Source organism: Streptomyces sp. BK79 (assembly GCF_044142145.1).
Lineage (GTDB): Bacteria > Actinomycetota > Actinomycetes > Streptomycetales > Streptomycetaceae > Streptomyces.
Window position 1 is genome coordinate 57,672 of record NZ_JBHVOC010000016.1, and the last position, 53,363, is coordinate 111,034.

The following is a 53,363-nucleotide window of genomic DNA, read 5'->3' on the forward strand; positions in this document are numbered from 1 at the left end:
GACGGTCAGCGCCGACTTCAGCGGCACGGCCCGCAGGGCGGCGTAGAGCGCGCTGAGCCGTTCGGGGGCCACGGGGAGCCGTGGCGCGTGCGTGTCGTGGACCAGCCATTCCACCTCGACGCCGAGGCGCCTGGGCGGGCCGGTCTTGAAGCAGATGCCGTGGACCAGCGCCTCGACCTCGGCCTCGGTGAGCGTGGTGCGCGGCCGGGTGCAGCCGCTTACCGCATCGGACATGTCGGGATCCTCCTGAGATTCCATCCATGCCGCCGACCCCTGTCGCGGTGGGCCGGGTCGGCACACTCGTCCCACCCAAGACCCTCGGGCTGCTCCGCACAAGGGTGCATAGCGGGACGTATCGGCAACGCGGTTCCCGTGACCCGTCCGTTTCCGGGGGCTTTCCCCGTCGTTCCCGGGCCGGGAAACTCCGTTGCACCGCCCCACCAGCATCACCCAGGATCACTGCATGAGCACGACGAGGGAGGCCGCGCGGCGCGCGGTCATGGCGTCCACGGGGGTGTCGCCATGAGCGCGCGCCTGCGGGGCATCGCACAGCGCACCGAGCAGATCGTCGCGGCGGGGGTCTACCACGCCGCCGACGGGCGCGAGGTCCGGATCGGGCCCGCCGTCGAGGCGGCACGGGACGGTACGCGGATGTACGGCCCGGGGCCCGTCGACGTGCCCGCCCCCGCCCCGGTCCCGACGCTCTTCGAGGTCACCGGCGAGAGCAGCCTGGAGGCCGCCCACCGCGTCGGCGGCCGGGTCGCCGTGCTCAACTTCGCCTCCGCCCTCCCCCAGCTCTCAACTTCGTTCGAGCCGGGGGGACCCCCATCCCGGGCGGCGGCTACCTCAACGGCGCCCAGGCGCAGGAGGAGGCCCTGTGCCGGGCCTCGGCGCTGTACACCTGCCTGCTGCGGGCGCGCGAGTTCTACGACCACCACCGCGCCCACCGCGACCCGTTCTACACGGACCGCGTCATCCACTCGCCCGACGTGCCGGTCTTTCGCGACGACCGGGGCCGCCTGCTGGACGAGCCATACACGGCGGGCTTCCTCACCTCCGCCGCGCCGAACGCCGGCGCGGTCCTGCGTACGGCCCCGGAGCGCGCCGCCGAACTGCCCGCCGCCCTGGCCGTACGCGCCGAACGGGTGCTGGAGACGGCCGTGGCCCACGGCTACCGGCGGCTGGTGCTCGGCGCCTGGGGCTGCGGGGTGTTCCGCAACGACCCCGCCGAGGTCGCGGGCGCCTTCCGGTCGCTGCTCGGGCCCGGCGGACGGTTCGCGGCGGCGTTCGAGCGGGTGACGTTCGGCATCCTGGACCGCACGCCCGGCGGCACCGTCCGGGAGGCGTTCGGCCGGGCCTTCCCCGAGGCCGGTGCCCGTCCCGCTCAGCTCCAGCCGTAGCGCTCCCGCAGCCGCCGCCGTACGAGGTCGAACCGCATCCGGTCCAGGGCGCACGCCTCGCGGCGCATCCCGGCGTCGTGCAGGCGCAGCACCCGGTCCACGTCGACCCACGAGTCCCGCCCCGAGCGGTCCCACGGCCCGCTCCCGATGGGCACCCACTCCCGGTCGCCGTCGTGCCGCCTGCTGGACAGCTGCACGGCCAGCAGCGTGCCGGCCGCCTCCCGGGCGACGACGAGCACCGGCCGGTCCTTGCCCCGGCCGTCGTTCTCCTCGTAGGGCACCCAGGTCCAGACGATCTCGCCGGGGTCCGGGTCCCCGTCGTGCGCGGGGGAGTACTCGGTACGCACCGGGCCCACGTCCCGGGGGTCGGCCTCGGTGGTCGCGAAGGGGCCGTGGCGGCCGGGGACGGGGGCGGTGTCGTCGGTGAAGGCGCTCACGGCCGTACCGTACGGGACGCGCCGACCGGCCGCGGCAGGGGGCGGGCGGTGAGCGGCGAGCCGCCCGGCCCGGTCACCGAGTGGCAGGGCCCACCCCGAGCGGCCAGCATGCAGCCAGGACCACCGAACGACGCCCTTCCCCCGGCCCGGTGGCAGGCTGATCACCGGGCTCGCGACCGCGGGCCCGGCCACCGACCGTACGAGGAGAGAAGACCGACGTCATGACCGACCAGCTGACCGTGAGCGTCCTGGGCACCGGCATCATGGGTGCCGCGATGGCCCGCAACCTCGCCCGCGCCTCGCACACCGTCCGTGTCTGGAACCGCAGCCGGGACAAGGCCGAGCCGCTGGCCGCCGACGGCGCGCACGTCGCCGACACCCCCGAGGAGGCGGTGCGGGACGCCGACGTCGTCCTCACCATGCTGTACGACGGTCCGGCCGCCCTCGACGTCATGCGCAGGGCCGCCCCGGGTCTGCGTCCCGGCGCCGCGTGGGCGCAGTCGACCACCGCCGGCGTCGACGCGGTCGCCGACCTGGCCGCCTTCGCCCACGACCACGACCTCGTGTTCTTCGACGCCCCGGTCCTCGGTACCCGGCAGCCCGCCGAGGCCGGTCGGCTGCTGGTGCTGGCCGCCGGCCCGGCACGCGCCCGGCACGCGGTGACGCCCGTCTTCGACGCCGTCGGCTCCCGCACGGTGTGGACCGGTGAGGACGGCGCCGCGGGCAGCGCCACCCGGTTGAAGCTGGTGGCCAACAGCTGGGTCCTGGCCGCCACCAACGCGGCCGGCGAGGCCCTGGCGCTCGCCAAGGCGCTGGGCGTGGATCCCGACGGCTTCTTCGACGCCATCGCCGGCGGGCCGCTCGACATGGGGTACCTGCGCGCCAAGTCCGCCCTGATCCGCGACGGGGCCCTGACGCCGGCCCAGTTCGCGGTCGCCACCGCGGCGAAGGACGCCCGCCTCATCGTGGAGGCCGGCGAGGCGAACGGCGTCCGCCTGGACGTGGCCGCCGCCGGGGCGGAACGCCTGGCGCGCGCCGCTGCGCAGGGCCACGGCGAGGAGGACATGGCGGCGGCGTACTTCGCCAGTTTCGACGAGCACCCGGTAGAGAACCCGTCGGAGAACCGGCCGGAGAACCCGTCGGAGAACCGGCCGGAGAACCGGTCCGAATGAGCGCGTCCGGGGTACCGGGTACCGGTTGGGCGACACGGCCCGAAGAGCGACACGGCCCCCACCCCAGCCCCCACCACGACCGAAGGAGTCCACGATGTCCAAGCCGCCCCTGCCGTCCAAGGCCGTCGAGATGCTGCGCCGGGCCAACCCGTGCGTCATGGCCACCCTGCGCGCGGACGGCGCCCCCGTCTCCACCCCCACCTGGTACCTCTGGGAGGACGACGGCCGGGTCCTGGTCAACTTCGACGAGGGACGCGTACGGCTTGGACACGTGCGGCGCGACCCCCGTGTGACCCTCACGGTCCTCGCGGGCGACGACTGGTACACCCACGTGACCCTCATCGGCCGCGTCGCCGAGATCAGTGACGACGAGGACCGCACCGGCATCGACCGGCTCTCCACGCACTACACGGGCAACCCGTACCCCGACCGCGTCCGGGCCCGGGTCAACGCCTGGATCGAGGTGGAGCGCTGGCACGGCTGGGGCGCTATGAAGGACAGCGATCAGGCCTCCCCCTGAGCGGCCCGCGCGAGAGGGCCCGGCGGTCACCGCCGGGCCGGCGCGACGGCGTCGACGGTGCCGTGCGCGCACGGCAACGGCCCGGCGTGCCACGGGATTCGGCCGCGCATCGACACGTCCGCGCGCCTCGTCCAAGGCCGACGGCGCGGCATCGCGTGTCGGTCACCGTCTGGGTGAGGCATGGAGGCGGCGCGGCAGCAGCAGGGGCGTCGCCAGGAGGAGGACACCCGCGAGCGCGACCGCCGCCCGGGTTCCGGTCAGGCCCGCCAGGACGCCCCACAGGGCGATGAGGGCCGCGGTCGTCAGCTTCCCGCTGATCGTCCAGGCGGACAGGGTGCGCGCGACCCGGTCCGCCGGGGTCAGGTCCAGACGGCGCGTGGCGAACACCGTGTTGAACACGCCCATCGACGTGATCAGCCCGAACTCGACGGCCATCACGAGGACCAGCCCCCCGGCGCCCGGGCCGACGAAGACCAGCCCGACGGGCCAGCACACGCGCAGGAACCCGCTGGTGACCAGCACCCGGTGCGTCCCGTGGCGCGCCACGAGGGAGCGGGCCAGCCGGGAGCCGATCAGACCGCCGGCGCACGGCACCGCGAAGGCGAGACCGTACTGCCAGGGCGCGAAGCCCAGATCGCCCAGCATGAGGACGGCGAGCAGCGGCGCGGTCGCCATGATCAGGCCGTTGACCAGGACCGTGTTGAGGAACAGCGGGCGCAGGTCCGGCGAGGCGAGGACGTACCGCCAGCCGTCCAGCAGGTCACCGGCCCGCGGCCGTGGCGCGCCGGCGTGCGGCGGGCGCGCTTCGGTGCCGCCGATCGCGCGGATCCCCAGGGCCGACAGGAGATGGCTGACCGCGTCGACCGCGACCGTCACCACCGGCCCGAAGATCCCGATCGCCGCCCCGCCGACGGGGGGCCCGAGCATGGTCGCGGTCCAGGTCGTCGCCTCCAGGCGGCCGTTCGCGGTCAGCAGGTCCCCGGGCCGGACCAGCGCCTTGAGACAGGAGCCGGCGGCGGCCCGGAACATGATGTCGGCCGCCGCCACGACGACCGACACGACCACCAGCTGGGCGAAGCCGAGCCGCCCGAACGCGTACGCGACCGGAACGCTCGCCAGCGCCGCGCACCGGACCAGGTCCGTCCCGATCATGACCGGCCGCTTGCGCCGGAACTCCACCCACGGGCCCAGCGGCACCGCCACCAGCGCACCCACCGCGAGACCCGCCGCCGCGAGCGCCGCCACCCGCGCCGGACCGGCGTCCAGCACCACGACCGCGATCAACGGAAAGGCGTCGAACGCGAGCCGCGTGCCGAACGTGCTGACGGCGTACGCCGCCCACAGCCACCCGAACCGCCGCCCCAGCGACCTGCTGCCCGTCACGCCCGTCGTCACCACGCCGGACATCAAAGCGACAGCCGGCGCCGCCGATCAAACAACCGGTCGGCATGCGGCACAACCGGCCGTTGTACGGGGACGGACGCGGAGCCCCCGCCCGCGCCCGCCCGCCCGCCCCCGCGCCCGCCCGCGCCGGACCCGCCCCCGCTCCTATCGCGCGAGCAGGTCCCGCAACGCCCCGGCGACCTCGTCCGGCGCCTCCTCCGCCATGAAGTGGCCGCAGTCGACGGTGTCGTGCCGCAGGTCGGGGGCCCAGGCCCGCCACAGCGCCGCGGCGTCGTAGCCGAGGGCGGCGCCCCAGTCCTGCTGGAGGACGGTCACCGGCATCGTCAGCCGGTTGCCGGCGTCGCGGTCGGCCCGGTCGTGGACGACGTCGATGCCGGCCGAGGCCCGGTAGTCGGCCACGATGGACGGCACCGCCTCGCGGGACGCCTCGAGATAGGCGGCGCGGACATCGGCGGGCAACGCGTCCGGGTCCCTCGTCCAGACGTCGAGGAAGTGACCGAAGAACGCGTCCGGCGCGGCGCCGATCATCCGCTCCGGCAGCCCCGGCGGCTGCGCCATCAGGTACAGGTGGAAGGCCACGGCCGCCGAGGCGCCGTGCAGGACGTCCCACATGTCCAGGGTCGGCAGCACGTCCAGCGCGGCCAGGTGCGTCACCGCGTCCGGATGGTCGAGCCCGGCCCGCACCGCGACGAGCGCGCCCCGGTCGTGCCCGGCCAGCGCGAACCGCTCGTGCCCGAGCGCCCGGGCCAGGGCGACGACGTCGGCGGCCATGGTCCGCTTGGCGTAGGCCGTGCCGTCCGGGTCGGCCGGTTTGTCGCTGTCGCCGTAACCGCGCAGGTCGGGGCAGATGACGGTGTGGTCGGCCGCGAGGCCGGCGGCGACGTGCCGCCACATCAGGTGGGTCTGGGGGAAGCCGTGCAGCAGCACGACCGGGCTGCCGGAGCCGCCGACGGCCACGTGCAGGGCGACGCCGTCGGCGACCGTGACGCGGTCGTGGGTGAAGCCGGGGAAGGTCGGTGTCATGGCGGGGTCGTGCCTCTCTGTCGTACGTCGTACCGGTGACTGCTGAGAGCCTGCCGGGCGCGGATCAGCAACCGATCAGCACGCGTACCGTGGTGAGGGCACGAGCGGTGGCGGATCGGAGCGGACGGAACATGGAAGCGGTCACCTTCGGTGTGCTCGGACCGGTCACGGCCGAGCGCGCCGGCGACGCGCTCGCGCTGAAGGGCCCCCGGCACCGCGCCGTGCTGGCCCGGCTGGTCCTGGCCCGCCGTCGGGTCGTCCCGGTCGGCCGCCTGGTCGAGGAGCTGTGGGAGGAGCCGCCGCCGCGGGCCGTGGGGGCGGTGCGCACCTTCGTCGGGGACCTGCGCCGCGCCCTGGAGCCCGGCCGCCCGCCGCGCGCCCCGGCGACGCTGCTGGTCACCGAGGGACCCGGCTACGCCCTGCGCGCCGCGCCGGACGCCGTGGACGCGTGGCGCTTCGAGGCGGCCGTCACCGAGGCCGACCGGCTGCCGGCCGGCCGGGCCCCGGAGCGGCTCCGGGCGGCGCTGGGAGAGTGGCGGGGCCCCGCGTACGCCGAGTTCGGCGACGCCCGGTGGGCCCGCGCCGAGCGCTCCCGGCTCACGGAACTGCGGCTGCGTGCCGTCGAACGCCGGGCGGAACTGCTGGTCGAGCTGGGCCGGGCCGCCGAGGCGGTGCCCGACCTGGACGCCCACCTCACCGAGCACCCCTGGCGCGAGGAGGCCTGGCGCCTGCTCGCCCTGGCCCTGTACCGCACCGGACGCCAGGCGGACGCCCTCGCCGTGCTGCGCCGCGCCCGCGCCCTGCTCGCCGAACGGCTGGGCGTCGACCCGGGCCCCCGACTGCGCCGCCTGGAGGCCGGCATCCTCGCCCAGGACCCCGGCCTGGACCCGCCGGGCGAGCCGGCGGAGGCGGCGGCCCGCCTGTGGGCCCGCGCCACGGAGGCGTACGACCGCACGGTCGCCGCCGGCGCCCAGGCCCGCCTGGAGTCGACCGTCGGCCTGCTGCGCACCCTCGCGGTCACCGGCGGCGGCGGACTGGAGGCGGCCCGGGAGCACCGTACGACGGCGGTCGCGGCGGCCGAGGAGACGGGCGACGCGGAACTGACGGCCCGCGTGATCGGCGCCTACGACGTGCCCGCGAACTGGACCCGGAGCGACGACCCCGTCACCGCCCGGCGGATCGTCGCGGCGGCCGAACGCACCCTCGCCGCCCTGCCGGACGACACCACCGCCGACGCGGCCCGCTGCCGCCTGCTGGCCACCGTCGCCCTGGAGTCCCGGGGCGTCAGGTCCCCGCGCGGACCCCGGGCGGCGGCCGAGGCCGAGCGCATCGCCCGCCGGCTCGACGACCCCGCGCTGCTCGCCTTCGCCCTCAACGGCGTCTTCATGCAGTCCTGCACCACCGCCGGGCTGGCCTCGCGTCGCGACGCGATCGGCGCGGAACTCGTCGCGCTCGCCGCCCGGCACGGCCTGGTCAACCACGAGATCCTCGGCCACCTGATCCGGCTCCAGGCCCGCGCGGCGCCGGCCGACTTCACCGGCGCCGACGAGCACGCCGCAGCCGTGGACCGCCTGGCCGCACGGCACGAACGCCCGCTCGTGGCCGTCTTCACCGCCTGGTACCGGGCCTTGCGCGAGGCGGCCGGCAGCACGTACGACAGCGCCGAGCGCGCCTACCGGGCCGCCGCCGCGCGCCTGGCCGGTGCGGGCATGCCGGGCCTGGAACGCGGGCTGCCGCCCCTGGCCCTGCTCGGCCTGCGCCTGGCCCACGGACGTCCGGCGGACGTGGACCCGGACACGGACTGGGGGCCGTACCGGCCCTGGGCCGAACCGTTCGCCCTCCTTGCCGCCGGCCGGGACACCGAGGCCCGCACGGCGCTCGCGGCCCTGCCCGAACCACCGCCCGACCTCCTGTACGAGGCCCTGTGCTGCGCCGAGGCCGCCCTCGCCCTCGCCCTCGGCGACCGCACGGCGCTGGAGCGGACGTACGCACGGCTGCTGCCCGCGTCCGGTGAACTCGCGGGCGCGGGCAGCGGCCTGCTCACCTTCGGGCCCGTCGACGACTGGCTCGCCGCGATCCGCCGGACCCTCGGCTCCTGAAGGTCCGGCGAGGTGCCCCGGGACGGAACGCCGACCCGGGGTTGTCTGGGACCGTGCCGGGTACCCGCAGGGTCGTTCGGGGCTCCCGGCCCACTGCCCGGCGGTCCCGCACCGACCCCGGAACCGACGAGGGGGACGGAGGAAGCGACATGGCTCCCCTGGCACGGACACCGGCGGCGGGCACCGGGGAGGACCGCCGCGCCCCCGCCCGCACCGCCCGCCTGCGTAGCCGGATCCCGGAACCCGACGAGGAACCCGACCTGCTCGGCCAGTACCTGTCCCAGATCGGCGCGACCCCGCTGCTGACCGCCGAGGACGAGGTGCGCCTGGCCCGGCGCATCGAGGCCGGCGTCCTGGCCCTGGCGGAACTGGAGGCCGCCGACACCGGCGAGCCCGCACCGACGCCGGGGCGGCGCCGCGCGCTCGAGGAGGCCGTCCGCGACGGCCAGGCGGCCAAGGACCACATGGTGCGGGCCAACCTGCGGCTCGTGGTCTCGATGGCCAAACGGCACGCCCACCGCGGGCTGCCCCTGCTGGACGTCATCCAGGAGGGCAACCTCGGCCTGATCCGCGCCGTGGAGAAGTTCGACCACACCAAGGGCTTCAAGTTCTCGACGTACGCCACCTGGTGGATCCGGCAGGCCATCGAGCGGGGCCTGGCGACCCACGCGCGCACGGTACGGCTGCCCGTGCACGTCGTTGAGCAGCTGCACAAGCTCGCCAAGGTCGAGCGCGGGCTGCGCGGGAGCCTGGACCGCGAGCCGACCGCCGAGGAGGTGGCCGCCGAAAGCGGCATCGACGGGGACAAGGTCGTCTGGCTGCGCCGCGTCGGCCGGGACGCGGTCAGCCTGGACACCCCGGTGGACGAGACCGGCGAGACCGTCGTCGGCGACCTCATCCCCGACACCGAGGTGCTCCGGGCCCCCGAGGTCGCCGAGTTCCAGGCGCTCGCGGCGGAACTGCGGGAGGCCGTCGGCACGCTCGCGCCCCGCGAGGCGATGATCCTCAGCCTGCGCTACGGCCTGCACGACGGCCGCCCCCGCACCCTGCACGAGGTGGCCCAGCACGTCGGCCTGACCCGGGAACGGGTCCGCCAGCTGGAGAAGGCCTCCCTGGACCACCTCCGCGCCCCCGAGACCCGGGACCGCCTCCTGGACTGGGCGGGCTGACGGGCCGGGGCCCTACGTGCGCAGCCGTGCCCCCTGCCGCAGCAGCTCGTGCTGGACCATCCGGTAGGGCAGACCGCGCGGCCCGCCCCCGTGCCGGACGGTCAGCGCGGCGCACACCCCGGCCGCCTGGCCGGTCGCCATGGCGATGGGCATGACCCGGTACGACGAGTGCGCCACGTGCGTCCCCGAGATGCAGCGCCCCGCCACCAGCAGCCGCTCGGTGCCCCGCGGCACCAGGCAGCGCAGCGGGATGTCGTAGAAACTGCCCCGCGGCACCCGCTTCAGGGTGGTGCCGGAGCCGCGCGGGTTGTGGATGTCGACCGGGTAGGCGCCGTGCGCGACGACGTCCGGGAAGGTGCGGGCCGCCAGGATGTCGTGACCGGTCAGCTGGTAGTCGCCGAGGACGCGCCGGCTCTCCCGCACACCGATGTGCGTGCCGCTCTGCACGACGTACGACTCCTCGAAGCCGGGCACGCGGGTGCGCAGGAAGCGGTCGATCTGGGAGAGCTGGCGGCGGGCCGTGTACTCGGCGCGGGTCAGGTCCCACACGCTGGTGCCCAGCACCCGGTTGACGCGGGTGCTGTTGACGGCGACCTCGCGCGGGTGCGGGGTCGCGAAGAACAGGATGTCCTCGCGCGGCAGCCGCAGCTCGCCCGCCGCCCTGGCCTCCTCGATCAGGTCCCACAGGCCGTGCACGCCGCGCCACTGGTCCGGATGGGCCCGCACGTAGTCGGCGAAGTCCGGCCGGGCGAAGTCCGCGACGCGGAACATCAGCGTCATGGGCTGCACCAGCCCGTCCTCGGGCCGGCCCACCTCGTACGGCGCCCCGCAGGCGGTCGCCACGTCGCCGTCGCCCGTGCCGTCCACGACCACGCCGGCGTCGATCACCACCGGCCCCGACTTGGTCTCGAACACCACCCGCCAGCCCGAGCCGTCGTCCAGGGGCAGCGCGCCGGAGGCGAAGGAGTGGAACAGCATCCGCACGCCCGACTCGTCCATCATCTCCAGCAGCGCGAGTTTGAACAGCTCCGGGTCGAAGGGGACCGTGTACCCGGTTCTCGGGGAGGGCGGCAGGCAGCCGCCGCGCCCCATGAGCCGGTCGAGCAGCTGCCACAGCACGCCCGCGACCACCGGTTCGCCCTCGCCGTGGTCGGTGGGCAGCAGCCGTGAGGTGTCCCCGGACTCGGTGAACGCGGCCTGCTTGTGCTCGTTGTGGAACGACATCAGCGGCATCACCAGCGCCACGGTCGCGTTGCCGCCGAGGAACCCGTACCGCTCGACCAGGACGACGTCGGCCCCGGCGTCGGCCGCGCCGACCGCGGCGGCGAACCCGGCGGGGCCGCCGCCCACCACCAGGACGTCGCACCGGCCCCCGTGCCGGGCGGGCCGCGGGGGCAGGGTCACCGTGCGGGGCTCGCGGGGCTCTTCCAGGATCGGCATCGCTCTCCTCGGAGGTCTGGCTCTGCGCGGCGCTCAGGCGTGCAGCGGGCGCGGCTCGGCGGCGTACGGCTCGTCGCCCGCCGCGCGGACCCGCGGCCCCTCACCGGTCCGGCCCAGCTCGTCGAGGAGGCATCCGCAGCGCACGCAGGTCTCCCGGGCGGCGGCGGACAGTTCCCGCATCCGGGCCCGCAGGTCCTCCCGGCGCCGCGGGTACTCGTCCCACAGCCGGTCCACCTCCGCCAGCAGCAGCCCGGCCTGCTCGCGGGCCACGCCCACCAGGGCCGGGGCGCCCAGCCGGCGCGCGAAGTCGAAGACCTTGCCGGAGTAGGGCAGGGGCAGCACCGGTACGCCGGTCAGCGCCGCGAAGATCACGAAGTGCAGCCGCATGCCGACGGCGAGGTCCAGATGGCGCATGAAGCCGAGGACCTGCCCCGGGCTGTAGTCGCCGTGCAGGATGCGGCCCTGGTCCGGCGCGGTCATGTGGGACAGCACCGCGTGCGCGTGCCGTACGTCGTGCCGCTCCATCGGCAGGAACACCACGTGCGCGTCCAGCCGCCGCACCAGGAAGTCCGCGACGTCGGCGAGCAGCGCGTGGTAGTCGCCCTCGTCCAGCTTCTCGGCGGCCCGGCCCGGTTCCCGCACCGACATCCCCACCAGGCGGGCGCCGGAGGGAATGCCCTCGTCGCGCATCATGGCCTCGGTGAACGGTTCGGGGCCCAGCAGCAGGGCCGGGTCGGCGGTGACCGCGACCTCCCGTTCCAGCCCGACCTCCTCCAGCACCAGCCGGGACTCCTCGTCCCGCACCACGACGTCGTGCATCTCCGCCAGGACGGTGCGCACCGCTTCCCGGTCCTCGGCCTCCGTCAAGGGCCCCGCGCCCACGGCGTAGGCGAAGGTGGGCACGGAGCGGGTCTGCGCCGCGCGGACCACCCGCAGGTAGCGGCGCGCCTCGCCGTCGTAGAGGATGCCGCCGCCGCCCAGCACCAGGAGGTCGAGGCCGGGCAGCACGTCCAGCACGTGGTTGCGGCTGACCCCCTCCCAGGGCACCACCTCGTCGGCGTCGGGGTGGTGGGCGCGAGTGTGCTCCGCGTTCCGGCTCAGGACGACGAGGTGCGCGTCGGGCCGCTGGGCGCGCAGACAGCTCAGGACGCAGGTCAGGATCGCCTCGTCACCGATGTTGAAGCCGCCGTACGAACCGAGTACGCCGATGCGCGGGCCCGGCCGGGTGGGGGGCGGACACGAGGGGGCAGTGTTCATCCGGGAGCTCCCGTCGTCGGGGTCGGCCGGCCCGCCGGCCTCGGTGCGCGGACCGCGCACGCTGCCGGGTTGCCTGCGCCGCCCCTGGGAAACACCCTGTCCGAGAACCCCTCGCGCGTTTCCGTCCCCCTGCGCATCAGGAGCACCGGTGGAAGTTTCCCTCACGACCTGGCTGCTGACCGTCGCGGGCCTGTGCGTCCTCGTCGCCGCCGACTTCTTCATCGGCCGCAAGCCGCACGACGTCTCGATCAGGGAGGCCGGGATCTGGACGGCCGTCTGGGTGATCCTGGCCTGTCTGTTCGGCGTGGGGCTGCTGGTGGTCGCCGGCGGCGGGCCGGCGGGCGAGTTCTTCGCCGGTTACATCACCGAGAAGTCCCTCAGCGTGGACAACCTCTTCGTCTTCGTCCTGATCATGTCGAAGTTCGCGGTGCCCTCGCAGTACCAGCAGCGCGTGCTGATGGTCGGCGTCCTGGTGGCCCTGGTGCTACGCGCGGCCTTCATCGCGGCCGGCGCGGCGATCATCTCGGCCTTCTCCTGGGTCTTCTACATCTTCGGCGCCTTCCTCATCTACACCGCCTGGAAGCTCATCCAGGACGCCCGCAAGGGCGGGCATGACGAGGAGTACGAGGAGAACAAGCTGCTGAAGACGATCGAGCACCGCTTCGGCGTCGCCGACCGCTACCACGGCACCAAGCTGTGGATCGAGGAGAACGGCAAGCGGGTGATGACGCCGATGCTGGTCGTGATGCTCGCGATCGGCTCCACCGACGTGCTGTTCGCCCTGGACTCCATCCCCGCGATCTACGGTCTGACCCAGGACCCGTACATCGTGTTCACGGCCAACGCGTTCGCCCTGATGGGCCTGCGCCAGCTGTACTTCCTCATCGGCGGCCTGCTGAAGAGGCTGGTCCACCTCTCGTACGGCCTGTCGGTCATCCTGGGCTTCATCGGCGTGAAACTGATCCTGCACGCCCTGCACGAGTCCGGGGTCCACGTGCCCGAGATCGGCATCCCCTTCTCGCTGGGCTTCATCGTGCTGGTCCTCGCGGTCACCACGGTCACGAGCCTGGTGGCCGCGAGGAAGCAGGAGCAGGAGCAGGAACAGGAGGAGGAGCGGGAGCGGGAGGGGTGAGCGGGGGCTACTGGATGGTCCAGCCCACGCTGCCGACGCCCGAGCTGTAGATCGCGCAGACGCCCGAGGACTCGCCGTACTGCCCGGGCGCGAGCGTCACCCACTGTCCCGAGACGTCGGGCGCCCAGCCGCAGACCACCTCGGCGCGGAAGGTGACGGTCCGGTCGGTGTTGTTGCTGCATCCGGCGATGCCGTGGTCCGGATTGTTGTTGTGCACCCAGCCGTCGCAGTCCACGCCGGCCGCCGCCGCGGACGGGGCGGCCTGGGCGGCCTGCGCGGGGACGGCGAGGCCGGCGGTCGTGAGGGCCAGGGCAGAGACGGCGGCGGCCAGGCCCGCGGTGACGAGGCTCTTCGTGCGGCGCATGCGTACTCCCGTGAGGTCGCGCTTCTTCGTTGGCGTGACCAGTCAACGGGGTGACGGCGGCGGCGTGAACCTCGGAGGTCTCAGGGTCGCCCGACGGGCCCGCCGACGGCTACCTCGCCGCGTCGGGGCCGCCGCCCTGGCAGGCCGGCGTGGGCCTGCCGCGCGAGACGACGCGGGTGCCGTGCGCGTCGACGACGCGGGCCTGGAGCGAACCGCAGGCGCACCGGGTCCACAGGGTGCCGCCCGCCGCGGTGGGGTGTCCGGACAGCACCTGGAAGGGCTCGGCACCGTCGGGCCACCCGCAGTGCGGGCACACGAGACCGGTCGAGCTGGGCATGGCGACTCCTCGTACGTCGGACGTCACGTGGGACGGGTGGTGTCCGGCACGTGTAGCGAGCACCGCGGTACTTCCAGGGTGCGGTCCCGGATCCGTTCACGTCCAGGTTGACTTTACGGACTCCACCGTGAAGCGTGAACTTCATGATTGACCTGCGCAGGCTGCACGTCCTCAGGGCCGTCTCCCACTACGGCACGGTCACCGCGGCGGCCCGGGCCCTGCACTTCACCCCGTCCGCGGCCTCCCAGCAGATCCGGCAGCTCGCCCGCGACCTGGGCGTCGATCTGCTGGAGCCGCAGGGCAGGGGTGTCCGGCTCACCCCGGCCGCCGAGAGCCTGCTCGCGCACGCCGACGTCATCCAGGCCCGCTGGGACGAGGCCGAGCTGGATCTGCGGGCGGGGGAGGGCATGCCCGCGGGGCCGCTGCGGGTGGCGGGGCTCCCGGTGGCCGTGGCGGTGCTGCTGGCCCCGATGGCCGCGCGGCTGCGTGAGCGCCATCCGCGGCTGTCGGTCCGGATCCGGGAGGTCGAGGTGGTGGAGAGCTTCGACCTGCTCTTCGAGGGGGAGGCGGACCTCGCGGTGGTGGAGGCGACCCCGGCCAACCCGCCGGCCGCGGACACGCGTTTCGACCAGCGGCCGCTCCTGGACGACCCCTTCGACCTGGTCGTCCCCGAGGGCCACCCGCTGGCCGGACGGGACGGTGCCGACCTCGCCGAGGCCGCGCACGAGCCCTGGATCACCCCCATGGCGGACAGCCCCTGCCGCACGCACGTGATGTCGGCGTGCGGCGCCGCCGGGTTCACCCCCGACGTGGTCCATCTCGCGCGGGAGTGGAACGTCACCGCCCACCTGGTCGCCCACGGCCTCGGCGTCGCGCTGATACCGAGGCTGGCCCGGCTGACCCCCGACCTGCCGATCGTGCGGGTGCCCTGCGCCGGCCGGCCGCACCGCAGACTGCTGACGTGCACCCGCAGCGGCGGCCACCGGCGTCCGGCGGTCGCGGCGGCGCTGGAGGAACTGCACGGCCTGGCCGCCCGGGCGGTGGCCTGACACGCCCACGGGACCGGAGCCTTGTGCGGCTGCGGTCCCGTGGGGCGTGCGGTGCGGGGGTCAGGCGGCGACGGCCTCGTCGGCGTGACCGTGCAGCCGGGCGACGACCTCGGTCAGCTGGGCGGCGACCTCGGCGTCGTCGGCCGGGTGGGTCTCGGCGAAACGGGTCACGGAACCCGGGATGGACAGCTTGAGGTCCTCGATCACCTTGCCGCCGGCGATGCCCACGGCCTTGCGGGTGTCGTCCTGCGCCCACACGCCGCCGTACTGGCCGAACGCGGTGCCGACGACGGCGGCGGGCTTGCCGGCGAGGGCGCCCGCGCCGTACGGACGGGACAGCCAGTCGATGGCGTTCTTCAGGACGGCCGGGATGGTGCCGTTGTACTCGGGCGAGAAGTACAGGAAGGCGTCGGCGGCCCGGGCGGCCTCGCGCAGCTTCGCGGCGGCGGCCGGGACGCTGCCCTCGACGTCGACGTCCTCGTTGTAGAAGGGGATGTCGGCCAGCCCTTCGAAGATCTCCACCTCGGCGCCCTCCGGCGCGAACCTGGCGGCCGCCTCGGCGAGCTGACGGTTGTGCGAACCGGCGCGAAGGCTGCCGACGAGGGCAAGGATGCGGACAGACATGAGTACTCCCACTGACGGAGCAGACGCTGCGGGGGCAGACGCTGCTGAAACACTGCCGTAACGATCCGGACCGGGGTCCGTTTAATTTCTAACATCCTAAACGGACCGCGGTCCAGTTCTCTTCCCGATGCTTTACGCTGGCTTCATGTCCGCCGCCCTGCCGCCCTTCCCGAACCCCGAGGAGACCGCCGGCCCGCCCGAACTGCTGCAGCTCGGCACGGGGACCGAGGAGGACGAGCCCTGCCTGCGCGCCGACGCCGCCCGCAACCGGGCCCGGCTGCTGGAGGCCGCCGCACGGCTGGTCGCCGAGCACGGCGCGGCCGGCGTCACCATGGAGGCGGTGGCCGCGGCGGCCTCGGTGGGCAAGGGCACGGTCTTCCGCCGCTTCGGTGACCGCACCGGCCTGCTCATGGCCCTGCTCGACCACTCCGAGAAGAAGTTCCAGGCCGCCCTCCTCGGCGGCCCGCCGCCCCTGGGGCCCGGAGCGCCGCCCGTCGAGCGGCTGCGCGCCTTCGGCTGCGCGATGCTGCGCCGCTCCATCGACGAACTGGAACTGCAACTGGCCGCCGAACCCAGCGCGGAGCGCCGCTACACGTCCGCACCGCGCCGCTTCCTGCGGGGCCACGTCGCCCTGCTGCTGCGGCAGGCGGCCCCGGACGCGGACAGCGAACTGCTCTCGCACACCCTCATGGCCTACCTCGACGCCGCCCTGGTCCACCACCTCACCGAGCAGTGCGGGGTGCCGCCGGAGCGGCTGCGGGCGGGCTGGATGGACCTGGTCGCCCGGGTGACCCGCACCGAGACCCCGGCCGAGCCGGGGACCGCCGCGCCCTGACGCCGGTCCGCCCGGGCCGTCCGGCGCATCCGGTCCGGGCGGTCGTGTGGTCCGTACGGCCCTCGCCCCGCCCGCCGCCCCGGACCGGCCCTCTGCCAAGATGCCGTACGTCATGGTGCAGATACCGAAACCGCCCGCCCCCGAGTCCCTCGCACCGCGCTCCGTTCCCACGAGCGCCGATGTGGCCCGCCTGGCCGGCGTCTCGCGCGCGACCGTCTCCTACGTCCTCAACAACAGCGGCGCCGTCCGGATCAGCGAACCCACCCGCCGCCGCGTCCACGAGGCCGCCAGGGAGCTGGGATACGTCCCGCACGCCGCCGCCCGCTCCCTGCGCGCCGGGCACAGCCGCACGGTCCTGATGCCCGCGCCGTCCTTCCCCGCCGGCCCGCTCTACAGCGGCTTCCTCAGCGAACTGCAGTGGGCCCTGGGCCGCCTCGACTACACGGTCGTGCAGTACGGAAGCGTCGGCCTGCACGGCGACGACGCGGCCCGCGCCTGGGCCGAACTCCGTCCGGTCGCCGTCCTCGTACCCGGCCCCGGACCGGGTCCGGCGGGCGTCGAGGTCCTCAAGCGTGCGGGTGCCCGGGCGGTCCTCACCCTCGGCCCCGAGGCCGTCGAGGGGGCCCACGCCCTGATCATGGACCACGAGACCGTCGGCCACGCCGCGGCCCGCCACCTCCACGACCGCGGACGGCGCCGGATCGGCGTCGTCGTCCCGGCGGAGGACGGCCTGGAGATCTTCTCGGCACCGCGCCTCGACGGCGCCCGCCGCGCCGTGCGCGGCACCGACGCCACCGTCACCGCACTGCCCCTCGCCTACGAGGAGCGGGACGCCGCCCGGCTGGCCGCCCGCTGGCGCTCGCTCGGCCTCGACGCGGTCTTCGCGTACAACGACGAGTACGCGATGCTGCTGATGCGTGCCTTCCAGGACGAGGGCCTGGAGATCCCCGGCGACGCGGCCGTCATCGGCGCCGACGACCTGATGCTGGGCCGCCTGCTCAGGCCCCGCCTGAGCACGGTCCGCCTGGAACTGCCCTCCGGCCGCGACCTGGCCGCGCTCGTCGACCGCGCGGTCCAGGACCCCGGCGCCGCACCCGAGCGGCACGAGGTGCTGGGCACCGCGGTGGTGCACCGGGAGTCGAGCTGACCGGCCGGCCGCGCGCGCTGCCCACCGGCCGTCCCGACCGGCCTGACTACTGAGCGTCCTGCCCGGCCTGCCCGGACTGGCCCCCGGCCTGCGCCTGCTGCTCGGCGACCGCCTTGCGGACCTCGTCCATGTCCAGCTTCCGCGCCTGGCCGATGACGTCCGTCAGCGCATCCTCGGGCAGCGCGCCCGGCTGCGCGAACACCGCCACCTGGTCCCGCACGATCATCAGCGTCGGGATCGACTGGATGCCGAAGGCCTGCGCCAGCTCCGGCTGGGCCTCGGTGTCCACCTTGCCGAACACCAGGTCGGGGTTGGCCTCGGCCGCCTTCTCGTAGACCGGGGCGAACTGACGGCACGGACCGCACCAGGCCGCCCAGAAGTCGATCAGGACGAACTCGTTGTCCGTGACCGTCTGGTCGAAGTTCTCCTTGGTGAGTTCCACGGTGCTGGTCATGGCGTGATCCCTCTTCCTGGGTCCGGGGGCGTTGGCCGTCGGCACAACACCGCCGACCTGGTGGGTATTCCGCGCACGTACCCATGTGGCCACGCCGCACACCACCCACCAGACTGGCCCCATGACGCAATCGGATTCCATCGCTTACGACGTCGTCGTGATCGGCGCGGGCCCCGTCGGGGAGAACGTCGCCGACCGCACCCGCGCGGCCGGACTGTCCACCGCGATCGTGGAGAGCGAACTGGTCGGCGGCGAATGCTCCTACTGGGCCTGCATGCCCAGCAAGGCCCTGCTGCGCCCCGTCCTCGCCCGCGCGGACGCCCGCCGCCTGCCCGGACTCGACCGCTCGGCGCGCGAACCCCTCGACACCGCCGCGGTCCTCGCCCGCCGCGACGGGTTCACCTCCCACTGGAAGGACGACGGCCAGGTCCAGTGGCTGGAGGGCATCGGGGCCGATCTGTACCGCGGTCAGGGGCGGCTCGCCGGGCCGCGCACGGTGGAGGTGACCGCGCCCGACGGCACCCGCCGGACGCTGACCGCCCGGCACGCCGTCGCCGTCTGCACCGGCAGCGGCGCCGCGCTGCCCGGCCTGCCCGGCCTCGCCGAGGTGCGTCCCTGGACCAGCAGGGAGGCCACCAGCGCCGAGAGCGCCCCCGGCAGGCTCATCGTGGTCGGCGGCGGGGTCGTCGCCGTCGAGATGGCCACGGCCTGGCAGGCCCTCGGCTCCCGGGTGACGTTGCTGGTGCGCGGCACCGAGGGCCTGCTCGCCCGCATGGAGCCGTTCGCCGGCGAACTGGTCGCCGAGGCCCTCACCGAGGCCGGCGTCGACATCCGCACCGGGACCTCCGTCGAGTCCGTCACCCGCGAGGACGGCACCGTCGTCGCCGTCACCGACACCGGTGACCGCCTGGAGGCCGACGAGATCCTCTTCGCCACCGGCCGCTTCCCCCGCACCGGCGACCTCGGCCTGGAGACCGTCGGGCTGGAACCCGGCTCCTGGCTCACCGTCGACGACAGCCTCCGCGTGGAGGGCCACGACTGGCTCTACGCCGTCGGCGACGTCAACCACCGCGCGCTCCTCACCCACCAGGGCAAGTACCAGGCGCGCGTCGCGGGCGCGGCCATCGCCGCCCGCGCGTCCGGGGTGCCGATCCTGGAGTCCGACCCGTGGGGCGCGCACGCCGCGACCGCCGACCACGACGCCGTCCCCCAGGTGGTGTTCACCGACCCCGAGGCGGCGTCCGTCGGCCTCACCCTCGCCGAGGCCGAGCAGGCCGGGCACCGCGTCCGCGCCGTGGACGTCGACCTCGCGACGGTGGCCGGCGCGAGCCTGTACGGCGACGGATACAAGGGGCGCGCCCGCATGGTGGTCGACCTGGAGGACGAGATCGTCCGCGGCGTCACCTTCGTCGGCCCCGGCGTCGGCGAACTGATCCACTCCGCGACCGTCGCCGTCGCCGCCCAGGTCCCCGTCAGCCGCCTGTGGCACGCGGTCCCGTCCTACCCGACGATCAGCGAGGTCTGGCTGAGACTCCTGGAGGCCTACCGCGACAACTGACCCCAACCAGCAGCCACCCCACCCGCCCCAGCCGCAGGCCGCCGACTGCCCCCCCCGGTAGCTGCGGGCAGTCGTGCCGCTGGGGCGGCACGGGTGGGCGCAGCGGCACCCCGCGACGCCGGGCCGCGTCACCCACCCCCGCCCGCGCCAACGCCCCGCACCCCGCGACGCCGGGCCGCGTCACGCCCCCCGCCCGCGCCTCCGCCCCGCACCCCGCCACGCCGGGCCGCGTCACCCACCCCCACCCCCGCCCGCGCCAACGCCCCGCACCCCGCCAAGCTCAGCCCGCCGACCCCGGCAGCTCGAACCCCAGCTCCCCAGCCGCCCGCTCCGGCGTCACCTGCCCCCACCGCTCCGCCATCGCCCGACTCGACGCCAGCGACCGCGTCTGAGCCCGGTCCAGATACAGCACACCGTCGAGATGATCCGTCTCGTGCTGCACGATCCGCGCCGGCCACCCCGTGAACACCTCGTCCACCGCCCGCCCGTGCTCGTCCCGCGCCAGCAACCGCACCTCGGCGTGCCGCGCCACCACCGCCTGCCATCCCGGCACGCTCAGACACCCCTCGTAGAACGCGGCCCGCGCGCCCCCGACCGGCTCGTACGACGGATTGACCAGCACCCGGAACGGCTGGGGAACCCGCCCCCGCGCCACCCGCACCTCGTCCGGCACCGGCGCCGGGTCCTCGATCACCGCGATCCTGAGCCCCACCCCCACCTGCGGCGCGGCCAGGCCGACACCCGGCGCCGCACGCATGGTGAGGCGCAGCGCCTCGACGAACCGCGTCAGCAACGAGGGCTCCAACTGCCCCTCGAAGGGCTCGGCCACCCGACGCAGCACCGGATCACCGGCCTCGACGATCGGCAACGGCCCGTCCGCCGCGAGCAGTTCCTCGACCCGCTCGGCAAGCGGCTTGCGGTCACTCGGAGTTCCCATCCCGCCAGGATGACACGGCACGCAGCACCGCCCCCCACCAACGGTGTGACGCACGCCACGGCAGCGCCCCGGAACCCGGCGCGCACCCGCTGCGACCTCTGGGACCACCCCGTCCCCACGACGCCCCCGGGAGCACCCCCGATGACCACGACCTCCCCGACCCCGACGGAAGAGGCCCCAGAAGCGGCCACGCCGCCACCCCGGCCCGGCAGATGGTCCCCCCTGCGCCCGCTCGTCCTGCGCCTGCACTTCTACGCCGGTCTGTTCGTGGCCCCGTTCCTGCTGGTCGCGGCGGCCACCGGCTTCCTCTACGCCGCCTCGTTCCAGGCCGAGAAGCTGGTCTACGCCCACGAACTGACCGTCCCCGAGGTGGGCGAGAGCAAGCTGCCGGTCTCCGAGCAGGTCGCCGCCGCCCGCCGGGCCCACCCCGAGGGCACCGTCTCGGCCGTACGCCCCTCGCCCGAGGACGACGCCACCACGAGGGTGATGCTGTCCGGCGTCGAGGGCGTCGACGCGGACCACACGCTCGCGGTCTTCGTCGACCCCTACACCGCGCAGGTGCGCGGCGCCCTCGAACAGTACGGCTCGACCGGGGCCCTGCCCCTGCGCACCTGGATCGACGAGTTCCACCGGGACCTGCACCTGGGAGAACCGGGCCGTCTGTACAGCGAGTTCGCCGCCAGCTGGCTGTGGGTGATCGCGGGCGGCGGCCTGGTGCTGTGGTTCTCCCGCCGCCGGGCCCGGCGCAAGCTGCGCGGCACCGGCGGACGGCGCCGCACCCTGGGCCTGCACGGCACGGTCGGCGCCTGGGCCGCGGCCGGGTTCGTCTTCCTCTCGGCGACCGGCCTGACCTGGTCGACGTACGCAGGCGCCAACATCGAGGAACTGCGCGTCCAGCTCGGCCAGACCACCCCGTCCGTGACGGCGTCGGCCGGCGGCGGCGAGCACGGGGGCCACGGCGCCGCGTCGGGTGCGGGCGGGGACGCCGCGCACGGGGTCGGCCTGGACAGGATCCTCGCCGCCGCGCGCGCCGAGGGCCTGGGCGACCCCGTGGAGATCGTCCCGCCCGCCGACGCGTCGTCCGCCTACGTCGTCAAGCAGGTGCAGCGCAGCTGGCCCGAGAAGCAGGACGCGGCCGCCGTGGACCCGGCGACGGGCGAGGTCACCGACGTGCTCCGCTTCGACGACTACCCGGTGCTCGCCAAGCTCAGCCGCTGGGGCATCGACCTCCACACGGGCAGCCTGTTCGGCCTGCCCAACCAGATCGCCCTGATGCTGCTGGCCGCCTCCCTGATCCTGCTCATCGTCTGGGGCTACCGCATGTGGTGGCAGCGCGGCCGGGGTTCGGCCTTCGGGCGTCCGGTCCCGCGCGGCGCGTGGCAGCAGGTGCCGCCGCCGCTCCTCGTACCGCTGCTGGCGGCGGTCGCCGTGCTCGGCTACTTCGTGCCGCTGCTCGGCATACCGCTGGTCGCGTTCGTCGCGGTCGACGTCGTACTCGGCGAGATCGCCCACCGCCGGGGACGGCGGACGTACGGCGGGGGCGGCGCGACCGCGAAGCGTTGACGCGCGGAAGCGAGGCGGGCGGTGGGTACGCTGCCGTACCCACCGCCCGCGGTGACGCCGTCGCTCAGTTCCCGGCGAAGTCCCCCGCCAGCGCGGCGGCGATCCGCAACTGGGCGTCGGCCTCCTCCTGCCGTCCCTGCCGTTCGAGGGTGCGCCCCAGCATCAGCCGGGCGTAGTGCTCGACGGGGTCGCGCTCCACGACGACCCGCAGTTCGGCCTCCGCGCGCCGCAGCTGGGCCGAGTGGTAGTAGGCGCGGGCCAGCAGCAGCCGGGGGCCGGTCTGCTCGGGCACCTCCCCGACCAGCCCGCTCAGGACGCGCGCGGCGGCGGCGTAGTCCTTGGCGTCGAAGAACATCCGCGCGCGCTCCCAGCGCTCCGTCGGCGTTCCGTGGTCGTAGTACTTCGTGTCCACTCGTGACCTCCTTCGGCGTGTGCAACCACGCGGGATGGTTGAACATTCCACGACCTGGCGGGGGTGCCGCGCCGCTGTCCGTGAGGGTGACGGCCGGGGGAGGGTCTGACGGGCAGGGCCGTGCGGGGCTAGGTTGGGCGGCATGAGCAATCTTGATCGCGAGGCCGTTCCCAGCCTGTGCGGCGGCCGCGGCTTCGTGGTGGCGGAGCCCGTGCGGGAACTCCTCAGTCCCCGCCACGTCAAGCTCGGCGAGTCCACCGAGGTCCGCCGCCTGCTGCCCAACCTGGGCCGCCGCATGGTCGGCGCCTGGTGCTTCGTCGACCACTACGGTCCCGACGACATCGCCGACGAGCCCGGCATGCAGGTGCCGCCGCACCCGCACATGGGCCTGCAGACCGTCAGCTGGCTGCACGAGGGCGAGGTGCTGCACCGCGACTCCACCGGCAGCCTCCAGACGATCCGGCCGCGCCAGCTGGGCCTGATGACCTCGGGCCGCGCGATCAGCCATTCCGAGGAGAGCCCGCGCTCCCACGCCCGCCTCCTGCACGGCGCCCAACTGTGGGTCGCCCTCCCGGACTCCGACCGCCACACGGACCCGCGCTTCGAGTTCCACGCCGAGCTGCCGCGGGTCACCGCCCCCGGCCTCACGGCCACCCTGCTCCTGGGCACCCTCGACGGCACCACCTCGCCGGGAACGACGTACACACCCCTCGTCGGCGTCGACCTGACCCTGGCCGGCGGCACGGACGTACGCCTGCCGCTGGAACGGGACTTCGAGTACGCCGTCCTGTCCATGACCGGCGAGGCCCACGTCGACGGCGTGCCCCTGGTGCCGGGCTCGATGCTCTACCTCGGCTGCGGCCGCGACGAACTGCCCCTGCGCGCCGACACGGACGCGGGCCTGATGCTCCTGGGCGGCGAGCCCTTCGACGAGGAGCTGATCATGTTCTGGAACTGGATCGGACGCTCCCAGGAGGAGATCGAACAGGCGCGCCGGGACTGGATGGAGGGCACGCGGTTCGGGGAGGTCAAGGGCTACGACGGGGCCCCGCTGCCCGCTCCTTCGCTGCCCGCGGTGCCGCTGAAGCCGCGCGGAAGGGTGCGCTGATCCGCGAGGACGGCCGACGGGCGTCGCGCTGTGCCATCCGCCAGGCGTCCAGGGCCCGCTCGATCCGCCGGGACAGGGCGACCGCCTGCTCGTGGCCGGCGAGGGACTCACCCGGCCTCGCGGCGCACCATCTCGGCGATCCAGGCGGGCGCGAACGGTGACGTGCAGCCCGGGGAGGTCGGGTAGTCCTTGAGCACTTCCAGGCGCTCGCCGATGCCGATCGCACGGGCCCGGTGCTCGGCGTGGTCGATGCCGATCCGGGCCAGGCAGTGGTTCATCGCCCACTGGAGGCGGGCCGGGGCGTCCTTCATCTCGGCCTCGATGACGTCGAGCAGCCCCGCGAGGTCGAGGCCCTCGGGCTTCTTCGCCACGCGTTCGGTGGTCAGGGCCCAGCCGGCACCGGCGACCACCGGGTCGGGATCTTCCATCCAGGCCAGGCGCAGCTCGTCGGCGTGCGGGCTCTTCTTCACCACGTAGTTCACGAGCCAGTCGTGCACCTTGGGCGGGCGTCCCTCGCGCACCATGGCGTCCAGTTCGTCCCGTGTGAAAGCCTTCGGGCGGCAGATGAGGAGCGCCAGCAGCCTCGCCGCGGTGTCCTGCGTCTCCCAGAGTCCGTACGCGAGTTCCTGCCGCGTCCCGAGCCGCTTCGCGAGCGCGCGCAACTTGCCCAGGTTCACTCCGTGGTCGTCGCCGTGGCGCTCGTTCACGGCCCGCGCCTTCGCGTCCTCGAGTCCCGCCAACTCGGCCATCACCTCGGCCACCGTCGTCGCCGTCGTCCCGGCCACGTCCCGCCTCCTGCCGATGGGCTCCGCCGATCACGTGCCGTTCACGTGCGGCGTTCAGCCTACCCAGGCGGACGGACCGTCGGCCGTTTCGGTGGCTGTGTGCGGGCCGTCAGTGGCTGTGTGGGTCGTCAGTGAGTGTGCGGCCGGAGCCACTGCGGCCGGTGGGTGCCCGTGGGGCGCCGGCCCTCCGCCCCGTCCGCGGTGCGGCTGCCCTCACCCCCCGAGTGAGCGGACAGCTCGTCGCGCTCCGCGGTGGCCCGCCTGGCGATCTCCCGGTCCCTGCGGCGCTTCTTGCCGCGGTGGCGCGCCAGCACGGTTCCGGCCAGCAGCATCCACATGCCCAGACCGAAGATCAGGGTCAGGGCGATACCGGCGAGGAACGCCCCGAGCGTGCTGATCGTGAACGGCTCGCTCCCGAGCAGGCTGACCGTGTAGTCAGGACCGCCGGAGAGGTTGTCCGCGATCAGCAACCCCGTGAAGGCGGCGGCGCCCGCCATGAGCAGCAGACCCAGCACCAGCATGGTTCTCACCTCGTCCATGTGGGGGTGCCCCGCACGGGTTACCAGCGGGCGGGGGGAGAAACGCGGCGACGCCCCCGTCCTTCGCCGTTGACAGCTCTGGTTAATGACGTTAGCTTATGGCTAATGATATTAGCCGAACTGGGAGAGGGGTCCTCATGACCGAGTACCTGACCGTCGACGGCGGCACGATCGCCTACGAGGTCGCGGGCTCCGGCCCGCTCGTCGTCCTCGCGCACGGCATGGGCGACAGCCGCGCCGCCTACCGTGCCGTGGTCCCGCCCCTGGTCGCGGCGGGGTACCGGGTGGCCTCGGTCGACCTGCGCGGCTGCGGCGAGTCCGGCGTCGACTGGCCGGCCTGGAGCCGCACGGCCCTCGCCGGCGACCTGCTCGCCGTGATCCGCCACCTGGGCGGCCCGGCCGTGCTCGTCGGACACTCGGTCTCCGGCGGCGCCGCCACCATCGCCGCGGCCCAGGAGCCCTCGCTGGTCACCGCGGTCGTCGAGCTGGCCCCCTTCACCCGCAAGCAGTCGATCCGCCTCGGTGACCTGCGCGTCAGGCGCTTCCGGCAGGGCATGCTGCGGCTGCTCGGCACCGCCGCGCTCGGCAGTGTGCCGCTGTGGCGCTCGTACCTCGACGTGGCCTACCCCGGTCCCAAGCCGGTCGACTGGGCCGAGCGGCTCGGCCGCGTCGACGCCCTCATGCGCGAGCCGGGCCGCATGAAGGCCATGCAGGCCATGGGCCGCAGCGCCCCGACCGACGCCGGCGCCCGGCTCGGCGACGTCCGCTGCCCGGTCCTGGTCGTGATGGGCACGCTCGACCCCGACTGGGCCGACCCGCACGCCGAGGGCTCGGCGATCGTGGCGGCCCTGCGGCCCGGCCTCGGACGCCTGGAGATGATCGAGGGCGCCGGACACTACCCGCACGACCAGTTCCCCGACCGGGTGGTCTCGCTCCTGCTCGCCTTCCTCGGCTCGGAGGCCACCCGTGCCTAGGGCGGGACTGGACCCGGCGGCCGTGGTCGCGGCCGGCGCCGCCCTCGCCGACGAAGTGGGCCTGACCGGTCTGACCATGGGCCTGCTGGCCGAGCGGCTGGGTGTGCGCACCCCGTCCCTGTACAAGCACGTGGCCGGTCAGGAGGATCTCAACCGCCGTATCGCGGCCCTGGCGTTGGGCGAGGCCGCCGATGCCGTCGGCCGCGCGGTCCAGGGGTACGCGGGCCGCGACGCCCTGGCGGCGGCGGCGCGCGCCTTCCGGGCCTTCGTCGTCGAGCACCCCGGCCGGTACGCCGCGACGATCGGCGTGGAGCCGACCGGCCCGGACGACCCGATGGCCGTCGCGGGAAGGCGGCTGCTCGACGCGTTCACGGCCGTCCTGCGCGGCTACGACATCGACGGGGCGGACGTGGACCACGCGCTGCGGATGCTCCGCAGCCTCTGCCACGGCTTCGCCACGCTGCAGGCGGGTGGCGGCTTCCAGTGGAGCGCCGACGTGGACGAGAGCTTCGAGTGGCTGATCGCCTTCGCCGACCGGGGCCTGCGCGCCGGTGCGCGCGGGTGAGGCTCCTCTGTTCCGGGGAACCCGCCGGTGCCCACTCCACGGCGGGCACCGGCGGTTCTCCCCGCAGGGCGTCAGACGTCAGGCCTCAGACCTCAGGCGCCGATGCCGTAGAGGGTGAACTCCTCCCAGGAACCGGTGATCTCGGCCGAGCGGGCGCGCAGCGCGTACTGCAGCGATCCGGTGTAGCCGTTCTCCATGGTGACGAACAGGCCGTTCAGCGTGGACTGGAGCGCCCAGCGGTCCAGGCCCTCGTTGTAGTAGAGGACGAACCGCTCCCAGCCGCCCACGCTCGTGGAACGGGCGCGCAGCACGTTCTGCGCGCTGCCGGTGTAGTTCTTCTCCACCGCGATGTAGCGGTCGTTCGCCAGCGACCTCAGGGCGTAGGTCTCGGAGGCCTCGTCCCACTCGAAGGCGAAGCCCTCCCAGGAGCCGCCGAACTCGGCGGAACGCGCCCGCAGCACACCGGTGTTCGGCGCGGCGTAGTTCACCTCGGTGGCCACGAAGCGGCCGTTGCGGGCCGACTGCAGGGCCAGCAGCTCGGGCTCCTCGGCCGCGGCGGAGGCATCCTCCCCGGCGGCGAGCGGGGCCCGCCGGGCGTCCGGCTCCGCGCCGATCCGCGCCAGGTCGGCGGCGTCCACCGCCTCCCATCCGGCGGGTACGGCGGCCGGCCGGTCGGCGCCCGGTGCGGCCAGGGCGGCGGGCGCGGCCACCGCGGAGGCCGCCAGCACGGCGGTCAGGGACAGCAGGACGGAGGTCATGCGTCTCACAGGGTTTCCTCAACTCTCGTCAAACGGAACCGGGGCGGCGAGACGACGAACGGGACTCGCGACGGGTTTTCGCCCGCCTTTCCGGGACGTCCTCGGCACGAAAGCCGACATCGCGCACAGCGCGAAAGACTCCAGAACGGCGACGTCATCCCCCGGATTTCTCCGCACCCCCCGACCACTGCTTTCCGCGCCCCTCCCCGGACGCGTGAGCAGCCGCTCCGCCCATCCGGCGAAGCGGCTTCAGCATAGTGACGCGACGTGCGTTCCGGCAGTGATCAGTGAGTAATTCGACGGCTTTTGATCGCCATCACCGTGCATTACGCATTCCGCGGTTCTCCGTTAATGCCGGAGCAACTTCTCGTTACCTTCGGGGCCGCGTCCCGGGTCCGCCGCGCTCGGTGGATCCGCGCGGTCAGCGGCTGCCGCGCGTCACTCCGTCGACCACGAATCCGACGCCGATCCCGAGCAGCCAGGTGTCCTTGGCCAGGGCCGTACCCTCCTGGGTCGGGCGCAGCCCGCCCTCCTCGCGCATGCCGGGGGTGCGCAGGTACAGGCCCACCAGCCCCGCCGAGAACGCGGTCAGGCCGGCCCCGGCCACGGCCGTCGGCACGACCGGCAGCAGCAGCGCGGCACCGAGCGCGATCTCACCGGCGGACAGGAGGCGGGCGAAGGTCGCGGGCTGCAGCTTGTCGAGGAACGGATAGGTGTTCTTCGCCATTCCGTGCAGCATGGCAGCGGTCTGCTCATCGGCGTTCCGCTTCGACAGGCCCGAGTTGAGGATGAAGGCCCCGGTGGCCAGTCGTGGGGCGATGTGCCTGAGTTCGACGGGCAGACGCATGAGAACTCCTAGCGGCCGATTCCTGGAGACTCGCGTCAGCCTAGGGCGCGCGGCGGCCACCCGCAGGGCGGAGGAACGGGTACTGCGCCGAACGGGTCATCGCCGGGCGCGGCGCGTACGCCCGGGCCGGTACGAGCGGTTACTCCCGCCGTGGGACGTCATGGGGGCCGCCGCCCGGCAGCGTGGGTGGGGTGAAACTCAGCCGCCCCGCACGCCGGGCCTCCCTCGTCGTCCATGTCGTCGCCTCCGCGGGCTGGCTCGGGCTCTCGCTCGGACTGCTGGCGCTCGGAGCCACCGCCGCCACCACCGGGTCCGCGGTGACCATGGAGGCCGGTGTCCGTGGCATGAAGCTCTTCGCCGACTGGCTGCTGCTCCCCCTCGCCCTCCTCACCCTGTCGAGCGGGGTGCTGCTGGCCCTGGGCACGCCGTGGGGGCTGGCCCGGCACCGGTGGGTGGTCACGAAGTTCTGGCTCACCCTCGCCACCACGACCGCCACCGTCCTGGCGCTGCGTCCCGGGGTGGACTCGGCGGTCGCGGAGGTCGCCGGGGGCGGGCCGCTGCCCGACGCGGGCGACGTGCTGTTCGGACCGGTCGTCTCCCTGTCCGCCTACACCTTCATGACGGTGATCTCGGTTCTCAAGCCCTGGGGCCTCACACGGCGTGGCCGCAGACTGCGCGCGTCGGCCGGGCCCGCCAGGCCCGCCAGGCCCGCCAAGTCGGCCGGGTCGGCCGGGTCGGCCGGGTCGGCCGGACCGGCACCGACGGCCGCACCGGACGGGCGGGGCGGACCCGCCGGCGCCGCACCGGCCACGGCTGCGCCGGGATCCGCCCGTTCGTAGCATGGGGGCCATGACCGGCACTGTCCCCGACCTGATGCGGGCGGCGTACATCGACTCCGTCGGTCCGCCCGGCCACATCCGTTACGGCGAACTCCCCGTGCCGCCGGTCGGACTCACGGACGTGCTCGTGCGGGTCGGGGCGGTGGCCGTCAACCCTGTGGACACCTTCGTGCGGTCCGGCGCCTACCCCACACCGCTGCCGTTCCCCTTCGTCGTCGGCCGTGACCTGGTCGGCGAGGTCGCCGTGGCCGGACCCAGTGCGGCGGGCTTCACCCCCGGGCAGCGGGTGTGGTGCGACAGCCTGGGCCACGGGGGCCGACAGGGAGCCTGCGCCCAGTACGCGACCGTCGCCGCCGACCGGCTCTACGCGGTGCCGCCCGGCATCGACGGGGAGCACCTCGTGGCCGCCGCGCACCCGGCCGCGTCGGCCTGGCTGGCACTCTTCCGGCACGGCCGGCTCAGGGCGGGGGAGGCCGTGTACGTCGGTGGCGGCGCCGGAAACGTGGGCGGGGCCGCCGTCGCCCTGGCCGCCCGGGCCGGGGCGCGCGTGGTCGCCACCGCGCGGCCCGAGGACGCGGCGGCGGTGCGCGGGCTGGGCGCCGCCGAGGTCCTCGACCACCGCTCGCCGGGCCTCGCCGGACAGATGCGCCGCGCCGCCCCCGGCGGTTACGACGTACACCTGGACACCTCCGGGCGGGCGGTGCTCGCCGACGCCGTGGACGCGCTGGCCCTGGGCGGGCGCCTGGTCGCGATGGTCGGCCTCGGCCGGGGCGCCGCCGAACTGCCCGTGAGCCGGCTGTACACCAGGGACGCGAGCATCGTGGGCTTCGCCATCAGCAACGCCACGACCGCCGACCTCGCCGAGGCGGCGGAGGGCGTGGTGGGGCTGCTGCGGGACACGCCGTGGCGCCCGCGCATCGCGGACCGGCTGCCGTTGGCGCGGACGGCGGAGGCTCACCGCAGGCTGGAGGCCGGTGAGGTGCGCGGACGCCTGGTCCTCACGGTCCCGGCCGGGGCCGGGGCCGAGGACGGACCGTGAGCGACTGCTGGGCGTGCCCGACGGGGCCGTCGACGTCGTGCAGCACCGTGCTGGTGACGCCCTGCCCGGTGGGGCCGAAGACGACGGTGGTGTCCAGGCCGGTCCAGCGTCCGCGCGGGGCGCGGTGCAGGTGCAGGGTCAGGTCGACGTTCGGGAACATCCACCGGTCGGGCGACTGCCGTACGGCGATGCCGTTGGCCGTGTCGACCAGCGCGACGTAGGACGCCAGCGGGCTCGCCGCCTCCCCGGCGACCAGATCGAGCCCGGTGGAGAACCAGGCGGTGGCCCGGCCCGGCCGGGGCGAGCCGACGGGGCGCACGTCCAGGGAGGCGATGTAGCCGCCGGGCCACTGCCGGGCCATCGGCCAGGACGTGAGCGTCTGCGGTGCGGTGAGCCGGTCCGCCCCGCCGCCGGCGACGGCGCCCGTGTCCACGTCGGCGAGGAGCCAGGCCCTGGTCCGCACCACCGGCCGGCCGGCGATGAGGGTGGTCGCCTCCACCAGCTCGATGGTGCGCCCGGGACGGACCGTCTCCACCCGTATCTCGCACTCGTCCAGGGCCGGGCGTCCCAGGATGTCGAAGCTGATCCGGCTCATCGACAGCCCGGCGGGGCCGCGGCCCGCCAGGTGGCGGTCGAGGGCGTGGACGGTGAGCCCCCCGAGCGGGCTGAAGTGCTGCTCGTCCTCGCTCCACGCCCCGCCCGCGTGCGGGGTCGGCTTGTAGCGGTGCTCGTCGATGCGCTCGTAGTAGCTGTCCGGGGTCGCTGTGCTGGTGTTCAACGGGCTGCTCCTGGAACGACGGCGGGCGACGAGTGCGGCGTACCGCGCGGGACCGCGCCCAGGATAGTTCGGTGCCGGATACAGGTATCGACGCCCCTGAGTGGTGGGACCTCCACGTGCCCCGCAGGCTGGTGAGGGACGAAGGGAGCACCGCGATGGCGAAGAACCGCGACAAGGGCGGCAATCTCCGAAAGGGTGACCAGGTCGCCTGGAGCAGCCACGGCAGCCAGGCGGAGGGCAAGGTGGAGAAGAAGATCACCGAGCGCACCGAGGCGGCGGGCCGCACCGTGGACGCCTCGCCCGACGATCCCCAGTACCAGGTCCGCAGCGACAAGTCCGGCAGGTCCGCGGTGCACAAGCCGTCCGCGCTGAAGAAGAAGTGAGGCGGCGTGGACGAAGCGGAGCGGCGGGAGACGCGAGAGCGTTTCCAGGAACTCGTGAACATGACGCCGGCCCGGCTGGAGAAGTGGCTGGCGTCCGACGAGTCGCGCGACGCCGGACAGCACAAGGACGGCGGGGAGTCCACGGGGCACGCCTCCGGCCGCCGGATCGTGGACATCCTGCGCACGAACCAGGGCGACCTCTCGGACGACGACCACCGGCACATGCGCGAGGTCGTCGGCTACATCCGCCGGCACCTGGCCCAGCGGCCCGCCGGCGACGTCCACGACACCCGATGGCGGTACTCGCTCATGAACTGGGGCCACGACCCGTCCGCGTGACACCGGGTCCGCGGCCGTACCCGCACGGAGGGCCGTACGCGCACGGAAAGGAACCGGCACGGCATGGAAGACCCGCACCGGCGCCCCGACGGCGTCAGCGACGAGACGGTGGAGGCCCTCGGCTCCCTCTCCAAGGCCCTGGAGACGACGGAACGCGCCCGCGGGCACCTGTTCGCCTTCCACCAGCTGACCGGGACGGCGGACTTCGAGCTGGACCGCGCGGTGGAACTGCTGAACGCGGCGGGCCATCCCGAGTGGGCGGAACGGGTCCGCACGGAGATCCTCGGCCGCAACGTCATCCCCGGGCACTGGACGTTCCAGATCGTGGAGGCGTACGACCGCACGTACTACGAGGCGTTCCGGGACCTGGAGCGGGCGGCGGTGGACCGGCTCGCCGGGGGTCGTGACCATCTCTACGAGGCCGAACTGAAGGAGGCCCGGCGGACCCGGAACCACCCGGACCACACCGCGCGCCCCGACAGCCCGGGCACCCGCCCGCCGAACGGCCCGTTCACCTGACGCCCGGACCGCGCACCGCCGACGGCGCGGGCGGGTGCCCCGGGCCGGCGGCGAGCCTTCTATACGCTGATCGCGTGGCGACAGCGAACCAGCGCGGACAGCACGCGCACGAGCGGGGCACCGGGGCCGGGCCCGAGACGAGCGACCTGCGGGACCTCGCGGTGCAGCTGAGGCGGATGAACGGCGAGATCAACCGCCTCGTGCAGAGCTTCGCCGGCCGATACGGCCTGCACGCCACCGACGTCCAGGCCCTCGCGGCGATCCTGGACGCGCCCGAGCCCATGACGCCGGGCCGGCTGCGCGAGCACCTGGGGCTCACCTCCGGCGCGGTGACTGCCTGCGTGGACCGGCTGGAGCGTGCGGGGCACGTGCGGAGGGTGAGGGAGAGCGCCGACCGCAGGGTCGTCCACCTGCGGTACGTGACCGACGCCCGCGCGACGGCCCGGACGTACTTCCGCCCGCTGGCCGAGGCCGCCGCCGCCACCCGCTCGCGCTTCGACGAGGGTGAACTGGCGGTGGTGCTGCGCTTCCTGACGGCGATGAACGAGGAACTGCACCACGTGCGGTCCGACGACCGCTGAGGTCCCGGCGCGCGGTGCATCCGGGGGACACCCGGGGGCAGAAGCCGGTGTGTCATGCGGCCCAAGTTATTTCAATCATTGAGATTGTTTATGATCGAGCTACCTTCCCAGCACCGCCGGCTACCAGGAGACCTGAAGACCGATGTCCATCCCCGCCCGACGAGCCCGCTGGCTCGTGCCCGTCGTCCTGCTCCTGGCCTGGCTCGGCATCGGAGGAACGCTCGGCCCCTACGCCGGGAAACTCGGTGAGGTCGCCACCAACGACCAGGCCGCCTTCCTGCCCCGCAGCGCCGAGTCCACCCGGGTCATCGACGAGCAGAAGGCCTTCCAGCAGGACGAGACCCTCCCGGTGATCGTCGTGTGGACCGCGGACGACGGCGGTGCCGTCACCGGTCAGCGCGCGGCGGCCACCCGGTCGGTCGCGGCCCTCGAAGGGGAGCCCGGGACCGTCGGCCCCGCGACACCCGCTCTCCCCTCCGAGGACGGCGAGGCCCTCCAGGCGGTCGTCCAGGTCGAACCCGACCTCGGCGAGCGCCTCCCCGACGTCCTGGAGCGGATCCGCGCCGCCGCCGCACAGGTCCCCGGCACCGAGGCGCGCCTCGCCGGGCCGGCGGCCTCGCAGGCCGACCTCTCCGACGCCTTCTCGGGCATCGACGGGCTGCTGCTCGGCGTCGCGCTGGTCACGGTGCTGGTGATCCTGCTGCTGGTCTACCGCAGCGTCCTGCTGCCCGTGGTCATCATCCTCGGCGCCGTCTTCGCGCTCGGCCTGGCCTGCGGAATCGTCTACGCCCTCGCCGACCGCGACGTGGTACGCGTCGACGGGCAGGTCCAGGGCATCCTCTCCATCCTGGTCATCGGCGCCGCCACCGACTACGCGCTCCTGCTCACCGCCCGCTACCGCGAGGAACTCGCCCGCCACCCGGACCGCTTCGGCGCCGTGCGCGCCGCGCTGCGCGCCTCCTGGGGAGCGATCGTCGCCAGCGCGGCGACCGTCGCCCTGGGCCTGCTGGCGCTGCTGCTCAGCGACCTGACCAACAACCGCGCGCTCGGACCCGTCGGCGCCATCGGCATCGTCTGCGCCGTCCTCAGCACGCTGACGTTCCTGCCCGCGGTCCTGGTCCTGCTCGGCCGCGCCGCGTACTGGCCGGCCAAGCCGGTGCGGACCGGCGACCCGGACGCCGGGCACCGCCTGTGGCACCGCGTCGCCGCGCTGGTGGACCGGGCGCCGCGCCGCATCTGGGCGGTGACCCTCGCCGCGCTGCTCGCCTGCGCCGCCTTCTCGCCGGCCCTCAGCTCCAAGGGCGTGCCGCTGGACGAGATCTTCGTCAACGACGCCCCCTCGGTCGCCGCCCAGCAGACGCTGGCGCGGCACTTCCCGGGCGGCTCCGGCAACCCGGCCGTGATCGTCGCCGACGCCGACCGGCTGGACCCGGTCCTCGCGGCGGCCCGCGACACGCGCGGCGTCGCCTCCGCCGACGCGGTGACCGCCTCCGGCCGCCCCGGCGGCGGTGCACCGAAGGTGGTCGACGGCCGCGTACGGATCGACGCGACACTCGAGGCGCCCGCGGACAGCGACGCCGCCAAGGACACGGTGTCCCGGCTGCGGACGGCCGTCCACGACGTGCGGGGCGCGGACGCCCTCGTCGGCGGCTACACCGCCCAGCAGTACGACACCCAGCGCACCGCCGCACACGACCGCACGCTCATCGTGCCGGTGGTCCTCGCCATCATCCTGGTCATCCTGATCGCCCTGCTGCGCTCCCTGCTGATGCCGGTGCTGTTGGTGGCGACGGTGGCGCTGAACTTCCTGGCCACCCTGGGCGTCTCGGCGCTCGTCTTCACCCACGTCTTCGGCTTCAGCGGCACCGACGCCTCCGTCCCGCTGTACGGGTTCGTGTTCCTGGTCGCCCTCGGCGTGGACTACAACATCTTCCTCATGTCCCGGGTCCGGCAGGAGTCGCTGGAGCACGGCGTGCGGGAGGGCATCCTGCGCGGCCTGACCGCCACCGGCGGCGTCATCACCTCGGCCGGTGTCGTCCTCGCCGCGACCTTCGCCGCGCTCGGGGTGATCCCGCTGGCCTTCCTGCTGCAGATCGCCTTCATCGTGGCCTTCGGCGTCCTGCTGGACACGCTCGTGGTGCGCTCGCTGCTCGTCCCGGCGCTCGCCCGCGACATCGGGGCCGTGGCGTGGTGGCCCGGGCGCCTGAGCCGCCGGCCCCGGGAGGGAGCGGCCCAGGGGACCGTGGCCGACGCGGGGAGCGGCGACTGACCCGCCGGGAGGCTCACGGCTCGGGGGAATCCTCCCGGGCCGGCGCCAGGGGCCGTACCGTGCCGAGGAAACGGCGTACGGCGATCTCGACGACGACCCGGTCCGGGTTCGCCCGGGGCCGCCGGTAGCGGGCCGCGTACCGGGCCTCCGCGTCCCGCACCGTCTCCGCGTCGTCCCGCACGGTGGCGACGCCCTCCAGGGTGGACCAGCGCCGGCCGTCCACCTGGCCCACGGCGACCACGGGACGCCCGGCCCGCTCGACGTTGCGCACCTTCGCGGTGCCCCGCCCGGTGATGATCCGCGCCGTCCGGGTGGCGTGGTCGTACGTCACCCCGACCGGGACCAGGTGCGGGGTGCCGTCGGCGCGGGGCGTCGACAGGAAACAGACCCGGCGCTCCTGCCAGAACCTCACGAACTCCGCGTCCGCGTCGGCCTCGTGGCGTGGCTCGGAGGCCGCCGTGTTCGTCGGGTTCGTCGTGTCCATCGTGCTCCTCGCGTGCGGTGTCGGTGCCCCCTGTCCCCGTCGGGGCCCGGCCACGCGGACGGCGCGGGCCGAGCGGACCTGAGGGGACGGCGGCCCGGCGGGTGCGACGGAGCCGGACGACCGAGATCCTACTCAGGCGGCGTCCCGGCCGGACGACCGGCGTGCGGCCGGTTCCGCCGCGCGGCGCGGCGACGCCCGCTCGGTCCGCCCGCCCGGAACGAGGCGCAGATGCCGGCGCCGGGCGTGCCGTGCCCGGGTGCGCTCGCCGAAGAGCCGGTCCTCCAGGCAGGTCATGGTGAACAACAGCAACCCCATACCCGGCAGCACCAGGACGGCAACGGTGACCACTCGGCACGCCCCCTCCGCTGTGGACGACTCCCTTCCGGGTGCCCGGGTCCGCACCGGCGATGGGCGGGGCGCGGGTGAAGGTGTCGCGACTGTCGGACATAAGGGGCTTCAAGTGATGAAAGGCGATGAGCGCGCCGCCGCGTCCCGGACGTCATGCTCCAGCCGTTCGTGGGTAGGCGGCCCCGACGGCGAAGACGTCATCCCCGAGGAAACGGAGCACTGGAGCCGATGTCGCACACCCTGCCCACCCCCGGCCCGTCCACGAACCCGCGGTTGGCGGCCTCGTGGTCGGACTGGATCGGCGACCACACCACGGCACTGATCGGGATACCGCTGCGCATCGCGCTCATCGTCGTCGTCCTGCTGGTGCTGCGCGCGGTGGCCAAGCGGGCCATCACCAGGGTCGTCCAGCGGGTACTGGAGCCGTCGGGCGGCGAGGCCGAGAGCAGCCGCCCCCGGCGCCCGGGCCGCGGGGCGGCCGTACTGCACCGCGACCGTTCGCGCGCGCGGCAGCGGCGCGAGCAGCGGGCCCGCACGATCGGCTCGGTGCTGAGCAGCGCCGTGACCATCGTGCTGTTCATGGTCGGGGTGGCGATGGTCCTCGACCAGGTCGGCATCGCGCTCGGCCCGCTGCTGGCCAGTGCCGGCGTGGTCGGCCTCGCGATCGGCTTCGGCGCGCAGAACCTGGTCGCCGACTACCTGTCAGGGCTGCTCATCATGGTCGAGGACCAGTACGGCGTCGGCGACTCCGTCGACCTCGGCGAGGCCGTCGGCGAGGTGGAGCACGTCGGCCTGCGGCTGACCCACGTCCGCGACCTCAACGGCGGCCTGTGGCACATCCGCAACGGTGAGATCTTGCGCGTCCGCAACGACAGCCAGGAATGGGCGCGTGCCGTCCTGGACGTCGCCGTCGCCTACGACGCGAACCTCGACACGGTCCAGCGCGTGCTGGAGGACACCGGCCGCGCCCTGCGCCAGGACCCGGACTTCGCGGACGTACTGCTGGAGGACCCCGCGGTGTGGGGCGTGCAGTCGCTCGACGCCGACGGGGTCCTCGTGCGCCTCGCCGTCAAGACCGTGCCGCTGCAGCAGTGGGGCGTCACCCGCGAACTGCGGCGCCGGGTCAAGGAAGCCCTGGACGAGGCGGGCATCGACATCCCCTTCCCGCAGCGCACGGTGTGGGTGCGCACCGACGCGCCGGAGGAGTCCGGCGCCCTGGTGCGCTGACGCCCCGCGCGTTCCCGCGCGTTCCCGCGAGTCCTCGCGCCCGACTTGCGGGACCGGCAAACTTCTTTGTCGCCCGGGGGCCGGCGGGTGCAGCCTGCACACGGGGCGCGCGGCGGTCGCGCGCCCGTCCGGGCGGACGCCCCCGTCCGCCCCGTCCGTGCGCAGGAGGCACCATGACCGACATGCCCGCACAGGCTCCCGCCGAGTTCTGGGAAGCCCGCTACCGCGACACCGACCGCGTCTGGAGCGGCCGTCCCAACGGACTGCTGGTCCGTGAGGCGAGTGACCTCACCCCCGGCACCGCGCTGGACCTGGGCTGCGGCGAGGGGGCCGACGCCGTGTGGCTGGCCTCGCGCGGCTGGCGGGTCACCGGCGTGGACATCTCCGGCACCGCGCTCGAACGGGCCGCCGGGCACGCCGCCGACGCCGGGGTCGGCGACCGGATCGCCTGGGAACGCCACGAGCTGGGCCGCTCGTTCCCCGAGGGCTCCTTCGACCTGGTGAGCGCCCACTACCTCCAGTCGCCGGTCCCCCTCGACCGGCGGACCGTGCTGCGCGCCGCCGCCGCGGCCGTCGCGGACGGCGGAACCCTGCTGGTCGTCATGCACGCCGGCTGGCCCTCCTGGCAGACCGAACCACCGTTCGACGCCGTCTTCCCCACCCTGGAGGGGGTCCTCGCCGAACTCGCCCTGCCGGACCACGCGTGGGCCGTCGAGACGAAGGAGACCGTCCGCCGCCCGAGCGTCTCGCCCGAGGGCGTGGAGGGCTTCCGCGAGGACAACGTCTGGCGCCTGCGGCGGAGCTGATGCGGCGGGGGCGGGCCGTGGTGACGGGCCGGCCCGTCACCCGCGAGGCCACTGATGTCCGATTTGTTGAAAAAGTTATCTCCTGTGATTTTTGAGAAGAGAGGAATGCTTTGTGAGTTCCCGGACACCTGTGGTGTGAAGGCCATTGGCTACCAGAGGGAGATGGTGAAATGCCTTCCAAGGACAAGGTGCTCGAGGAAGTCACCAGCACCGAGAACATCGACATCGAAGCGGTACTCGACCCCACCGAGCCCGACGGAGTCTTCCGCGACAGCCGCGAGTGCGCCGCGCTCGCCCTGCAGTCGGGAGGCACCAGCCTGCTGCTCTCCCCGCCGACCCCGCGCCCGAAGAAGGGTTGACGGACCGACGGGAGCAGTGAGATGGAGCAGTCGAGCACGTCAGCCCTTCTCCAGGGAACGGTGCTGGACCTCGCTTCCGACGTGGTCTCCGCTCTTCGGAGCGGAGACCACGTGCGAGCGGGGGGCACCCTGGTGGGAGGCGGCGCGGGCGAGAGCGTCGCACGGGCGGCGGTACGCGTCCTGGGCGCGGACACGCTGTTGCCCACCGTCCTGATGGGCGTTCCGCCCGACCCCGGCCAACTCGCCGTGTTCAAGGACGCGGTGGCGGCCCACCCGCCGCGCGCCGACGCGGCCCCCGCCGTCGTATGGAGCCACTGGGCCATGGCCCGTGCCCTGCGCCGGATCGAACCACCCCTGAACGACCCGCTCGCCGGCGAGGCGGACGCGGAACCCGACGCCGGCTGGCTGTACGACGCCGGCTGGCAGTACCTGACCCACCAGCTCGCCGTACTGGCCCCGCTGGCGCTGCCCGGCGAGGAGTGCGCGGTGACCCGCGCGGCCCGCGGCCGCCCGGTGGACGTCGCCCGGGGCTTCGTCCGGGCGGTGCGCCGCCGTGACTGGCAGCAGGCGGCCGGAGCCGGTCGCTGGCTGACCCTCCTGGACGGCGTGCCCGACACCCTCGGCCTCGACGCGGGACTCGACTTCGTACGGCTCATGGGCGGCAGCGACCCCCGGGTGGCCCTGCAACTGGAGGCGGCGCGGCTGATGCCGGCCGGAGTCCTCCTGTGAGCGTCCGGCGGGTCGAGGAGGCCGCCTTGGACTGGGTGGACGCCCACCGCGACGGCTTCACGCTCGGCGAGGACGCGCTGGCCGCCGAAGGGCAGGTGAACCGCACCTGGAAACCCCTGGGCGAACTGGCCCAGGTCTGCGCCTCCGTGACCGCGTCCACCCCGCCCTCGGACCCGCTGCACGTCCGCGCGTCCGAGCTGCTGGACTTCGCCTGGCAGCAGACCCGCGGGGGCGAGCTGTTCGCGCTGATGCAGTCGCTGGAGCCCTTCGCCACCTACCCGCTGGAGGTGTACGCGGCCTTCGCCTCGGCCGGACACCGGCACCCCGGCTACGAGGCGTCCGCCGCCGTGGTGGCCCGCACCCGGGGCTGGCGGCTGACCGAGCAGTACCCCACCCGGCGGCTCGGCGTCATCGAGGCCGAGCGGCGCAGCGGCATCCGCCCGCACGGCCGGGTGCCCCAGGCACTGGACCGCACCTGGCTCGGCGGCCTCCCCGAACCGTGGACGTTCGAACGCGCGGCCGGGTACGCGCTGACCCACGTCGTCTTCCACCTCACCGAATGGGGACGCACGGCCCGGGGCGTGCCGCCGGACCTGGCCGACTACCTGCTGCACTGGCTGCCGCCCTGGCTGGACACCTGCCTGGACGCCCGGATGTGGGACCTGAGCTGCGAACTGCTGGCGGTGGCCGCGAGCCTGCCGCGCCTGCCGGAGCCCGCCGTCCTGGACGACGCCTGGCGGCGGGTCGCGGCGGCCCAGCACCCGTCCGGCGCGATCCCCGAGGAGGGCGCGCTCCAGGACGCCGCCGAGTCCGCCGCCGGACCGGCCGCCGGACCCTCCGCCGGGCCGGCCGGCGAGACCGGCACCGACCCCTACGCCTTTACCGACTGCTACCACTCCACCCTGATGGCCGCGTTCGCCGCGTGCCTCACCACCGCACGGCTCGGCGACGCGGACCACACCCGACAAGGAGTGCCGGGATGACGGACACCCGCCTGATACACGGCGTGGGCGTCGGAGCCCTGGAGTGGCTCTGGGCCCACCGCGACGGATTCCGGCTGGAGCCCGACGTGGACCCCGAGGTCGGCTTCCTGGAGCGCTTCAAGCCCATCGGCGAACTCGCCCTCATCTGCGCGGTGCTCTTCCGCGAGGGCGTCGCCGGATCCCGGCAGGCCCAGCTCGCCCGCCAACTGCTCGACCACACCTGGCGGGACACCCTGGACGGCGGCCGCATGCTGGTGCGCGGGCAGCGCGTCGAACCGTTCTCGCCCGTCCCCTTCGAGGTGTACCTGCCGTTCAAGGAGCTGGGCTACAGCCAGCCCGAGGTGGAACGGGCGACCGCCCTCAACCACCGGCTGGACAGCTGGACGCGCTTCCCGGTGACCCCCACCCGGCGCCTGGGCCTGTCCGCCTTCCAGCGCCGCTTCGGCCTGCCCGCCCGGCCGCCCGAGGCCGGCCTGGCGGGCACCACCTGGCTGGCCGCCACCCCCGAGCCGTGGACGGTGGAGGGCCACACCGCCTACGACATCACGCACACCGTCTTCCACCTCACCGACTGGGGCGAGAACCCCGGCGGCCTGCCGGCCCCGATCGCCGACTACCTCGCCACCTGGCTGCCGGTCTGGATCGACGACTGGCTCGACCTCGAACGCTGGGACCTGCTCGGCGAACTCCTCGTCGTGGACGCCTGCCTGCCCCGCCCCACCTTCGACGAACCCGCCTGGCGGGCCTTCGCCGCCGCGCAGCAGCCCGACGGCGCCATGCCCGCCGTACGGACGATGCCCGAGGGGGACGCCGACACGGTGTTCGACATGGTCTACCACCCGACGCTGGTCGCCGCCTTCGCCTCGGTCCTGGCCACGTCCCGCGCGCTCGGCGAACTGACGCACAGCGCGTCATGACGGCCCGTCGCACGCCCTGGCCGGGCGACCCCGCGGACGACGAGTCCACCACGCCGGTACCGGAGCCCGACCCGGGCGCCGACGCCTCGGCCCTCCGCGCGCGGCTGGCCGAGGCCGTGGACGCCTCCGACGCGCCCGACGTCGTCTTCGCCGTCTCCCGGCACGGCCTGCGCACCCTGCACCGCGGCGGCACCGCCCCGCCCCCCGCCGTCCCCCGCGAGGACCTGCGCTACGAGATCGGGTCGGCCTCCAAGACGTTCACCGGACTGCTGCTGACCCGGCTGATCCGGGACGGTGTGCTCACCGGCGGCGAACCGGCCGCCGGCTGCCTGGATCCGGGCCGCCCGCCCGGCCCCGCCCCCGTGACCCTCGCCCACCTCATCACCCACACGTCGGGACTGCCCGCCCTGCCGGCCGACTTCGTCCGCCGCGCCCTGCCCGCCTGGCGCACCAACCCCTACGCCCGCTACCCGGCCGCGCGGCTGACCGAGACCTTCCTGCGCCACCGCCCCCGGCACCGCCCCGGAACCCGCTGGCACTACTCCAACTACGGCGTCTCCGTCCTCGGCCACGCCGTCGCCGCCGTCACCGGCACGGCCTGGGAGGACCTGCTCACCGGGCACGTCCTGCGCCCGCTGGGCCTGGGCGGCACGGCCCTGCGCGCCGAGGACGCGAAGACCGACGCCACCGGGCACGGCAAGGACGGCCGCACCCCCGTGCCGCCCTTCGACGCGGGGGGCTTCCAGGCGGCCGGGGCGGTCCGGTCCACCCCGCACGACCTGCTCACCTTCCTGGAGGCCCACCTGGATCCGGCCGGCTCACCGGCGGCCGGCGCGCTGCGCTCGGTGCGGGTGCCGGTGCTCAGGCGCGGGCTGGGGCACCGGCACGTGCACACCGTGGCCTGGTTCCGGCATCCCACCGACGGGGGGCCGATGTACTTCCACAGCGGCGCCACCCTCGGCCAGCAGGCGTTCCTGGGCTTCAGGCCCGACACCGGCACGGCCCTGGCCGCCGTGTGCACCCGGCGGTTCCGCGCCCGCGACCCGTTCATCGCCACCGCCTACGCCCTCCTCGCCCAGGACGAGGCGCCCGCGTAGAGGCGCCCGTACGGCGGCGGCGCGGGGCCGCGATCCCGCCGCGGCCCCGCGCCCACCCGCACCGCCCTCCGGCGGTGTCTCACCGTCCGTCAGACCCGCTGCCACAGGGCCGGCGTGGTCTCGGGCGACCAGACACCCTGCGCCTGGTGGTTCTGCAGGCAGCGGTACCGCACCCCCGCGTGGGAGACCGTGGTCCCGGCCTCGTAGACCCGGCCCGCTGCCCACGCGTCGGCCGCCGCGTTGTCCTGCGGCGCGGGCGTCCCCGCCGCGGCCGAGGTGGTCTTCAGCGTGAGGCCGAAGTCGCCGAGCAGCGGGTTGATCGGCTGGTAGAAGGTGGTGCCGCCGTTCGTGCAGTCACCGGAGCCGCCGGACGTGGTGCCCTGCGCCTGGGCGCCGGCCACGAAGGGGCCGCCCGAGTCGCCGGGTTCGGCGCACACGGTCGTCTCGGTGAGCCCGTCGACCGTGCCCTCCGGGTAACTGACACTCGTGTCGTGCTGGCGGACCGTGCCGCAGTGCCACCCCGTGGTGGAGCCGGAACGGCACACCGACGCACCCACCAGGGCCTCCACCGACCCGGCGACCTGCACCTTCTGGCCGTCCTGCGCCTTCACGTCCGGGGTGGCGGTCCAGTCGGCGTTCACGCCCACCCACGCCATGTCCTTGCCGGGGAACGTCGAGGCCTGGAAGGTGCCCTGGTCCGCCTCGTTGAACCCGGTGGTCGTGGCGCCCGGCTTGCCGCAGTGACCGGCCGTGGCGAAGCCCTGCCGGTCGTCCTTGGTCACCGAGAAGCCGATGGAGCAGCGGGCCTGACCGTCGATGTAGTAGGCGTCGCCGCCCACGAGGTCCTCCAGCACCCGCGGCCGGTGCGCCGAGACCCGCACGCCCACGTCCCGGCCCTCGACCCCGGCGGTCTCGGCGAACTCCGCGGCGGCCGACGCGCTGGTGGCCTGGACCACGACCCGGTTGGCCCGGACGTCCACGTACCAGACCGGAGTCCGGGCGGTCTGGGCGCGAGCGGCGGCGGCGTCCAGCTTCTCCTTGACGGCGCGCAGCTCGCCCAGCCCCCTGTCGACGACGGCGGCCGTGGCGCCCTGCGCCTCGATGGCGGCGGTGTCGGCGGCGTCGGTGGTGGCGACGGTGAGCTGGGCGGCGGTCGCGCCGCTCACCCAGGCGCCGGCGTAGCGGTCGCCCAGCGTGTTGCGCAGCAGGCCGGCCCGGGTGCCCGCCTCGGCCTCGTTGACCAGCCGGGCCGCCGCCTGGTCCGGCGTCAGTTCCAGGTCGCGCTGCATCGCGCGCAGCACCTGGGCCGACGGCTGGTGGGCGCCGAGCGTCCGGGCGGCGGTGGACACCGGTCCCGGGGCGGGCGGCGGCGCGGCCGACGCGGCCGAGGGGAGTGCGGTCAGGACCAGGGCGCCGAGCGCGGTCAGGGCTGCGCGGCGGCTGCGCGCGGCATGTCTGCCGACCATGCGATGTGCCTCCTTCAAGGCTGTGCGGGACAGCGGGAATCGGTGGGGGACCGTGGAACACGGTGCGACTGCGGCGAAGTCACAGGCCTTGCCGGAAAGCTCCGCGGCCATGTCGGAGCAGGGCGTCTTTCGCGCGATGGGGGACGCGGTGGGTGCCAAGTGCAGTACGCGCACCAGCGCCGGGCGGGCTCAGGCGGGCGTCAGGCCGGGGCTGCCCGCCTCGGTGACGAAGGACGCGGCCGTGGTGATGGGCGCGCCGGGCGTGCTGATCGCGTCGACCGTCCGGAAGTCGAGGCGGGCGGCCTGGCGGTCGAGTCCGATCCGGACGTAGCCGCGCTTGCCGTTGTAGAACTTCATGTGCGGGTTGGCCCGCATGTACAGGTCCCAGTTGGCGGGCTGCTCCACGCCGTCCCGCCCGCTGGCCACCGAGGTGCAGGTGACCTCCGTGCCGACGGTGGCGGACGCCGGGTCGTCGAAGTCGTCCTTGACGTCGAGGGCGTAGCCGACGTGCACGTCGCCGGTCAGGATCAGCCAGTTGTCGACGCCCGCCGCCTTCGCCCCGGCGACGACCCGGTCGCGGGAGGCGCGGTAGCCGTCCCAGGCGTCCATCGACATCGCCGCGTCGGCCGTCACGTCGAACTTGCGCTGGGAGAAGCAGACCTGCTGGGGCATCACGTTCCACAGCGCCGACGAGTTCTGCCATCCGTCGAGGAGCCACTGCTCCTGCGCGGCGCCGGTCATGGTGCGCGCCGGGTCGTCGGACTCGGGCCCGGGGGCGTGCGGCCGGTCGTCGTAGGCCTGGTCGGAGCGGTACTGCCGGGTGTCCAGGATGTCGAACTGGGCGAGCGTGCCCCAGTGCAGCCGGCGGTAGAGCTGCGCGTCCGGGCCCTGCGGGAGCTGGGCGGCGCGCAGCGGCTGGTTCTCCCAGTAGGCGCGGAAGGCGGCGGCCCGCCGCAGCAGGAACTCCTCCGGCGGGATGCCGTTCTCCGGGATGCTGCCCGCGTAGTTGTTCTCGGTCTCGTGGTCGTCCCAGGTGACGACGAAGGGGTGCGCGGCGTGCGCGGCCCTGAGGTCCTCGTCGCTCTTGTAGAGGGAGTAGCGCAGCCGGTAGTCCGCGAGGGTCATCGTCTCCCGGTTGAACACCTCGGGCAGCGTGCGGTCGGTGTAGCGGCGCTCCCCGCCCTCCGCGTTCACCGCGTACTCGTACAGGTAGTCGCCGAGGTGGAAGACCACGTCCACGTCGTCCTCGGCGAGGTGCCGGAGCACCGTGTAGTAGCCGTCCATGTAGGCCTGGCAGGCGACGGCCGCGAGCTTCAGCCCCGACGTGGCGCTGCCCGCCGCCGGCGCGGTGCGGGTGCGGCCGGCCGGGCTGAGCCAGGCACCGGTCCGGAAGCGGTAGTGGTACACCGTGCCCGGCGTCAGGCCCTTCACGTCGACGTGCACGCTGTGGTTGTACTCGGCGTGGGCCTCGGCGGTGCCCCGGAACAGGACGGCCGCGAAGTACTCGTCGAGCGCGACCTCCCACTCGACCGCGACCCGCTCCGTGCCCATCCCGCCGTCCTCCAGGAACGGCTCGGGCGCCAGCCGGGTCCACAGCAGCACCGAGTCCGGCTGGGGATCGCCGGAGGCGACGCCGAGCGTGAACGGGTCCTTGGTGATCCGGGCGGAGCGCAGCGGAGCGGCGACCGCGCCGCGGGCCGGCAGGTTGGTGGAGAAGGCGAGCGCGGCGGCGGCCGCGGTGACCGTGAGGAAGCGGCGGCGGCCGAGGTGCCGTGCGGCGGCGCCCATCACGGCGTCGTGCGGGGAGAAGGCGTGCTCGGCCGGTCGGCTGTGACGGCCCGTGGGCGCCATCTGGTGTCCTCTCGTACGGGGCGGGCGGTCCATGGGCGAGCGGCACGGGAACCGGGTGGGCCCCGGGCGGTCGCCCCACGCGCACCGGCACGGGGTACTCGCCTCGGGCGGGCCGGTGCGCGCCGTCCGTGCCCGGGTCCCGTCGCGCGGTGGCGCCGACCCGCCTGCGCGGACCCCGCATGCTAAGCAGACGAATCGGCCGAAACCGGAAGGGCTTGCGGAGTGATCACACAGGAGGGCGTACGCGCGTGTGGGCGTCGCCCGTCCGGGGCACCCGGCACGGACGAGCAGGGGGGGGCACACGGGGCTTGGGTCACCGGAGAGAAGAGTGGCGGGTGGAGCCGATGGCCAGGACACGGCGTTACGAGGTCGCGGCCTCCGGCCGCTGGTGGGACGAGGACGACAACCGCTGGCTGCCCGCCGGTGAGGTGCACGCGTGGGAGCAGGGCACGAACCAGACCGTCTGCGGCCTGTCCCTGCACCGGTCGCGGCTGTCCCGGTTCGCGGCCGTCCCCTGGACGGACGTGCTGCCCGAGTCCGGTGGCGCGGCCGACGCCGTCCGCCGGGTCTGCCCCCGCTGCGCCGCCGCGGCCGGCCGCCGGGGTGCGGACGCCCGCCCGGCCTGGCGCCGCACCGACCCGCGGCCTTGAACTCCGCCGCCGCCCGTCCGCCTACGAGGGCAGCGGTGAGCGGCTGACGCGGATCTTGGACTGGCCGTGCGGCCGCTTCTCCCAGTCCTCCATGAACCGCGCGTGCAGGCGGTGCTGGGCGGCCAGCGTGAGCAGGGTGTCGGTGCGGTAGTAGAAGTCCTCGCGGAGCACGTGGTGTTCCGTGCCCCGCGTGCGGTCGAAGGTGAAGTCGAAGAACCCGGTGTCGGTCAGCACGCGGCCGACGTGCGCGAGGCACTCGTCGATGACGCTCAGGGGGGAGTGCGAGAAGACGCTGTGCGCGTGGACGACGTCGAAGTGCGCGTCGGGCAGGAACTCCAGCCTCAGGTCCCCCGTGAGGGTCAGGTGGGGCAGCTTCGCCTGGAGCCCGCGCTCGGTCAGGGTCTTCTTCGCGGCGATCAGGATGTCGGGCGAGATGTCGATGCCGTAGTAGTGGCCGGCGTCGAGGTGGTCGATGAAGCGCCAGCCGCCGCGCAGGTTGCCGCAGCCGATGTCGAGCATGCGGTGCTCGGGGCGCAGCCCGTGCTCGATCAGGTAGTCGAACTGCATCTGCCCGAGCGCCAGCCAGCGGTCGTGGGTCCGGCTGCCGACCGCCGCCTCCGGATCGCGGCGGGTGTCGGAGGCCATCACCGCCCGGTAGTAGCCGACGTGGTCCGGGTGCCTGAGCCGCAGCCACGCGTCCCGGCCGGCCCGGCGGACGTAGGGGCCCACGCGTTCGGGGTGGCGCAGCGCGTAGCCGACCTTGTGGGTGAGCGCGGCGCGGTTGCGGCGCAGCTTCGTCGGGGACGTGGCGTCCTTCGCCATGGTGCCTCGACCTCCGGGTGAGGGGACGGTGGGGAGGGTGCCGCAGAGCGTGCCAGACCCGGCGGCGCGACGACAGGACCGTGACCACGGCGAGGCGCCCGGCGCCCCGGTCGCCCCGTGCGGCCACCCGGCCGGCGTAAGGAGGCTGGACTGTTCGTCCAGCCGTTGGACGTGTAGTCTCAGGAGTCCGGAGAGCGGCAGCACGGGAAGCCCGAGCGAGGAGGAGACCGTGAGCGCATCGGCCCCGGACGCCGAACGGGACACCGTCCTCGGCGCGCTGCGCCCCGTCGTGGACGGGATCGCCGCGACGTTCGGCCCCGTCTGCGAGGTGGTCCTGCACGACTACCGGCGTCCCGACCACTCGGTCGTGGCGGTCGCCGGGTCGGTGACCGGACGCACGGTGGGCGGCGCGATGAGCGAGATCGGCATGCGGGCACTGGCCCGCGGCGACGAGGCCCGGGACGAGCTGAACTACGTCACGCGCACCGGCGACGGCACCCTGCTGAAGTCCTCCACGATGCTGCTGCGCGACTCCACCGGCGCCGTGTTCGGCGCCCTGTGCGTCAACCTGGACGTCACCGCCGTCGACCGGGCCCAGGCACTGCTCGGCGCCCTGGCGGGCGCGGCCGGCCCCGCCGCGGACGCGCCGCCGACCGTCTTCGGCGACGACATCGACGCGGTGGTCGACGCCATCGTGGACTCCCACCCCCTGCGCCGCGACCGGGGCTGGGCCGCACTGGACCGCGCACAGCGCCTGGAACTCTTCCGCGACCTGGACGCACGCGGCGTGTTCGCCGTACGCCGCGCGGTCGAGCAGGTCGCCGCCCGGCTCGGGATCTCCCGGGCCTCCGCCTACCACTACCTCGCCCAGGCCCGCGCCGAGCCCCGCCCGGCCGCCGGGACCGACTCCGCCGGAGGACACCCGTGACGACCACCACCCCACCGGTCACCCTCGACGACGTCCGCGCCGCCGCCGCCCGCCTGGCGGGCGTCGCCCACCGCACCCCGGTGCTGCGCTCCCGCACCCTGGACGCCCTGGCCGGCGCCGAGGTCCACCTCAAGTGCGAGAACCTCCAGCGGGTGGGCGCCTTCAAGTTCCGCGGCGCCTACAACGCCGCCTCCCGCCTCACCCCGGAGCAGCTGTCCCGGGGCATCGCCGCCTACTCCTCCGGGAACCACGCTCAGGCCGTCGCCCTCGCCGCGCGGGAACTGGGCACCACCGCCGTCATCGTCATGCCCGAGGACGCGCCGCCCTCCAAGCGGGCCGCCACCGCCGGGTACGGCGCCGAGATCGTCACCTACGACCGCTACACCGGCGACCGCGTCGCCGTCGCCGAGGCCCTGGCCGCCGAGCGCGGACTGAGCCTGATCCCGCCCTACGAGCACCCGCACGTCATCGCCGGACAGGGCACCGCCGCCCTCGAACTCGTCGAGGACACCGGGCCCCTGGACGCGCTGATCGCACCGGTCGGCGGCGGCGGACTGATCGCCGGGAGCGCCACGGCGGTCAAGGGCCTGCACGCCGGCACCCGGGTGATCGGCGTCGAACCGGAGGCCGGGGACGACACCAGGCGCTCCCTGGCGGCGGGCCGGCGTGTCACCGTCCCGGTCCCGCGCACCATCGCCGACGGTCAGGCCCTGCCCACCCCGGGCGAGCTGACCTTCTCCGTGAACCGGCGGCTGCTGGACGGGATCGTGCTGGTCTCAGACGACGAGATCCGTGACGCCATGCGCTTCGCCTTCGAGCGGCTGAAGACCGTCCTGGAACCGAGCGGCGCCACCGGGCTGGCCGCCCTCCTCACCGGCCGCGCGGGCACCCTGCCCGGCCGGGTCGGTGTGATCCTCTCCGGCGGCAACGTGGACGCCGCACGCTTCGCCCGCCTGTGCGGCACCGCGCGCTGAACGCCCGCGTCCCCCGGATGGCGGCCCCGACTTGACAGGCGGACGATGGAAGGTGGGGCCAGGGAAAGGAGAAGCGTCATGTTCGAGGCCAAGACGCTCGACAAGCCGGACGAGCGGCGCGATTTCCCCCGCGGGCACATCGAGGCCGTCCACATGGAAGGGCTCGACTTCGCCGTCGCCACCTTCGAGCCGGGCTGGCGCTGGTCGGAGTCCGTGGCGCCCATCGCGGGCACCGACACCTGCATGATCCACCACAACTGCTACGTGGTGCGGGGACGCATGTGCGTGCGCATGGACGACGAGGGCACCGAGAGCGAGGTGGGTCCCGGCGACGTGTTCGTCTGCTCGCCCGGGCACGACGCCTGGGTCGTCGGCGAGGACCAGTGCGTGGTGTACGACTTCGCCGGAGGCATGGCCAGGGACTACGCCAAGGCGGCCGACTGAACCACGGACCGCCACGTCACACCGGCACGTCGCACCGGCCTGTCACACCTGTGTCACCCGGCGCGTCGCACCGGCGGGGAAGCGCGGAGGAGGGGGCGACCGTCACGGCGGTCGCCCCCTGATACCTCCCACTTACACCTACGCCTCACGTCCGCTCACGCGGCCGCCGCCACCGCCCCGACCGCCGGCGTACGCAGCACCCGCCGCGCCGTCCCCAGGCTCGTGCCCAGCGTCACCGCCGCCGAGACCGCCACCATCGCGAGCCAGACGCCGAGGAACTGGTCCGGCAGCACGCCGTCGGTCCGCACGACCGTGAACGGCACCACCCCGGCCAGCGCGGCCACCGTCCCGAAGAACACCCCCGTGACCGTCAGGATCACGCCCTCGGCGGCGACCACACCCAGCACCTGCCCGGGCACCGCCCCCGCCAGCCGCTGCTGCCCGAACTCCCGCGAGCGGTACGTCGTGGCCGCGTACAGCGAGTTGACCAGCATCACGCAGACGAAGACCGCGATGACGCCGACCACGGTGAGGTTCAGCGTCTCCAGGTTCTTGGCGTCGACCGACTTGACCAGACCCGAGGCGCTCACCGCGTCGCTCTCCACCGCCTGCATGGTCAGCGTCGCCGTCGACACCGCCGTGAACAGGATCAGCGACACCAGGACCCCGGCGAGGTGATCGGCCCGCTCCCGCAGGTTGCGCACCGCCAGCCAGCCGCTCGCGCCGCTCAGCGGCAGCCGGGACAGCACGCCCTTCAGCAGACGAGGCGACAGCAGCGCGAAGCCCACCGACAGCAGGATCGCCCCGTAGGCCGGGGGAGCCATCAGCGCCTCGTCCGTCGCCGAGAACAGGAGGGTGGCACCGGCCCCGGCGGCGCCGGTCGCCAGCGCCGCGTACGCCAGGAACCGCTTGGCCCCGGCCCGCTCACGGCTGCCCCGCGTCACCCGCCGCACCGCGAGGAACGCGGCGCCGGCCGACGCGAGCAGGGTGACGAACACGCCGCTGACCAGGGCGACGGGACCGAAGGAGTACGCGACCGACGGCGCCACCTGGCCGCCGTCCTGGAACATCTCCAGCAGCGCCCGCCCGCCGAGCATCGCGGTGCCGACCGCCGGTGCCGCCCCCACCAGGGCCACGGCCACCGCCTCACCCACCACCATCCGCCTGATCTGCGCCGGCGTCGCCCCCGAGCAGCGCAGCAGCTCCAACTCGGCCGTCCGCTGACGCACGTTGACCGTGAGCGTGGACGCCACCGCGAAGAACACCAGCAGCGTCCCGTAACCGCCGACCACACCCGCCGCCGTGCCCAGCGTCTCCGAACTGACCGGGTCCACCCCGGCCTGCCCGGCGGTGTCGTGCAGCGAGTTGAACGCCATGATGATCGTCGCCCCCAGGAAGGCGGACAGCAGCGTCGCGAGGAACCGTCCGGGGCGTCGCCGGATCGACCGCAGGGCCAGTACGAACATGGCTCAGACCCCCACCGGCAGGTCGTCGCCCAGGTGCGCCAGCCGCTCCGCGACCGCGTCCGGGGTCGGGGCGTCCATCCGCCCCGCGAGCCGTCCGTCGGCGAGGAAGACGACCGAGTCGGCGTACGAGGCGGCGACCGGGTCGTGCGTCACCATCACCACGGTCCGGCCGTGCACCCGCACCGCGTCCCGCAACAGCAGCATCACCTGGCGCGCGCTGCGCGTGTCCAGCGCGCCCGTCGGCTCGTCGGCGAAGATCACCCGGGGCTCGGTGACCAGCGCGCGGGCGATCGCCACCCGCTGCCGCTGACCGCCGGAGAGCTGCTCCGGACGGTGGCCGAGCCGGTCCCCGAGACCGACCGCGGTCAGGATCTCCCGGGCCCGTACGCGGTCGACGCGCCGCCCGGCCAGCTTGAGCGGCAGCACCGTGTTCTGCGCGACCGTCAGCGTCTCCAGCAGGTTGTACTGCTGGAACACGAACCCGACCCGGCCGCGCCGGAACCTGGTCAGCTCCGCCTCGCCGCCGCCGGTCAGCTCCGTGCCGTCCACGCACACGATGCCGCTGTCCGGCCGCTCCAGCCCCGCCGCGCACTGCAGCAGCGTCGACTTGCCCGAGCCCGACGGCCCCATCACCGCGGTGAACGTGCCGCGCCCCAGGCTCAGCGTCACCCCGTCCAGCGCGGTGACCGCGTTCTCGGCGGTGCCGTACGTCCTGGTCACCTTGACGAGCCGGAGCGCCTCGGGGGCGGGTCCGGCGTCGTGGCCGGTTCGTGCGCCGGTGCGAAACATGTCATCACCTTCCGTACGGCACGCCCTGCGCGGTGCCTCGCCGACGACGCTACGGAGAGCGGGGCCGGAGCACACGGGGCGCAGAACCCGTATCGGGGGGTGTACTCAGTGACACCCCGGCCGCGCGTGCGCGATGATGTCCGCCATGACCGATGGAACAGCGTGGCTCGCCGAACCCGCATGCGTCGACTACAGCGGCCACAGCGTGCTGATGTCCCGCGACCTGAACCCCGGGGAGCTGGTGTCGAGGATCGCCGGGAGCGCCTTCGGCAGGACGTACACCGCCCGCCCCCTGGGCGAGCTGACCGGCAGCCAGGTCAACGAGGCGCTGGACGACCTCTTCGGTGACGTCTGGGAAGGGCTCGCCCTGCGCCACGGACGGGACGGGGACTGGTCGTTCGCGGTGTTCTACGGCGGCTGGATGGGCGAGCTGACGCACCTGTCGGCGGTCTCCGAGGGCGGAGCCCACGTGTTCCACCTGGAGTACGAGGAGGAGAACGGCAAACCGGTGCCGCCGCACTTCGCGTACTTCCACGACGAGGGCTTCAGGTGCGGGTTCAACCTGCACCTGGACCACTCCTGGGGCTACGACGGCGTCGACGGGGACGCCGAGCTGTCGCACCGGATCGAGCCGCTGCTGCGGGCCGCCGGCCTGCCCGACGAGAACGCCGACCCCGAGGCCGTGCACCGCACCGTGCTCGGCGTCCTCGAGCAGGTCTTCGGCCTCAGCCTGCCCCGGCAGCGGATCGTGGCGGGCACCCTCGACGCGGTGGTCCTGGAGGAGGCCGGCTGACTTCGCCGCTCACCCCTCCACCAGCACCACCTCCAGCGTGCGCGGCCCGTGCACCCCCTCCACCCGGTCCAGCTCGATGTCACTGGTCGCCGACGGACCGGAGATCCACGTCAACGGCCGTGCCGGGTCGAGGCGTTCCAGGGCCCGCGGGACGGACGCGACCACCTGGTCCGGTACCCGTACGACGCAGATGTGGTGGTCGGGGACGAGGGTGATGCGACGGCGGCCCTGGTCGGGGGAGCCGTCCAGGACGATCGTCCCCGTCTCGGCGACGGCGACCGCGCAGCCCGTGACCACGCTGTCGACCCGGTCGAGTTCGTGCGGGGTGCTCACCGCGCGGTCGTGGACGCGGGTCGCGTCGACCGCCGCGAGCCAGCCCGGGGGCAGCCCCGGCGGAATCAGCACGCTCCCGGAGCCGTGCGCCGCCAGCAGCCGCGCCAGCAGACCGGGCAACTCCGCCTCCGCGCACCGGTGCACGATCGCCCGGTAGTCCGCCAGGTTCTCGGCGAGCAGCTCCACCGTCTCGGCGGCGGTCCGCCGCCCGTGCTCCCGCAGGTAGTCCCGGGTCACCGGGGCCTCGTCGTCCGGCATGTCGGCGAGGGCGCGCCGCACGCGGCCCAGAATGCGTTCCCTGCTGCTCACTCGACCTCGTCCTTCCCACCGCGCGTGCGCTGCCACCAGTCCCGGAACGGCTCCGCGGGCACCGCCGGCAGGTCCCGGGTGCCGCTCCACGCCCGGCCCGGCCCCGGCAGGGTGCGCGGATGCAGGCGCCGGGTGCCCGACGCCAGCCGCTGCCCGGACCGCAGCACGCCCGGACGCGTGAACGCCCACCGCGCCGCGCGCATCGCCGCCCGCTCGGCGGCATGCCCCTTCGCCGGTTTCAGGACGACCTTGTTGCCCTCCCGTACCGCCGGACCGCCCTGGACCACACGCTCCCGCAGGTGCACCAGGACCTCCGGGATGTCGATGGCCACCGGGCACACCTCGTAGCACGCCCCGCACAGCGACGACGCGTACGGCAGCGAGGCGTCGATCTCGCTGCCCGTGCCCCGCAGTTGCGGGCTGAGGATGGCGCCGATCGGACCCGGGTAGACCGAGCCGTAGGCGTGACCGCCCGCCCGCTCGTACACCGGGCAGACGTTCAGGCACGCCGAGCAGCGGATGCAGCGCAGCGCCTGCCTGCCGACCTCGTCGGCGAGGGTGTCGGTGCGGCCGTTGTCGAGCAGCACCAGATGGAAGGTTTGCGGACCGTCCTCGTCGGTGGTGCCCGTCCACATGGACGTGTACGGGTTCATGCGCTCGGCGGTGGAGGAGCGGGGGAGGGTCTGGAGGAAGACCTCCAGGTCCTGCCACCTCGGCACGATCTTCTCGATCCCGACGACCGAGATCAGCGTCTCGGGCAGGGTCAGGCACATCCGTCCGTTGCCCTCGGACTCCACGACCACGAGCGTGCCGGTCTCGGCGACCATGAAGTTGGCGCCGGAGATGCCGACCTTGGCGCGCAGGAACTTCTCCCGCAGGTGCAGCCGGGCCGCCTCCGCGAGTTCGGCGGGCGTGTCGGTGAGCCCTTCGGG

Annotated in this window: 58 protein-coding genes and 2 pseudogenes (2 of these 60 cut by a window edge); 33 read left to right on the top strand and 27 right to left on the bottom strand. The window is 74.3% G+C overall.

The genetic code is table 11. The features are described 5' to 3' along the window. Both egtA and ACFIF2_RS20860 read right to left on the bottom strand, forming a co-directional pair. Nucleotides 1-234, bottom strand: partial view of an ergothioneine biosynthesis glutamate--cysteine ligase EgtA gene (egtA, locus tag ACFIF2_RS20855; protein ID WP_395574697.1) — the start only. 1,068 nt of this gene lie to the left of the window's left edge; 234 of the gene's 1,302 nt are visible here — the first part of the coding sequence; it begins with the start codon at nt 232-234; its stop codon lies off the left edge, out of view. Nucleotides 235-456: 222 nt separating this feature from the next. Then, nucleotides 457-588 carry a hypothetical protein gene (locus ACFIF2_RS20860; protein WP_395574858.1) on the bottom strand — a complete coding sequence of 44 codons (132 nt, stop codon included), beginning with the start codon at nt 586-588 and terminating at the stop codon, nt 457-459. On the opposite strand from ACFIF2_RS20860, the pseudogene ACFIF2_RS20865 reads away from it, so the two are divergent. Continuing rightward, nucleotides 565-1,400 (top strand): annotated as a pseudogene (locus ACFIF2_RS20865) (TIGR02452 family protein). The gene ACFIF2_RS20860 and the pseudogene ACFIF2_RS20865 overlap by 24 nt on opposite strands. On the opposite strand, the gene ACFIF2_RS20870 reads toward ACFIF2_RS20865, so the two are convergent. Then, nucleotides 1,385-1,837, bottom strand: a complete 453-nt coding sequence (locus ACFIF2_RS20870; protein ID WP_395574698.1) for a type II toxin-antitoxin system PemK/MazF family toxin — start codon at nt 1,835-1,837, stop codon at nt 1,385-1,387. The pseudogene ACFIF2_RS20865 and the gene ACFIF2_RS20870 sit on opposite strands and share 16 nt — an antisense overlap. Before the next feature lie 221 nt (nt 1,838-2,058). Here ACFIF2_RS20870 and ACFIF2_RS20875 point away from each other — a divergent pair, with 221 nt between their 5' ends. Next, nucleotides 2,059-3,009 (top strand): NAD(P)-dependent oxidoreductase, encoded by a 951-nt coding sequence (locus tag ACFIF2_RS20875; RefSeq protein ID WP_395574699.1) that lies wholly within the window; start codon nt 2,059-2,061, stop codon nt 3,007-3,009. 94 nt (nt 3,010-3,103) lie between these two features. Continuing rightward, entirely contained in the window at nt 3,104-3,529 is a 426-nt protein-coding gene (locus tag ACFIF2_RS20880) for a PPOX class F420-dependent oxidoreductase (RefSeq protein ID WP_395574700.1), read from the top strand. A gap of 162 nt (nt 3,530-3,691) precedes the next feature. Here the strand turns inward: ACFIF2_RS20880 and ACFIF2_RS20885 are convergent, their stop codons facing one another. Beyond that, complete coding sequence (locus ACFIF2_RS20885) at nt 3,692-4,936, bottom strand: MFS transporter (RefSeq protein WP_395574701.1); 1,245 nt, start codon at nt 4,934-4,936, stop codon at nt 3,692-3,694. 141 nt (nt 4,937-5,077) lie between these two features. Next, nucleotides 5,078-5,956 (bottom strand): alpha/beta fold hydrolase, encoded by an 879-nt coding sequence (locus ACFIF2_RS20890; protein WP_395574702.1) that lies wholly within the window; start codon nt 5,954-5,956, stop codon nt 5,078-5,080. A gap of 131 nt (nt 5,957-6,087) precedes the next feature. Here ACFIF2_RS20890 and ACFIF2_RS20895 point away from each other — a divergent pair, with 131 nt between their 5' ends. Together ACFIF2_RS20895 and ACFIF2_RS20900 are read left to right on the top strand one after the other, a co-directional pair. Next, a complete protein-coding gene (locus ACFIF2_RS20895; protein ID WP_395574703.1) occupies nt 6,088-8,055 on the top strand; it encodes a BTAD domain-containing putative transcriptional regulator in 1,968 nt (655 codons plus the stop codon). Nucleotides 8,056-8,204: 149 nt separating this feature from the next. Next, entirely contained in the window at nt 8,205-9,224 is a 1,020-nt protein-coding gene (locus tag ACFIF2_RS20900) for an RNA polymerase sigma factor RpoD/SigA (protein WP_395574704.1), read from the top strand. A gap of 12 nt (nt 9,225-9,236) precedes the next feature. Here ACFIF2_RS20900 and ACFIF2_RS20905 read toward each other — a convergent pair whose 3' ends face one another. Further along, complete coding sequence (locus tag ACFIF2_RS20905) at nt 9,237-10,664, bottom strand: FAD-dependent oxidoreductase (protein WP_395574705.1); 1,428 nt, start codon at nt 10,662-10,664, stop codon at nt 9,237-9,239. A 33-nt stretch (nt 10,665-10,697) separates the two neighbouring features. Then, a complete protein-coding gene (locus tag ACFIF2_RS20910; protein ID WP_395574706.1) occupies nt 10,698-11,921 on the bottom strand; it encodes a polysaccharide pyruvyl transferase family protein in 1,224 nt (407 codons plus the stop codon). A 148-nt stretch (nt 11,922-12,069) separates the two neighbouring features. Between ACFIF2_RS20910 and ACFIF2_RS20915 the strand changes: the two genes are divergently transcribed. Next, nucleotides 12,070-13,053, top strand: coding sequence for a TerC family protein (locus tag ACFIF2_RS20915; protein ID WP_395574707.1), 984 nt, complete (start codon nt 12,070-12,072; stop codon nt 13,051-13,053). A 7-nt stretch (nt 13,054-13,060) separates the two neighbouring features. Here ACFIF2_RS20915 and ACFIF2_RS20920 read toward each other — a convergent pair whose 3' ends face one another. Next, nucleotides 13,061-13,417, bottom strand: coding sequence for a hypothetical protein (locus ACFIF2_RS20920; RefSeq protein WP_395574708.1), 357 nt, complete (start codon nt 13,415-13,417; stop codon nt 13,061-13,063). Between the two features lie 109 nt (nt 13,418-13,526). After that, nucleotides 13,527-13,754: a hypothetical protein gene (locus tag ACFIF2_RS20925; RefSeq protein WP_395574709.1), complete on the bottom strand. Its 228-nt coding sequence runs from the start codon at nt 13,752-13,754 to the stop codon at nt 13,527-13,529. Between the two features lie 143 nt (nt 13,755-13,897). Between ACFIF2_RS20925 and ACFIF2_RS20930 the strand changes: the two genes are divergently transcribed. Further along, a complete protein-coding gene (locus ACFIF2_RS20930; RefSeq protein ID WP_395574710.1) occupies nt 13,898-14,803 on the top strand; it encodes a LysR family transcriptional regulator in 906 nt (301 codons plus the stop codon). A gap of 60 nt (nt 14,804-14,863) precedes the next feature. Here ACFIF2_RS20930 and ACFIF2_RS20935 read toward each other — a convergent pair whose 3' ends face one another. Next, the gene (locus ACFIF2_RS20935; protein ID WP_395574711.1) at nt 14,864-15,427 is read right to left on the bottom strand and encodes an NAD(P)H-dependent oxidoreductase; all 564 of its coding nucleotides are present in this window, start codon (nt 15,425-15,427) and stop codon (nt 14,864-14,866) included. A gap of 145 nt (nt 15,428-15,572) precedes the next feature. Between ACFIF2_RS20935 and ACFIF2_RS20940 the strand changes: the two genes are divergently transcribed. Both ACFIF2_RS20940 and ACFIF2_RS20945 read left to right on the top strand, forming a co-directional pair. Next, nucleotides 15,573-16,262 carry a TetR/AcrR family transcriptional regulator gene (locus tag ACFIF2_RS20940; protein WP_395574712.1) on the top strand — a complete coding sequence of 230 codons (690 nt, stop codon included), beginning with the start codon at nt 15,573-15,575 and terminating at the stop codon, nt 16,260-16,262. 112 nt (nt 16,263-16,374) lie between these two features. Next, the gene (locus tag ACFIF2_RS20945) at nt 16,375-17,409 is read left to right on the top strand and encodes a LacI family DNA-binding transcriptional regulator (protein WP_395574713.1); all 1,035 of its coding nucleotides are present in this window, start codon (nt 16,375-16,377) and stop codon (nt 17,407-17,409) included. Between the two features lie 46 nt (nt 17,410-17,455). Here ACFIF2_RS20945 and trxA read toward each other — a convergent pair whose 3' ends face one another. Further along, nucleotides 17,456-17,863 carry a thioredoxin gene (gene trxA, locus ACFIF2_RS20950; protein WP_395574714.1) on the bottom strand — a complete coding sequence of 136 codons (408 nt, stop codon included), beginning with the start codon at nt 17,861-17,863 and terminating at the stop codon, nt 17,456-17,458. Between the two features lie 121 nt (nt 17,864-17,984). Between trxA and ACFIF2_RS20955 the strand changes: the two genes are divergently transcribed. After that, the gene (locus ACFIF2_RS20955; protein WP_395574715.1) at nt 17,985-19,421 is read left to right on the top strand and encodes a dihydrolipoyl dehydrogenase family protein; all 1,437 of its coding nucleotides are present in this window, start codon (nt 17,985-17,987) and stop codon (nt 19,419-19,421) included. Nucleotides 19,422-19,701: 280 nt separating this feature from the next. Here ACFIF2_RS20955 and ACFIF2_RS20960 read toward each other — a convergent pair whose 3' ends face one another. Further along, on the bottom strand, nt 19,702-20,358 hold the full coding sequence (locus ACFIF2_RS20960; protein ID WP_395574716.1) for a peptide deformylase: 657 nt from the start codon (nt 20,356-20,358) through the stop codon (nt 19,702-19,704). Nucleotides 20,359-20,499: 141 nt separating this feature from the next. On the opposite strand from ACFIF2_RS20960, the gene ACFIF2_RS20965 reads away from it, so the two are divergent. Next, the gene (locus ACFIF2_RS20965; RefSeq protein ID WP_395574717.1) at nt 20,500-21,921 is read left to right on the top strand and encodes a PepSY-associated TM helix domain-containing protein; all 1,422 of its coding nucleotides are present in this window, start codon (nt 20,500-20,502) and stop codon (nt 21,919-21,921) included. A gap of 64 nt (nt 21,922-21,985) precedes the next feature. On the opposite strand, the gene ACFIF2_RS20970 is transcribed toward ACFIF2_RS20965, so the two are convergent. Continuing rightward, on the bottom strand, nt 21,986-22,333 hold the full coding sequence (locus ACFIF2_RS20970) for a tetratricopeptide repeat protein (protein WP_395574718.1): 348 nt from the start codon (nt 22,331-22,333) through the stop codon (nt 21,986-21,988). A gap of 142 nt (nt 22,334-22,475) precedes the next feature. Here ACFIF2_RS20970 and ACFIF2_RS20975 point away from each other — a divergent pair, with 142 nt between their 5' ends. Then, on the top strand, nt 22,476-23,441 hold the full coding sequence (locus ACFIF2_RS20975; RefSeq protein WP_395574719.1) for a pirin family protein: 966 nt from the start codon (nt 22,476-22,478) through the stop codon (nt 23,439-23,441). Nucleotides 23,442-23,548: 107 nt separating this feature from the next. Here ACFIF2_RS20975 and ACFIF2_RS20980 read toward each other — a convergent pair whose 3' ends face one another. Beyond that, entirely contained in the window at nt 23,549-24,190 is a 642-nt protein-coding gene (locus ACFIF2_RS20980; protein WP_395574853.1) for a DNA alkylation repair protein, read from the bottom strand. A 164-nt stretch (nt 24,191-24,354) separates the two neighbouring features. Then, entirely contained in the window at nt 24,355-24,765 is a 411-nt protein-coding gene (locus ACFIF2_RS20985; RefSeq protein WP_395574720.1) for a hypothetical protein, read from the bottom strand. 137 nt (nt 24,766-24,902) lie between these two features. Between ACFIF2_RS20985 and ACFIF2_RS20990 the strand changes: the two genes are divergently transcribed. Next, a complete protein-coding gene (locus tag ACFIF2_RS20990) occupies nt 24,903-25,739 on the top strand; it encodes an alpha/beta fold hydrolase (RefSeq protein ID WP_395574721.1) in 837 nt (278 codons plus the stop codon). A gap of 22 nt (nt 25,740-25,761) precedes the next feature. After that, nucleotides 25,762-26,304: a TetR/AcrR family transcriptional regulator gene (locus ACFIF2_RS20995; protein ID WP_395574854.1), complete on the top strand. Its 543-nt coding sequence runs from the start codon at nt 25,762-25,764 to the stop codon at nt 26,302-26,304. A gap of 92 nt (nt 26,305-26,396) precedes the next feature. Here the strand turns inward: ACFIF2_RS20995 and ACFIF2_RS21000 are convergent, their stop codons facing one another. Both ACFIF2_RS21000 and ACFIF2_RS21005 read right to left on the bottom strand, forming a co-directional pair. Beyond that, the gene (locus ACFIF2_RS21000) at nt 26,397-27,062 is read right to left on the bottom strand and encodes a fascin domain-containing protein (RefSeq protein ID WP_395574855.1); all 666 of its coding nucleotides are present in this window, start codon (nt 27,060-27,062) and stop codon (nt 26,397-26,399) included. Nucleotides 27,063-27,483: 421 nt separating this feature from the next. Then, the gene (locus ACFIF2_RS21005; RefSeq protein WP_395574722.1) at nt 27,484-27,909 is read right to left on the bottom strand and encodes a hypothetical protein; all 426 of its coding nucleotides are present in this window, start codon (nt 27,907-27,909) and stop codon (nt 27,484-27,486) included. 191 nt (nt 27,910-28,100) lie between these two features. Between ACFIF2_RS21005 and ACFIF2_RS21010 the strand changes: the two are divergent. Both ACFIF2_RS21010 and ACFIF2_RS21015 read left to right on the top strand, forming a co-directional pair. Then, nucleotides 28,101-28,619: pseudogene (locus ACFIF2_RS21010) on the top strand (DUF2269 domain-containing protein); the annotation flags it as partial. Nucleotides 28,620-28,758: 139 nt separating this feature from the next. Continuing rightward, entirely contained in the window at nt 28,759-29,787 is a 1,029-nt protein-coding gene (locus ACFIF2_RS21015) for an NADPH:quinone reductase (RefSeq protein ID WP_395574723.1), read from the top strand. On the opposite strand, the gene ACFIF2_RS21020 is transcribed toward ACFIF2_RS21015, so the two are convergent. Beyond that, a complete protein-coding gene (locus ACFIF2_RS21020; RefSeq protein ID WP_395574724.1) occupies nt 29,747-30,565 on the bottom strand; it encodes a thioesterase family protein in 819 nt (272 codons plus the stop codon). The genes ACFIF2_RS21015 and ACFIF2_RS21020 overlap by 41 nt on opposite strands. A gap of 155 nt (nt 30,566-30,720) precedes the next feature. Between ACFIF2_RS21020 and ACFIF2_RS21025 the strand changes: the two genes are divergently transcribed. The 5 genes from ACFIF2_RS21025 (at nt 30,721) to ACFIF2_RS21045 (ending at nt 34,656) form a co-directional block, all read left to right on the top strand. After that, nucleotides 30,721-30,948 (top strand): DUF2945 domain-containing protein, encoded by a 228-nt coding sequence (locus ACFIF2_RS21025; RefSeq protein WP_395574725.1) that lies wholly within the window; start codon nt 30,721-30,723, stop codon nt 30,946-30,948. Between the two features lie 6 nt (nt 30,949-30,954). Beyond that, the gene (locus tag ACFIF2_RS21030; RefSeq protein WP_395574726.1) at nt 30,955-31,287 is read left to right on the top strand and encodes a DUF3140 domain-containing protein; all 333 of its coding nucleotides are present in this window, start codon (nt 30,955-30,957) and stop codon (nt 31,285-31,287) included. 63 nt (nt 31,288-31,350) lie between these two features. Then, nucleotides 31,351-31,806 (top strand): hypothetical protein, encoded by a 456-nt coding sequence (locus tag ACFIF2_RS21035; RefSeq protein WP_395574727.1) that lies wholly within the window; start codon nt 31,351-31,353, stop codon nt 31,804-31,806. Nucleotides 31,807-31,880: 74 nt separating this feature from the next. Beyond that, entirely contained in the window at nt 31,881-32,387 is a 507-nt protein-coding gene (locus tag ACFIF2_RS21040) for a MarR family winged helix-turn-helix transcriptional regulator (protein ID WP_395574728.1), read from the top strand. Between the two features lie 142 nt (nt 32,388-32,529). Then, the gene (locus ACFIF2_RS21045) at nt 32,530-34,656 is read left to right on the top strand and encodes an MMPL family transporter (RefSeq protein WP_395574729.1); all 2,127 of its coding nucleotides are present in this window, start codon (nt 32,530-32,532) and stop codon (nt 34,654-34,656) included. 13 nt (nt 34,657-34,669) lie between these two features. Here the strand turns inward: ACFIF2_RS21045 and ACFIF2_RS21050 are convergent, their stop codons facing one another. Together ACFIF2_RS21050 and ACFIF2_RS21055 are read right to left on the bottom strand one after the other, a co-directional pair. Continuing rightward, nucleotides 34,670-35,140 carry a pyridoxamine 5'-phosphate oxidase family protein gene (locus ACFIF2_RS21050; protein WP_395574730.1) on the bottom strand — a complete coding sequence of 157 codons (471 nt, stop codon included), beginning with the start codon at nt 35,138-35,140 and terminating at the stop codon, nt 34,670-34,672. A 132-nt stretch (nt 35,141-35,272) separates the two neighbouring features. Further along, nucleotides 35,273-35,488: a hypothetical protein gene (locus ACFIF2_RS21055; protein WP_395574731.1), complete on the bottom strand. Its 216-nt coding sequence runs from the start codon at nt 35,486-35,488 to the stop codon at nt 35,273-35,275. 228 nt (nt 35,489-35,716) lie between these two features. Here ACFIF2_RS21055 and ACFIF2_RS21060 point away from each other — a divergent pair, with 228 nt between their 5' ends. From ACFIF2_RS21060 to ACFIF2_RS21090, 7 genes are all read left to right on the top strand, one after another. Next, on the top strand, nt 35,717-36,715 hold the full coding sequence (locus ACFIF2_RS21060; RefSeq protein WP_395574732.1) for a mechanosensitive ion channel family protein: 999 nt from the start codon (nt 35,717-35,719) through the stop codon (nt 36,713-36,715). A gap of 173 nt (nt 36,716-36,888) precedes the next feature. Then, a complete protein-coding gene (locus ACFIF2_RS21065) occupies nt 36,889-37,521 on the top strand; it encodes a class I SAM-dependent methyltransferase (protein WP_395574733.1) in 633 nt (210 codons plus the stop codon). Nucleotides 37,522-37,691: 170 nt separating this feature from the next. Then, nucleotides 37,692-37,880: a hypothetical protein gene (locus ACFIF2_RS21070; protein ID WP_395574734.1), complete on the top strand. Its 189-nt coding sequence runs from the start codon at nt 37,692-37,694 to the stop codon at nt 37,878-37,880. Nucleotides 37,881-37,901: 21 nt separating this feature from the next. Then, a complete protein-coding gene (locus ACFIF2_RS21075; protein ID WP_395574735.1) occupies nt 37,902-38,609 on the top strand; it encodes a hypothetical protein in 708 nt (235 codons plus the stop codon). Beyond that, nucleotides 38,606-39,592: a DUF6895 family protein gene (locus ACFIF2_RS21080; protein WP_395574736.1), complete on the top strand. Its 987-nt coding sequence runs from the start codon at nt 38,606-38,608 to the stop codon at nt 39,590-39,592. Before ACFIF2_RS21075 ends, ACFIF2_RS21080 begins: the two co-directional genes overlap by 4 nt. Next, nucleotides 39,589-40,509 (top strand): DUF6895 family protein, encoded by a 921-nt coding sequence (locus ACFIF2_RS21085; RefSeq protein ID WP_395574737.1) that lies wholly within the window; start codon nt 39,589-39,591, stop codon nt 40,507-40,509. The genes ACFIF2_RS21080 and ACFIF2_RS21085 overlap by 4 nt, the downstream gene beginning before the upstream one ends. After that, nucleotides 40,506-41,606, top strand: coding sequence for a serine hydrolase domain-containing protein (locus ACFIF2_RS21090; RefSeq protein ID WP_395574738.1), 1,101 nt, complete (start codon nt 40,506-40,508; stop codon nt 41,604-41,606). The genes ACFIF2_RS21085 and ACFIF2_RS21090 overlap by 4 nt, the downstream gene beginning before the upstream one ends. 89 nt (nt 41,607-41,695) lie before the next feature. Here the strand turns inward: ACFIF2_RS21090 and ACFIF2_RS21095 are convergent, their stop codons facing one another. Together ACFIF2_RS21095 and ACFIF2_RS21100 are read right to left on the bottom strand one after the other, a co-directional pair. Next, entirely contained in the window at nt 41,696-43,072 is a 1,377-nt protein-coding gene (locus ACFIF2_RS21095; RefSeq protein WP_395574739.1) for an alpha-lytic protease prodomain-containing protein, read from the bottom strand. A gap of 189 nt (nt 43,073-43,261) precedes the next feature. After that, on the bottom strand, nt 43,262-44,923 hold the full coding sequence (locus tag ACFIF2_RS21100; RefSeq protein WP_395574740.1) for an alkaline phosphatase D family protein: 1,662 nt from the start codon (nt 44,921-44,923) through the stop codon (nt 43,262-43,264). Nucleotides 44,924-45,267: 344 nt separating this feature from the next. Here ACFIF2_RS21100 and ACFIF2_RS21105 point away from each other — a divergent pair, with 344 nt between their 5' ends. Then, complete coding sequence (locus ACFIF2_RS21105; RefSeq protein ID WP_395574741.1) at nt 45,268-45,573, top strand: hypothetical protein; 306 nt, start codon at nt 45,268-45,270, stop codon at nt 45,571-45,573. Between the two features lie 21 nt (nt 45,574-45,594). On the opposite strand, the gene ACFIF2_RS21110 is transcribed toward ACFIF2_RS21105, so the two are convergent. After that, nucleotides 45,595-46,395, bottom strand: a complete 801-nt coding sequence (locus tag ACFIF2_RS21110) for a class I SAM-dependent methyltransferase (RefSeq protein ID WP_395574742.1) — start codon at nt 46,393-46,395, stop codon at nt 45,595-45,597. Between the two features lie 229 nt (nt 46,396-46,624). Between ACFIF2_RS21110 and ACFIF2_RS21115 the strand changes: the two genes are divergently transcribed. From ACFIF2_RS21115 to ACFIF2_RS21125, 3 genes are all read left to right on the top strand, one after another. After that, complete coding sequence (locus tag ACFIF2_RS21115) at nt 46,625-47,323, top strand: transcriptional regulator (protein ID WP_395574743.1); 699 nt, start codon at nt 46,625-46,627, stop codon at nt 47,321-47,323. Beyond that, a complete protein-coding gene (locus ACFIF2_RS21120) occupies nt 47,320-48,297 on the top strand; it encodes a threonine/serine dehydratase (RefSeq protein ID WP_395574744.1) in 978 nt (325 codons plus the stop codon). The genes ACFIF2_RS21115 and ACFIF2_RS21120 overlap by 4 nt, the downstream gene beginning before the upstream one ends. A 78-nt stretch (nt 48,298-48,375) precedes the next feature. After that, the gene (locus ACFIF2_RS21125) at nt 48,376-48,741 is read left to right on the top strand and encodes a cupin domain-containing protein (RefSeq protein ID WP_395574745.1); all 366 of its coding nucleotides are present in this window, start codon (nt 48,376-48,378) and stop codon (nt 48,739-48,741) included. Nucleotides 48,742-48,896: 155 nt separating this feature from the next. Here the strand turns inward: ACFIF2_RS21125 and ACFIF2_RS21130 are convergent, their stop codons facing one another. Both ACFIF2_RS21130 and ACFIF2_RS21135 read right to left on the bottom strand, forming a co-directional pair. Further along, the gene (locus ACFIF2_RS21130) at nt 48,897-50,207 is read right to left on the bottom strand and encodes an FtsX-like permease family protein (RefSeq protein ID WP_395574746.1); all 1,311 of its coding nucleotides are present in this window, start codon (nt 50,205-50,207) and stop codon (nt 48,897-48,899) included. Between the two features lie 3 nt (nt 50,208-50,210). Continuing rightward, complete coding sequence (locus ACFIF2_RS21135; protein ID WP_395574747.1) at nt 50,211-50,996, bottom strand: ABC transporter ATP-binding protein; 786 nt, start codon at nt 50,994-50,996, stop codon at nt 50,211-50,213. 145 nt (nt 50,997-51,141) lie between these two features. Here ACFIF2_RS21135 and ACFIF2_RS21140 point away from each other — a divergent pair, with 145 nt between their 5' ends. Then, nucleotides 51,142-51,789 (top strand): DUF6461 domain-containing protein, encoded by a 648-nt coding sequence (locus ACFIF2_RS21140; protein ID WP_395574748.1) that lies wholly within the window; start codon nt 51,142-51,144, stop codon nt 51,787-51,789. A 9-nt stretch (nt 51,790-51,798) separates the two neighbouring features. On the opposite strand, the gene ACFIF2_RS21145 is transcribed toward ACFIF2_RS21140, so the two are convergent. Continuing rightward, a complete protein-coding gene (locus ACFIF2_RS21145; RefSeq protein WP_395574749.1) occupies nt 51,799-52,431 on the bottom strand; it encodes a lactate utilization protein C in 633 nt (210 codons plus the stop codon). Beyond that, nucleotides 52,428-53,363, bottom strand: partial view of a LutB/LldF family L-lactate oxidation iron-sulfur protein gene (locus ACFIF2_RS21150; RefSeq protein ID WP_395574750.1) — the 3' portion only. The gene runs 543 nt beyond the window's last position; the window shows 936 of its 1,479 coding nt (coding positions 544-1,479); its start codon lies off the right edge, out of view; its stop codon occupies nt 52,428-52,430. Before ACFIF2_RS21150 ends, ACFIF2_RS21145 begins: the two co-directional genes overlap by 4 nt.

Coding starts and splice junctions, on each gene's coding strand:
- ACFIF2_RS20875 (WP_395574699.1), top strand. CDS start 2,059: ATGACCGACCAGCTGACCGTGAGCGTCCTGGGCACCGGCATCATGGGT.
- ACFIF2_RS20880 (WP_395574700.1), top strand. CDS start 3,104: ATGTCCAAGCCGCCCCTGCCGTCCAAGGCCGTCGAGATGCTGCGCCGG.
- ACFIF2_RS20885 (WP_395574701.1), bottom strand. CDS start 4,936: ATGTCCGGCGTGGTGACGACGGGCGTGACGGGCAGCAGGTCGCTGGGG.
- ACFIF2_RS20890 (WP_395574702.1), bottom strand. CDS start 5,956: ATGACACCGACCTTCCCCGGCTTCACCCACGACCGCGTCACGGTCGCC.
- ACFIF2_RS20895 (WP_395574703.1), top strand. CDS start 6,088: ATGGAAGCGGTCACCTTCGGTGTGCTCGGACCGGTCACGGCCGAGCGC.
- ACFIF2_RS20900 (WP_395574704.1), top strand. CDS start 8,205: ATGGCTCCCCTGGCACGGACACCGGCGGCGGGCACCGGGGAGGACCGC.
- ACFIF2_RS20905 (WP_395574705.1), bottom strand. CDS start 10,664: ATGCCGATCCTGGAAGAGCCCCGCGAGCCCCGCACGGTGACCCTGCCC.
- ACFIF2_RS20910 (WP_395574706.1), bottom strand. CDS start 11,921: ATGAACACTGCCCCCTCGTGTCCGCCCCCCACCCGGCCGGGCCCGCGC.
- ACFIF2_RS20920 (WP_395574708.1), bottom strand. CDS start 13,417: ATGCGCCGCACGAAGAGCCTCGTCACCGCGGGCCTGGCCGCCGCCGTC.
- ACFIF2_RS20925 (WP_395574709.1), bottom strand. CDS start 13,754: ATGCCCAGCTCGACCGGTCTCGTGTGCCCGCACTGCGGGTGGCCCGAC.
- ACFIF2_RS20930 (WP_395574710.1), top strand. CDS start 13,898: ATGATTGACCTGCGCAGGCTGCACGTCCTCAGGGCCGTCTCCCACTAC.
- ACFIF2_RS20935 (WP_395574711.1), bottom strand. CDS start 15,427: ATGTCTGTCCGCATCCTTGCCCTCGTCGGCAGCCTTCGCGCCGGTTCG.
- ACFIF2_RS20940 (WP_395574712.1), top strand. CDS start 15,573: ATGTCCGCCGCCCTGCCGCCCTTCCCGAACCCCGAGGAGACCGCCGGC.
- ACFIF2_RS20945 (WP_395574713.1), top strand. CDS start 16,375: ATGGTGCAGATACCGAAACCGCCCGCCCCCGAGTCCCTCGCACCGCGC.
- trxA (WP_395574714.1), bottom strand. CDS start 17,863: ATGACCAGCACCGTGGAACTCACCAAGGAGAACTTCGACCAGACGGTC.
- ACFIF2_RS20955 (WP_395574715.1), top strand. CDS start 17,985: ATGACGCAATCGGATTCCATCGCTTACGACGTCGTCGTGATCGGCGCG.
- ACFIF2_RS20960 (WP_395574716.1), bottom strand. CDS start 20,358: ATGGGAACTCCGAGTGACCGCAAGCCGCTTGCCGAGCGGGTCGAGGAA.
- ACFIF2_RS20965 (WP_395574717.1), top strand. CDS start 20,500: ATGACCACGACCTCCCCGACCCCGACGGAAGAGGCCCCAGAAGCGGCC.
- ACFIF2_RS20975 (WP_395574719.1), top strand. CDS start 22,476: ATGAGCAATCTTGATCGCGAGGCCGTTCCCAGCCTGTGCGGCGGCCGC.
- ACFIF2_RS20980 (WP_395574853.1), bottom strand. CDS start 24,190: ATGGCCGAGTTGGCGGGACTCGAGGACGCGAAGGCGCGGGCCGTGAAC.
- ACFIF2_RS20985 (WP_395574720.1), bottom strand. CDS start 24,765: ATGGACGAGGTGAGAACCATGCTGGTGCTGGGTCTGCTGCTCATGGCG.
- ACFIF2_RS20990 (WP_395574721.1), top strand. CDS start 24,903: ATGACCGAGTACCTGACCGTCGACGGCGGCACGATCGCCTACGAGGTC.
- ACFIF2_RS21000 (WP_395574855.1), bottom strand. CDS start 27,062: ATGACCTCCGTCCTGCTGTCCCTGACCGCCGTGCTGGCGGCCTCCGCG.
- ACFIF2_RS21005 (WP_395574722.1), bottom strand. CDS start 27,909: ATGCGTCTGCCCGTCGAACTCAGGCACATCGCCCCACGACTGGCCACC.
- ACFIF2_RS21015 (WP_395574723.1), top strand. CDS start 28,759: ATGACCGGCACTGTCCCCGACCTGATGCGGGCGGCGTACATCGACTCC.
- ACFIF2_RS21025 (WP_395574725.1), top strand. CDS start 30,721: ATGGCGAAGAACCGCGACAAGGGCGGCAATCTCCGAAAGGGTGACCAG.
- ACFIF2_RS21035 (WP_395574727.1), top strand. CDS start 31,351: ATGGAAGACCCGCACCGGCGCCCCGACGGCGTCAGCGACGAGACGGTG.
- ACFIF2_RS21045 (WP_395574729.1), top strand. CDS start 32,530: ATGTCCATCCCCGCCCGACGAGCCCGCTGGCTCGTGCCCGTCGTCCTG.
- ACFIF2_RS21050 (WP_395574730.1), bottom strand. CDS start 35,140: ATGGACACGACGAACCCGACGAACACGGCGGCCTCCGAGCCACGCCAC.
- ACFIF2_RS21060 (WP_395574732.1), top strand. CDS start 35,717: ATGTCGCACACCCTGCCCACCCCCGGCCCGTCCACGAACCCGCGGTTG.
- ACFIF2_RS21065 (WP_395574733.1), top strand. CDS start 36,889: ATGACCGACATGCCCGCACAGGCTCCCGCCGAGTTCTGGGAAGCCCGC.
- ACFIF2_RS21070 (WP_395574734.1), top strand. CDS start 37,692: ATGCCTTCCAAGGACAAGGTGCTCGAGGAAGTCACCAGCACCGAGAAC.
- ACFIF2_RS21075 (WP_395574735.1), top strand. CDS start 37,902: ATGGAGCAGTCGAGCACGTCAGCCCTTCTCCAGGGAACGGTGCTGGAC.
- ACFIF2_RS21085 (WP_395574737.1), top strand. CDS start 39,589: ATGACGGACACCCGCCTGATACACGGCGTGGGCGTCGGAGCCCTGGAG.
- ACFIF2_RS21090 (WP_395574738.1), top strand. CDS start 40,506: ATGACGGCCCGTCGCACGCCCTGGCCGGGCGACCCCGCGGACGACGAG.
- ACFIF2_RS21095 (WP_395574739.1), bottom strand. CDS start 43,072: ATGGTCGGCAGACATGCCGCGCGCAGCCGCCGCGCAGCCCTGACCGCG.
- ACFIF2_RS21100 (WP_395574740.1), bottom strand. CDS start 44,923: ATGGCGCCCACGGGCCGTCACAGCCGACCGGCCGAGCACGCCTTCTCC.
- ACFIF2_RS21105 (WP_395574741.1), top strand. CDS start 45,268: ATGGCCAGGACACGGCGTTACGAGGTCGCGGCCTCCGGCCGCTGGTGG.
- ACFIF2_RS21110 (WP_395574742.1), bottom strand. CDS start 46,395: ATGGCGAAGGACGCCACGTCCCCGACGAAGCTGCGCCGCAACCGCGCC.
- ACFIF2_RS21125 (WP_395574745.1), top strand. CDS start 48,376: ATGTTCGAGGCCAAGACGCTCGACAAGCCGGACGAGCGGCGCGATTTC.
- ACFIF2_RS21130 (WP_395574746.1), bottom strand. CDS start 50,207: ATGTTCGTACTGGCCCTGCGGTCGATCCGGCGACGCCCCGGACGGTTC.
- ACFIF2_RS21135 (WP_395574747.1), bottom strand. CDS start 50,996: ATGTTTCGCACCGGCGCACGAACCGGCCACGACGCCGGACCCGCCCCC.
- ACFIF2_RS21140 (WP_395574748.1), top strand. CDS start 51,142: ATGACCGATGGAACAGCGTGGCTCGCCGAACCCGCATGCGTCGACTAC.